This is a genomic window from Flagellimonas lutimaris (assembly GCF_051494225.1).
GTDB classification, from domain to species: domain Bacteria; phylum Bacteroidota; class Bacteroidia; order Flavobacteriales; family Flavobacteriaceae; genus Flagellimonas; species Flagellimonas lutimaris_A.
In genome coordinates this window covers 1-48784 of sequence record NZ_JBNPYE010000016.1, presented here as the reverse complement: position 1 = coordinate 48784, position 48784 = coordinate 1, and the positions used below count along the sequence as shown (strand labels likewise).

41 protein-coding genes, 2 tRNA genes and 1 other RNA gene are annotated in these 48784 nt (G+C 40.0%); 26 read left to right on the top strand and 18 right to left on the bottom strand.

The annotated features are described in order from the left end of the window. Positions 1-367: 367 nt before the first annotated feature. Together ACQQ5U_RS19095 and ACQQ5U_RS19090 are read right to left on the bottom strand one after the other, a co-directional pair. Positions 368-991, bottom strand: coding sequence for a porin family protein (locus tag ACQQ5U_RS19095; RefSeq protein ID WP_437400014.1), 624 nt, complete (start codon positions 989-991; stop codon positions 368-370). 253 nt (positions 992-1244) lie between these two features. Further along, positions 1245-1625 (bottom strand): LysM peptidoglycan-binding domain-containing protein, encoded by a 381-nt coding sequence (locus ACQQ5U_RS19090; protein WP_437400012.1) that lies wholly within the window; start codon positions 1623-1625, stop codon positions 1245-1247. A gap of 257 nt (positions 1626-1882) precedes the next feature. Here ACQQ5U_RS19090 and rpsA point away from each other — a divergent pair, with 257 nt between their 5' ends. From rpsA to ppk1, 8 genes are all read left to right on the top strand, one after another. Then, on the top strand, positions 1883-3718 hold the full coding sequence (gene rpsA, locus ACQQ5U_RS19085; RefSeq protein WP_437400010.1) for a 30S ribosomal protein S1: 1836 nt from the start codon (positions 1883-1885) through the stop codon (positions 3716-3718). Positions 3719-3832: 114 nt separating this feature from the next. Next, on the top strand, positions 3833-4369 hold the full coding sequence (pyrR, locus tag ACQQ5U_RS19080; protein ID WP_119608890.1) for a bifunctional pyr operon transcriptional regulator/uracil phosphoribosyltransferase PyrR: 537 nt from the start codon (positions 3833-3835) through the stop codon (positions 4367-4369). A gap of 6 nt (positions 4370-4375) precedes the next feature. After that, complete coding sequence (locus ACQQ5U_RS19075) at positions 4376-5302, top strand: aspartate carbamoyltransferase catalytic subunit (RefSeq protein WP_288935882.1); 927 nt, start codon at positions 4376-4378, stop codon at positions 5300-5302. 3 nt (positions 5303-5305) lie between these two features. Then, positions 5306-5638 carry a ribonuclease Z gene (locus ACQQ5U_RS19070; RefSeq protein ID WP_437400008.1) on the top strand — a complete coding sequence of 111 codons (333 nt, stop codon included), beginning with the start codon at positions 5306-5308 and terminating at the stop codon, positions 5636-5638. After that, positions 5635-6546 carry a ribonuclease Z gene (locus ACQQ5U_RS19065; RefSeq protein ID WP_437400006.1) on the top strand — a complete coding sequence of 304 codons (912 nt, stop codon included), beginning with the start codon at positions 5635-5637 and terminating at the stop codon, positions 6544-6546. The genes ACQQ5U_RS19070 and ACQQ5U_RS19065 overlap by 4 nt, the downstream gene beginning before the upstream one ends. Positions 6547-6614: 68 nt before the next feature. Continuing rightward, entirely contained in the window at positions 6615-7262 is a 648-nt protein-coding gene (pdxH, locus tag ACQQ5U_RS19060) for a pyridoxamine 5'-phosphate oxidase (protein ID WP_437400004.1), read from the top strand. A 10-nt stretch (positions 7263-7272) separates the two neighbouring features. Continuing rightward, on the top strand, positions 7273-7761 hold the full coding sequence (locus ACQQ5U_RS19055; protein ID WP_437400002.1) for a SixA phosphatase family protein: 489 nt from the start codon (positions 7273-7275) through the stop codon (positions 7759-7761). Next, a complete protein-coding gene (gene ppk1, locus ACQQ5U_RS19050; protein WP_437400000.1) occupies positions 7762-9837 on the top strand; it encodes a polyphosphate kinase 1 in 2076 nt (691 codons plus the stop codon). A 9-nt stretch (positions 9838-9846) separates the two neighbouring features. Here the strand turns inward: ppk1 and ACQQ5U_RS19045 are convergent, their stop codons facing one another. Together ACQQ5U_RS19045 and ACQQ5U_RS19040 are read right to left on the bottom strand one after the other, a co-directional pair. Beyond that, the gene (locus tag ACQQ5U_RS19045; protein ID WP_288935866.1) at positions 9847-10428 is read right to left on the bottom strand and encodes a tRNA-(ms[2]io[6]A)-hydroxylase; all 582 of its coding nucleotides are present in this window, start codon (positions 10426-10428) and stop codon (positions 9847-9849) included. 53 nt (positions 10429-10481) lie between these two features. Next, positions 10482-12251 (bottom strand): DNA polymerase III subunit gamma/tau, encoded by a 1770-nt coding sequence (locus tag ACQQ5U_RS19040; protein WP_437400020.1) that lies wholly within the window; start codon positions 12249-12251, stop codon positions 10482-10484. A gap of 107 nt (positions 12252-12358) precedes the next feature. Between ACQQ5U_RS19040 and rnpB the strand changes: the two genes are divergently transcribed. Next, positions 12359-12675: RNase P RNA component class A (gene rnpB, locus ACQQ5U_RS19035), an RNA gene on the top strand. Here rnpB and rsmD read toward each other — a convergent pair. Genes rsmD through ACQQ5U_RS19020 form a run of 3 tightly spaced genes read right to left on the bottom strand, consistent with a single transcriptional unit; the run spans position 12671 to position 14763 of the window. After that, the gene (gene rsmD, locus ACQQ5U_RS19030) at positions 12671-13210 is read right to left on the bottom strand and encodes a 16S rRNA (guanine(966)-N(2))-methyltransferase RsmD (protein ID WP_437399997.1); all 540 of its coding nucleotides are present in this window, start codon (positions 13208-13210) and stop codon (positions 12671-12673) included. The two genes, rnpB and rsmD, sit on opposite strands and share 5 nt — an antisense overlap. Beyond that, entirely contained in the window at positions 13211-14023 is an 813-nt protein-coding gene (locus tag ACQQ5U_RS19025; protein ID WP_437400018.1) for a DUF3822 family protein, read from the bottom strand. A 2-nt stretch (positions 14024-14025) separates the two neighbouring features. Beyond that, positions 14026-14763 carry a hypothetical protein gene (locus ACQQ5U_RS19020; RefSeq protein WP_437399995.1) on the bottom strand — a complete coding sequence of 246 codons (738 nt, stop codon included), beginning with the start codon at positions 14761-14763 and terminating at the stop codon, positions 14026-14028. 107 nt (positions 14764-14870) lie between these two features. Between ACQQ5U_RS19020 and ACQQ5U_RS19015 the strand changes: the two genes are divergently transcribed. The 8 genes from ACQQ5U_RS19015 to ACQQ5U_RS18980 all read left to right on the top strand — a co-directional run bounded on the left by ACQQ5U_RS19015 (position 14871) and on the right by ACQQ5U_RS18980 (position 23483). Beyond that, a complete protein-coding gene (locus ACQQ5U_RS19015; RefSeq protein WP_437399993.1) occupies positions 14871-16304 on the top strand; it encodes an ATP-dependent DNA helicase in 1434 nt (477 codons plus the stop codon). Between the two features lie 24 nt (positions 16305-16328). Continuing rightward, on the top strand, positions 16329-16901 hold the full coding sequence (locus ACQQ5U_RS19010) for a DUF4126 domain-containing protein (protein ID WP_437399991.1): 573 nt from the start codon (positions 16329-16331) through the stop codon (positions 16899-16901). A gap of 40 nt (positions 16902-16941) precedes the next feature. Further along, positions 16942-17655 (top strand): 3-deoxy-manno-octulosonate cytidylyltransferase, encoded by a 714-nt coding sequence (kdsB, locus tag ACQQ5U_RS19005; protein ID WP_437400016.1) that lies wholly within the window; start codon positions 16942-16944, stop codon positions 17653-17655. Further along, positions 17646-18350 (top strand): HAD family hydrolase, encoded by a 705-nt coding sequence (locus ACQQ5U_RS19000; protein ID WP_437399989.1) that lies wholly within the window; start codon positions 17646-17648, stop codon positions 18348-18350. Before kdsB ends, ACQQ5U_RS19000 begins: the two co-directional genes overlap by 10 nt. Next, positions 18350-19477: an iron-containing alcohol dehydrogenase family protein gene (locus ACQQ5U_RS18995; RefSeq protein ID WP_437399988.1), complete on the top strand. Its 1128-nt coding sequence runs from the start codon at positions 18350-18352 to the stop codon at positions 19475-19477. Before ACQQ5U_RS19000 ends, ACQQ5U_RS18995 begins: the two co-directional genes overlap by 1 nt. Before the next feature lie 36 nt (positions 19478-19513). Then, the gene (locus ACQQ5U_RS18990; RefSeq protein WP_437399987.1) at positions 19514-20056 is read left to right on the top strand and encodes a lysophospholipid acyltransferase family protein; all 543 of its coding nucleotides are present in this window, start codon (positions 19514-19516) and stop codon (positions 20054-20056) included. 162 nt (positions 20057-20218) lie between these two features. Next, a complete protein-coding gene (locus ACQQ5U_RS18985) occupies positions 20219-21223 on the top strand; it encodes an amidohydrolase family protein (protein ID WP_437399985.1) in 1005 nt (334 codons plus the stop codon). 142 nt (positions 21224-21365) lie between these two features. After that, on the top strand, positions 21366-23483 hold the full coding sequence (locus ACQQ5U_RS18980; RefSeq protein ID WP_437399984.1) for a M28 family peptidase: 2118 nt from the start codon (positions 21366-21368) through the stop codon (positions 23481-23483). Positions 23484-23560: 77 nt separating this feature from the next. Here the strand turns inward: ACQQ5U_RS18980 and ACQQ5U_RS18975 are convergent, their stop codons facing one another. The 4 genes from ACQQ5U_RS18975 to gcvT form a co-directional block, all read right to left on the bottom strand. Continuing rightward, positions 23561-24271, bottom strand: a complete 711-nt coding sequence (locus ACQQ5U_RS18975; protein ID WP_437399983.1) for a YebC/PmpR family DNA-binding transcriptional regulator — start codon at positions 24269-24271, stop codon at positions 23561-23563. A gap of 72 nt (positions 24272-24343) precedes the next feature. Further along, complete coding sequence (locus ACQQ5U_RS18970; protein WP_437399982.1) at positions 24344-24625, bottom strand: 4a-hydroxytetrahydrobiopterin dehydratase; 282 nt, start codon at positions 24623-24625, stop codon at positions 24344-24346. A gap of 48 nt (positions 24626-24673) precedes the next feature. Further along, complete coding sequence (locus ACQQ5U_RS18965) at positions 24674-25492, bottom strand: sugar nucleotide-binding protein (protein ID WP_437399981.1); 819 nt, start codon at positions 25490-25492, stop codon at positions 24674-24676. Between the two features lie 7 nt (positions 25493-25499). Continuing rightward, positions 25500-26588, bottom strand: a complete 1089-nt coding sequence (gene gcvT, locus ACQQ5U_RS18960; protein ID WP_437399979.1) for a glycine cleavage system aminomethyltransferase GcvT — start codon at positions 26586-26588, stop codon at positions 25500-25502. A 141-nt stretch (positions 26589-26729) separates the two neighbouring features. On the opposite strand from gcvT, the gene ACQQ5U_RS18955 reads away from it, so the two are divergent. Then, complete coding sequence (locus ACQQ5U_RS18955) at positions 26730-28346, top strand: aminopeptidase P family protein (RefSeq protein ID WP_437399977.1); 1617 nt, start codon at positions 26730-26732, stop codon at positions 28344-28346. Here ACQQ5U_RS18955 and thrC read toward each other — a convergent pair. The 3 genes from thrC to thrA are packed head-to-tail and all read right to left on the bottom strand — an operon-like array spanning position 28343 to position 33014. Further along, the gene (gene thrC, locus ACQQ5U_RS18950; RefSeq protein ID WP_437399975.1) at positions 28343-29638 is read right to left on the bottom strand and encodes a threonine synthase; all 1296 of its coding nucleotides are present in this window, start codon (positions 29636-29638) and stop codon (positions 28343-28345) included. The genes ACQQ5U_RS18955 and thrC overlap by 4 nt on opposite strands. Before the next feature lie 4 nt (positions 29639-29642). Beyond that, positions 29643-30566, bottom strand: coding sequence for a homoserine kinase (locus tag ACQQ5U_RS18945; protein WP_437399973.1), 924 nt, complete (start codon positions 30564-30566; stop codon positions 29643-29645). A 3-nt stretch (positions 30567-30569) separates the two neighbouring features. After that, on the bottom strand, positions 30570-33014 hold the full coding sequence (gene thrA / locus ACQQ5U_RS18940) for a bifunctional aspartate kinase/homoserine dehydrogenase I (RefSeq protein WP_437399972.1): 2445 nt from the start codon (positions 33012-33014) through the stop codon (positions 30570-30572). A gap of 257 nt (positions 33015-33271) precedes the next feature. Between thrA and ACQQ5U_RS18935 the strand changes: the two genes are divergently transcribed. Then, positions 33272-34813, top strand: coding sequence for an NAD(P)H-hydrate dehydratase (locus ACQQ5U_RS18935; protein WP_437399970.1), 1542 nt, complete (start codon positions 33272-33274; stop codon positions 34811-34813). On the opposite strand, the gene ACQQ5U_RS18930 is transcribed toward ACQQ5U_RS18935, so the two are convergent. Together ACQQ5U_RS18930 and ACQQ5U_RS18925 are read right to left on the bottom strand one after the other, a co-directional pair. Continuing rightward, positions 34810-35229, bottom strand: coding sequence for an STAS/SEC14 domain-containing protein (locus ACQQ5U_RS18930; protein ID WP_437399968.1), 420 nt, complete (start codon positions 35227-35229; stop codon positions 34810-34812). The two genes, ACQQ5U_RS18935 and ACQQ5U_RS18930, sit on opposite strands and share 4 nt — an antisense overlap. Positions 35230-35384: 155 nt before the next feature. Continuing rightward, entirely contained in the window at positions 35385-37943 is a 2559-nt protein-coding gene (locus ACQQ5U_RS18925) for an ATP-dependent Clp protease ATP-binding subunit (RefSeq protein ID WP_119608927.1), read from the bottom strand. A gap of 261 nt (positions 37944-38204) precedes the next feature. On the opposite strand from ACQQ5U_RS18925, the gene gyrA reads away from it, so the two are divergent. Together gyrA and ACQQ5U_RS18915 are read left to right on the top strand one after the other, a co-directional pair. Continuing rightward, on the top strand, positions 38205-40733 hold the full coding sequence (gene gyrA, locus ACQQ5U_RS18920) for a DNA gyrase subunit A (protein ID WP_437399966.1): 2529 nt from the start codon (positions 38205-38207) through the stop codon (positions 40731-40733). A 39-nt stretch (positions 40734-40772) separates the two neighbouring features. Continuing rightward, entirely contained in the window at positions 40773-42035 is a 1263-nt protein-coding gene (locus ACQQ5U_RS18915; RefSeq protein WP_437399964.1) for a tetratricopeptide repeat protein, read from the top strand. Between the two features lie 48 nt (positions 42036-42083). Here ACQQ5U_RS18915 and ACQQ5U_RS18910 read toward each other — a convergent pair whose 3' ends face one another. Together ACQQ5U_RS18910 and ACQQ5U_RS18905 are read right to left on the bottom strand one after the other, a co-directional pair. Beyond that, entirely contained in the window at positions 42084-42836 is a 753-nt protein-coding gene (locus tag ACQQ5U_RS18910) for an NlpC/P60 family protein (RefSeq protein WP_437399962.1), read from the bottom strand. Between the two features lie 20 nt (positions 42837-42856). Further along, on the bottom strand, positions 42857-44032 hold the full coding sequence (locus ACQQ5U_RS18905; RefSeq protein ID WP_437399961.1) for an acetyl-CoA C-acyltransferase: 1176 nt from the start codon (positions 44030-44032) through the stop codon (positions 42857-42859). Between the two features lie 114 nt (positions 44033-44146). Between ACQQ5U_RS18905 and ACQQ5U_RS18900 the strand changes: the two genes are divergently transcribed. The 5 genes from ACQQ5U_RS18900 to ACQQ5U_RS18880 all read left to right on the top strand — a co-directional run bounded on the left by ACQQ5U_RS18900 (position 44147) and on the right by ACQQ5U_RS18880 (position 48713). Next, positions 44147-46183, top strand: a complete 2037-nt coding sequence (locus tag ACQQ5U_RS18900) for an HD family phosphohydrolase (protein ID WP_437399959.1) — start codon at positions 44147-44149, stop codon at positions 46181-46183. Positions 46184-46297: 114 nt separating this feature from the next. Then, positions 46298-46381 (top strand) — tRNA-Ser (locus tag ACQQ5U_RS18895). Positions 46382-46398: 17 nt separating this feature from the next. Continuing rightward, a tRNA-Pro gene (locus ACQQ5U_RS18890) sits at positions 46399-46473 on the top strand. A gap of 217 nt (positions 46474-46690) precedes the next feature. Continuing rightward, complete coding sequence (locus tag ACQQ5U_RS18885; protein WP_437399957.1) at positions 46691-47932, top strand: site-specific integrase; 1242 nt, start codon at positions 46691-46693, stop codon at positions 47930-47932. 262 nt (positions 47933-48194) lie between these two features. Beyond that, the gene (locus tag ACQQ5U_RS18880; protein ID WP_437399955.1) at positions 48195-48713 is read left to right on the top strand and encodes a BfmA/BtgA family mobilization protein; all 519 of its coding nucleotides are present in this window, start codon (positions 48195-48197) and stop codon (positions 48711-48713) included. Positions 48714-48784: the final 71 nt, after the last annotated feature.

The following is a 48784-nucleotide window of genomic DNA, read 5'->3' as shown; positions in this document are numbered from 1 at the left end:
GGCGATATTCTGGGTAGTGCGATAGGTGCAATTTGGTTTAGCGCTCTGTTGTGAACAATTTACTTTAAGATGCATTGCAACGAAGTTGCGCAGATTAAAGTTCGCCCTTGGCGAATTGTTCACAACGTTTAAAGATATGATTCGTTTTTAAATGAATTATATCGACCGATAAGTGAAGTTAGTTTTTTTCTGGTTAAAATTCCATTTTGAATTGACGGATGTATTCGTTGAATTGACACTAAACGGTTTCGAGTGGACGATAAAAACCTTCAAAACTAAAAGGACGCCCAATGGACGTCTCTTATTTATTGTTAAGTTTGGTGGAATGGGGTGTCAATAGATTCTATACCATGCAGGATAAATGGTTTTATAATCCAAACAATACACCAAAATTCAAACTACTTCTTGCGTTATTTACAGAGCTCCAATAATTTTCCTCGAATATGTCAACGAATCCAGATTGACCGTCAAACTCAACGAATAATTGAGCATTTTCACTTACTTTAAATTTGTATCCAATGCCTAGGGCAAGACCTAGGTCGATACTTTTAAAGACTTCTTTAACATCTATTCCCAATTCTGAATCTTTAGCACTGATTAAAAGCCCCATGTACGGGCCAAAATTCAAATACCAATTCCTATTGGAACCAAAATGCCAGTTAGCCATAATTGGGATTGACAAATAGTTTAATTTAAAATTTGTTGTTGTGGAACTATTATTTTCTTCATCTTCAATAAAACCATCTGCCCATCCTTTGCTATCATAAATAAGCTTTCCTTTCAGACCCCATCTATCAGAAAAATAATATTCGCCAGATATACCAGCATTAAAAGATACCCTGGTATTGGTATCACTTAGCCCATCTGAGATGATAACATTAGCTAAATTTAACCCGGAATGCATTCCAAATTCGAAGTCTCCACCATCTTGTGCATTTACATGTAGAAATGCGATCATACTTAATATTACTAAGGACAATTGTTTTTTCATTTTTTAATAGATAGTTAATTACAGTTTATTAATCAGCTTTTGGTTTTGTTGTTAGGATATATCAAAAAGGCTTGTTGTTCCTAACGAAAAAGCAATAACGTGCAAATCTTGTAATTCCCAAGTAAAAAAAAACGAGTAATCAATGAATGCCCCTAATCAATTGATAAAGTCCTATTTTCAATTGACAAAATGATTCTTGGAACAAAAAAGACACCCAATGGGCGCCTTTTTAAATACAAAACATTGGTATATGCTACAAATTCGGAATCACCAACACCTGATCGGGATGGATCACGTTCGGGTCCTTTAAAATATTGGTGTTCGCATCAAAAATTTTGGTGTATTTCATCGGGTCGCCGTAGTAATGTTTGGCAATCTTGCTCAAAGATTCACCACTCTTTACAGTATGCCTGTGATACACGGAATCATCTTCCACCGTAATATTTGCTTTAATGTCCGAAGGATGCTCCCCGCCTATTTCCTTGATTTTGTCCCACAATAGGTTTTTCTCATATTGGGTTTTGGTCATCCCTTTTATCTTTAAAATGTCACCTTCAACAGTTACATCGCCATTTTTTACATCCAATTCCTCACCTAAATCCAATACAGGTTGATACTTTGCTTTAACGCTCATAATAATATTTTTTACAGTTAACAATTAGAAGTTTCAAGATACTTAATATGCCACTATTTTACTATTAAATAATTGTAATACTTTTTTTGCTGAAACCTTGCTTGTAGGCTTTGTATATCAATAATTTAATTGTATTTTTGCACCCCTTTTAGCAAGGAGGCAAGAGAAAAAGGGAGTTTAGAAAATCAATTTAAAACCACTTCTACGGTAATTGTTTGACTCTTGTAAAACGTGGAATACAAATTTTAATCAGCAAAATGGCTGAAGAGAAACAAAACGTTGAGGTAGAAGAAACTGCCACAGCACCAGAAGTAAAAGAAGCAGAACCCAAACAAAATCCACAGGAATTTCTTGAGAATTTTGATTGGGACAAGTACGAAGAAGGAATTGAGCGTGTAGACGATACGAAGCTTAAGGAATTTGAAACACTTGTAGAGGAGAACTTTGTGGACACTGCCGATGAGGAAGTAGTGGAAGGAAAAGTGGTTCACATGACAGACCGTGAGGCGATCATTGACATCAATGCCAAGTCCGAAGGTGTGATTTCCTTAAATGAGTTCCGCTACAATCCTGACCTAAAAGTTGGTGATAAAGTTGAGGTACTTATAGATATCCGTGAAGACAAAACCGGTCAGTTGGTATTGTCTCACCGTAAAGCAAGAACAATCAAGGCGTGGGAGCGTGTCAACAATGCACACGACAAAGAAGAGATTGTTACAGGATTCGTTAAATGTCGTACCAAAGGTGGTATGATCGTTGACGTATTCGGAATCGAGGCGTTCTTGCCAGGTTCTCAGATCGATGTGAAACCTATCCGGGATTACGATCAGTACGTAGGTAAAACGATGGAGTTCAAAGTAGTGAAAATCAACCACGAGTTCAAAAACGTGGTAGTATCTCACAAAGCTTTGATCGAAGCGGATATCGAAGAGCAGAAAAAAGAGATCATCGGCCAGTTGGAAAAAGGTCAAGTATTGGAAGGTGTGGTCAAAAACATTACATCTTACGGGGTATTTATCGACCTTGGAGGTGTGGATGGATTGGTTCACATTACCGACCTTTCTTGGAGCCGAATCAACCACCCGAACGAAGTTGTAGATCTAGATCAGAAATTGAACGTTGTTATCCTTGATTTCGATGATAACAAGTCAAGAATCCAGTTAGGTCTTAAACAATTGGAGAAACACCCATGGGATGCCCTAGGTGATGAGATCAAAGTTGGTGACAAAGTAAAAGGTAAAGTTGTTGTAATCGCAGATTACGGTGCATTTATCGAAGTTGCCGAAGGTGTAGAAGGTTTGATCCACGTTTCAGAAATGTCGTGGAGTACACACCTAAGATCAGCACAAGACTTTGTGAATGTTGGTGACGAGGTTGAAGCTGTTGTATTGACCTTGGATAGGGAAGATCGTAAAATGTCATTGGGTATCAAGCAATTGACGCCAGACCCATGGACTGATATTACGACTAAATATCCTGTTGGATCAAGACATAAAGGAATTGTTAGAAACTTTACCAACTTTGGAGTATTCGTAGAGCTGGAAGAAGGTATCGACGGTTTGATTTATATCTCTGACCTTTCTTGGACCAAGAAAATCAAGCACCCATCTGAGTTTGTTGCCGTAGGTGACACACTGGAGGTTGAAGTATTGGAATTGGACGTAGAAGGACGCAAATTGAGCCTTGGACACAAACAAACCACAGAGAACCCTTGGGACAAGTATTCCGAAGAGTTTGCTGAGGGTACATTACACAAAGCTGCAATTGCAGATGTTGTTGACAAAGGAGCTACAATCAACTTCAACGAGGATATCGTTGGATTTGTTCCACAACGTCACATGGAAAAAGAAGACGGCAAAAAACTTGTAAAAGGTGAAGAAGCTGAATTCAAGATCATTGAGTTCAACAAAGATTTCAAAAGAGTTGTGGCTAGCCACACTGCGATCTTTAGAGAACAAGAAGATAAAAATGTGAAAGCTGCCGCCAAGAAAAGAGCTGCATCATCCGATGAAGCTGCTCCGACCCTTGGAGATGCCAACTCTGCGTTACAAGCATTGAAGGATAAAATGGAAGCCGATTCCAAGAAAAAGTAATCGGACTTTTCAATGATACGAAGCCCCGCTGGAAACAGCGGGGCTTTTTTATGTCCCAAACATTTTAAAGAATTGCTTACTTTTGTATTCCACCGAGTTGGTCGCACACAGCATATGAGTCAAAAAGTACTGCTTACTTCAAAAGAAATCAACATCATACTGCACCGGTTGGCCTGTCAGCTAATGGAAAACCATTTGGATTTTAAGGATACCGCTCTTATCGGTATTCAGCCACGAGGTGGTTTTTTAGCGGAGAGGTTGGTAAAGATTCTCAAAAAGGAATACAAGATCAAACATATTGATCTGGGATTCTTGGATATCACATTTTTTAGGGACGATTTTGGACGAGGAGAAATCCTGAAAGCAAATTCCACACAAATGAATTTTTTGGTGGAGGATAAAAAAGTGGTGTTTATAGATGATGTGCTCTATACCGGAAGAAGTATCAGGGCGGCCCTAACGGCAATTCAATCCTTTGGAAGACCAAGTAGTATAGAACTTTTAACACTGATTGACCGACGTTTTAGCAGACATTTGCCCATACAGCCAACGTATAGAGGTAGACAGGTAGATGCCATCAACGATGAAAAAGTTAAGGTGATGTGGGAAGAAAATGATGGTGAGGATAAAGTATATTTAATAAGCAAATAAAAAGGAATGAGCGAGTTAAGTGTAAATCACTTGTTAGGAATTAAGTATCTGAACAAAAAGGATATATCGCTCATTTTTGAAACTGCCGATCATTTTAAGGAGGTAATCAATCGTTCCATTAAAAAGGTACCCACACTCAGGGATATCACCATTGCCAATATCTTTTTTGAAAACAGTACCCGAACAAAATTGTCTTTTGAACTGGCCGAGAAAAGACTTTCAGCCGATGTGGTCAATTTTTCGGCAGGGCAATCCTCCGTTAAAAAAGGGGAGACCCTCATCGATACCGTAAACAATATTCTTTCTATGAAAGTGGATATGGTGGTGATGCGCCATCCGAATCCGGGAGCCGGCATATTTTTATCAAAACACGTAAAAGCGGCAATAGTCAATGCAGGCGATGGAGCCCATGAACACCCGACACAAGCTTTATTGGATTCCTATTCCATACGAGAGAAGTTGGGTGATGTAGGAGGTAAAAATGTAGTAATTGTTGGAGATATCCTGCACTCACGGGTAGCGCTGTCCAACATATTTGCCTTAAAATTGCAGGGAGCCAACGTGAAAGTTTGTGGCCCACGGACATTGATTCCCAAGCATATTGAATCGTTGGGTGTGGAAGTGGAGACCAATTTGAAAAAAGCATTGGAGTGGTGCGATGTGGCCAATATGCTACGCGTTCAGAACGAAAGAATGGATATTAGTTATTTTCCATCCACACGAGAATACACACAACAATTTGGGGTGAACAAACAGCTCCTGAACAGCTTGGACAAGCAAATTGTGATTATGCATCCCGGGCCCATAAATCGAGGTGTGGAAATTACCAGTGATGTGGCCGATTCCGATCAGTCCATTATATTACATCAGGTTGAGAATGGAGTGGCTGTACGCATGGCCGTACTTTATCTATTGGCATCAAAAATTAAGTAAGAGATGATTTTCGACAAAGACGGAACAACAACCATTGTTTTCCAAGAAAAAACCACGTTAGGAGTATTTTTGGAAAACCTAAATAAAGCGTACCCAAAACTAAAGCATGATAACATAGTTGTCAATCTCTTTTCTTTTGATAAACTTACGATTGGTGATATTTTGGAGTTCTTGGATATTTCCAATACCCATAGAGCCTTAGGGCAATCCTTTGTTCTGGTAACGGATAAGCTAAATTATGATGAAGTTCCAGAAGAAATAAGCGTGGTGCCTACCCTACAGGAAGCCAAGGATCTTATCGAGATGGAGGAAATAGAACGCGATCTGGGCATATGAAATTGACTGTACTTGGATGCTATGCCGCTACGCCACGAACATTTACCAACCCTACTTCGCAGGTACTCGATATAAAAAACCACCTCTTTTTGATCGATTGTGGCGAAGGGACCCAAGTCCAGCTTAGAAAGTTCAAGATTAAGTTCTCTAGAATCAATCATATATTCATATCACATCTCCACGGGGACCACTTTTTTGGACTTCCGGGGCTAATTTCAACCTTTAGGTTGTTGGGTAGGGACAAAGAACTACATATTTATGGTCCAAAAGGGATAAAGCAAGCCATCACCTTATTTTTAAAGCTTGGAGATTCTTGGACCAATTACCCTTTGATATTTCATGAGTTGGAATCCAAAGAATCCGAACTCATTTATGAAGATGAAAAAGTCGCCGTGCGAACGGTCCCATTGATTCATAGGGTGTATACCAATGGATTTTTGTTTCAAGAAAAAGAATCTCCGCGGACATTAAATGTTAATGCGGCCAAAAAATATGGCATAGACAAGAGCCAGTTCAACAATATTAAAAAAGGTGACGATGGTGTGGACAAATCCGGTAATATAATTCCCAATAAACAACTTACTTTTGATCCACCCGAGCCCAAAAGTTATGCCTTTTGCAGTGATACGGTCTATAACGAGGCTATTTTGCCCATTATAAAAGATGTAAGCGTACTCTACCACGAATCCACTTTCTTAGAATCCGAATCCCACCTTTGCGAGAAAACAAAGCATTCCACTTCTAAGCAAGCGGCACAAATTGCCAAAAAAGCCGATGCGAAACTTCTTATTTTAGGACATTATTCAACGCGTTATAAATCCATTGAACTTTTTAGGGAAGAGGCCAAGGAGATTTTTCCTTATGTTGATTTGGCAGATGATGGCAAAACATTTGACTTTGGCAACTAAAGGATTTTAGCAAAACTTTTCTAAACCTGTTGCTTTGAGGAGATTCTAATTTTGACGAACTTCACGTCATGCAAAAAGACTTGAGCAACTATAGAAAATCCTACGAAAAAAGTGAATTGACAGAAGGGGCCGTAAAGGAGAATCCAATGGAACAATTTCAAAAGTGGTTTTATGAGGTGGAAGCTTCCGATGGAGTGGATGAACCCAATGCCATGACAGTTTCGACCATTGGTTTGGATGGTTTCCCGAAGAGTAGAGTGGTCTTAATGAAGAAGTTTACTTTTGAGGGTTTTATTTTCTATACCAATTACCAAAGTGAAAAAGGCAAGGCGATTGCAGCAAACCCATCTGTTTGTTTATCTTTTTTTTGGCCAAATATGGAACGACAAATCATTATAAAAGGTACGGCCGAGAAGATAGCCGAAAACCTTTCCGATGGATATTTTGAATCCAGACCCGCAGGAAGCCAACTCGGTGCCATAGTGTCCGATCAGAGCGAAGTAGTCCCGTCACGTGAATATTTGGAAAAGGAGTTAAGCAAGCTTGAGAAAAAATATGATGGCAAAGAAATTCAACGACCTGACTACTGGGGAGGATATTTGGTTCGCCCCATCTCCATGGAATTTTGGCAAGGGCGTCCCAATAGATTACATGATCGAATTCGATATACCCTTCAAGAAGATTATGATTGGAAAATAGAACGTTTGGCACCCTAATTCCGATAAGATGAAACAATTAATACTGATGCGACATGGGAAATCCTCTTGGGATTACGATGTTTCCGACAATGACAGACCTTTAAAGCAAAGAGGGATTAACGATGCCCATTTGGTTTCTCAAACCTTTGGTTTGCATGCTCCTTCAATCGATTTTATATATTCCAGCCCTGCCAACCGTGCTTTGCACACCAGTATGATCTTTGTAAGAAACCTGGAATTTGATCTGTCCAAGTTCAAGGTCAACAATATGCTCTATGATTTCTCGGGCAACAGTGTACAGCAATTTGTACAACAATTGGACAATGATTTAAACACTGTAGCCATATTTGGGCACAATTATGCCTTCACTTCACTTGCAAATACTTGGGGAGATCAGTATATTGAGAACGTTCCCACGGCAGGACTTGTACACATTACATTTGGTGTGGACGATTGGTCCAAAATATCAGGGGGTACCACAAAACAAATGGTCTTTCCAAAACACTTGAAAAAATAGATGGTAAAAACAAAGAACGAATATATAAACAGGGAAATCAGTTGGTTACAATTTAATGCTAGGGTACTACAGGAAAGTAAGGACCATAGAGTTCCGCTGATTGACCGATTACGATTTTTAGGGATTTTCAGTAATAACTTGGACGAGTTTTTCAAGGTAAGGTACGCCACCGTAAAACGTATTGTAGATGCCGGGAAAACCGGAAAAAGTGTGTTGGGGGGAGAAAAAGCAAAAGACCTTTTGGAGGAAATCACCAAAATTGTGATTGATCAGCAGTCACGTAGTCTTGAAGTTTTTAAGGAAATAGATAGAGAACTGCGCGAAGAAAATATTTTTATCATCAGGGAAACCGAAGTAAATGAAAGTCAAGCTGAATTTATTCGGGATTATTTCTTTAAAAAGGTAAATCAAGAGTTGATGACCATCATTCTTAATGATCTAACCGAATTTCCCTTGCTGAAGGATACGGCGGCTTATTTGGCGGTTAAAATTGTGATGAAGAACGGTTCTGCGAAGGGCAAACACAACCGATATGCACTTATTGAAATTCCCAAAGGAATAGATCGATTTGTTGTATTGCCAAAGGAAGGGGATAAGGATTTTGTCATCATGTTGGACGATTTGATTCGTTTTTGTTTGGACAGTGTGTTCACCATGTTCGAGTTTGAATCCATTTCTGCCCACATGATCAAAATTACTCGAGATGCCGAATTAGATATTGACAATGATTTGAGTAAAAGCTTTATTGAGAAGATTTCTTCCAGCGTGGAGCATAGAAAAATCAGTGATCCCGTGCGCTTTGTTTACGATAAAAGTATTGACAAGGATACCCTTCAATTCCTAAAGGAAAAAATGGATATCATGGACACCGATAGTGTTATTCCTGGTGGCCGTTACCACAATAGAAGGGATTATATGGGTTTCCCCAGCTTGGGAAGACATGATCTTATGTACGATAAAATCGAGCCCTTACCAGTAAAGGGATTAAGTATGAAGGGGAGTTTGTTGGAAATTATTGCCCATAAAGATTACATGATTTATGCCCCATACCATACCTTTAGTTACGTGACCAAGTTTTTACGGGAAGCTGCACTAGATCCACAAGTACGAAGTATTAAGATTACGATATATCGATTGGCGAGTGATAGTCAAATTGTATCCGCCTTGGTCAATGCGGTCAAAAATGGAAAGCAAGTGACCGTACAAATTGAGTTGCAAGCTAGGTTCGATGAGCAGAACAATATTGAATATGCCAATCATTTACAGGATGAAGGTGTGAAGTTGATTTTTGGTGTTCCTGGGCTAAAAGTACATAGTAAGGTTTGTTTGGTGGAACGTGAAGAGGATGAGGGAATCAAGAGGTATGGTTTTATCAGTACCGGGAATTTTAACGAGTCTACGGCAAAGATTTATACGGACTATACCTTATTTACCGCCCACCAAGGTATCCTTAAGGATATGAACAAAGTGTTCGGGTTTTTCGAAACCAATTATAAAATCAATAAATACAGGCATCTAATTGTATCTCCGCATTATACCAAATCAACTTTTATGAAGTTGATTGACCAAGAAATCGAGTATGCAAAGGCAGGGAAGGAGGCCTACATCAAAATAAAGATGAACAGCCTTACTTCGTATAAAATGGTAGACAAACTTTATGAAGCTAGTAGGGCGGGAGTTAAAATACAAATGATCGTTAGGGGGGTATGCTGTCTTATTCCCGGTGTTGAGGGCATGAGCGAGAATATCGAAGCCATCAGTGTTGTGGATAAATTTTTAGAACACCCTAGATTGTTCATTTTTGGGAATGGTGGCGACATGAAAATTTATATTTCTTCGGCAGATTGGATGACGCGTAACCTCGACTTTAGGGTAGAGGTGGGCTGTCCTATTTACGATCCAGATATCAGGCAAGAATTGCTCGATACTTTTGATATCTCTTGGAGAGATAATTCCAAGGCTAGAGTGTTCTCGGCAAAACAGGACAATGCCTATAGAAAGCGAGCCAAAGGGGAAACTGAGCTACGTTCTCAATTTGAAATGTACGATTATTATAAACGAAAATTGGAGGCTTAAAAAAGAAGCCTAACCGTGCATGGTTTCCTTTTTGCCTAAGTCTTTCATTAATTGGGCTTCGTACTCCAATAGGTCCTCCCATTTTTTATCCACTTCCTCTTTTTTTCCGTATTTACGGGCAAACTTTAGGAACATGGTGTAGTGGTTGGCCTCACTGACCATTAAATTGCGGTAGAATTCGGATAGCTCTTCGTCGTCTATCTCTTCTGAAAGTAATCTAAAACGTTCACAACTGCGAGCTTCAATCAGTGCGGCATACAAAAGTTTATGCACCAAATGGGTTTCTCTGCTACCACCTTTTGGGAAGAACTTCATTAATTCAATTACGTATTCATCCTTTCGTTCGCGTCCCAAGACCCATCCACGATTAATAATTTTATCGTGCACCATATTAAAGTGTCCCATTTCTTCGCGGGCAAGGGCGGTCATTTCCTTTACCAATTCCGATTTTTCCGGGAAACCAATAATCAAGGAAATTGCAGTGCTTGCCGCCTTTTGTTCGCAATAGGCATGGTCCGTCAAAATTTCTTCGATATTTTTTTCAACGATGTTCACCCATCTAGGGTCTGTTGGAAGTTTAAGGCCTAACATGAATATGATTTTGAAAGTTTCGAGTGCAAAGATAAAAGTATTGTGCAGTAAGTTTAAAAATCCAAATCAAACTCTTTTCGCAATAGCTCAATATTTGGGTTTTTCTCTTTTAATTTTTCATACTTCTCTTCTGGAGTAAAGGCGAATTTTTTGGCTACCTCTTCATTTACCGTAATGTGGAGCGAAATGGAATAGTTGTTCAGTTTTTGCTTTAGATAGTCGAGCATTAAACTCTGTTCCCGTTCTATCTCCTTTTTCATGGTGCCATTGGGGAGCTCTATCCAAATGGTATTTTCGTTTTTTAGCTTGGGAACATCAGACTGAAGGTTACTTGCCAATATTTTTTTTCCTTGTTTTTCCAATTGGTGTACAAAATCATCCCAATGTTGCTGCATGTCTTTTTCTTCAAAAGCATCATGTGGTAAATCCTCTTCAGCAATGTTCGTGGATTTTGTGTTCTCATGTGCTTTTTTGACTTTGATGCTAGAAAGTGAAAGTCCCGAAACCCGCTTTTCGGAAGTCTTAATGTTGATTTTTTTGGGCTGATAACTTTCTCTCGGCTCACTGACCAGTTCTTCTTTAGCTTTCTCTGGTTCAGAAGCTTCTTTTATAGGTTCTTTTGAGGTAGATTGTTCCGGTGCTGGTTTTTCCACTTTGGGCACTGGAACCGAACCATTGTTTGGAGGAGGTATTGTGCCGTTTGATGTTGATATTTTACCTGCAAAATAAGAGGCAGGGATTATGAAATTAGAGTTTTTTTTTTCTCCATCGTAAGTAATGGACGCCAATTTCATAAGAGTGAGTTCAACAAGCAATCGTTGATTTTTGCTGGTCTTATATTTTAGATCGCAATCGTTGGCCATATCTATGGCCTTTAAAAGAAATTCTTTTGATGCCTTTTTGGCTTGGTCTTGATATTGTTGCCTCACATCGTCACCGACTTCCAAAAGGTTTAAAGTATCAGGATGTTGGCAAACCATCAAGTCCCTAAAGTGTGAGGCCAAACCTGTAATAAAGTGGTGACCATCGAACCCGAGGGATAAGGTTTTGTTGAAAAGTACTAGGAGTTCGGGAATGTTGTTCTCCAAAATCAAATCGGTTGCGGAAAAGTAAATGTCGTAATCAAGAACGTTGAGGTTTTCCGTTACGGCTTTTCGAGTCAATTTTTCCCCTGAAAAACTTACCACACGGTCAAAAATGGATAAAGCATCCCGCATAGCACCATCTGCCTTTTGTGCAATAATGTGTAGCGCACTTTCCTCCGCTTCTATCCCTTGCTGTTCCGCGATATGTTTTAGGTATTCCGCAGCATCCTTTACCGTGATGCGTTTAAAGTCAAAAATTTGACATCGGGACAGGATGGTGGGAATTATTTTGTGCTTTTCCGTTGTTGCCAAAATAAAAATGGCATGCTTGGGCGGTTCTTCCAAGGTCTTCAAAAATGCATTGAAGGCCGATTGGGAGAGCATATGCACCTCATCAATAATATATACCTTGTATTTTCCCGTTTGTGGGGGAATGCGCACTTGGTCTATCAAACTACGGATATCATCCACTGAATTGTTGGAAGCGGCATCCAGCTCAAAAATATTGAAAGCAAAATCTTCATCTTCCCTTTCCGTACCATCTTGGTTTATTTTTTTGGCCAAAATACGGGCACAGGTCGTTTTCCCCACACCTCTTGGACCACAGAACAACAAGGCTTGCGCCAAATGATTGTGTTCAATGGCATTCGTCAAGGTGTTGGTAATGGATGATTGTCCCACAACATCTTTGAACGTTTGAGGTCTATATTTTCTTGCTGATACTATAAAAGGTTCCAATACTGGGAAAAATAGAATTACTACAAATATAAAAATAGGATCGTGCAAAGTTACCTGTAAGTGCACAGTTAAGCCCTTTTTTATTAACAATTGGGTTACCTTTGCACGCAGCAGGCCACCTTATCGCTGCAAGTATGGGCAACCGTACTTGAAGAGGAAAGTCCGGGCACCAAAGTGCGGCATAGCGGGTAACGCCCGTCCGCCGCAAGGCGAGGACCAGTGCAACAGAAAGCAAGTACAGTTCGGCTGTAGTGAAATCGGCAAACTCTATGCGGTGAAACGTCATGTAAACCAACGTCCCGATAGCTATCGGTAGAGGGCTGCACGCTCGAGTTGGAGGGTAGGCGGTTAGAACACTTGGGCAACCATTTGTCTAGATAAATGATAAGGGTATACAGAATCCGGCTTATGGCCTGCTTTTATTCTATTTCAAAGAAACTAAAAATACTTCCCCCATATTTTCGTTGTTCCGAAAACTTAGGATGTTCGGAAAGGTCGGTTTGCTCGGAGTGTTCAATGATTAAAAGCCCATCTTCCTGTAAAAGCTCTTTTTCAAATACCAAATCAGCAATCTTAAGAAATTGTTCCGTATCAAAAGCATACGGCGGGTCGGCAAAAATAAGGTCGAATTTTTCAGGTGTTCGCTGTAAAAACATAAAGACATCGGACTTAACGGTAGCTATAGAAAAATCCAGTTCTTGTGCTATTTTGGAGATGTAGCGAACACATCCTTGATGACCATCAACAGCAGTTATTTTGTCTGTACCCCGGGATGCAAACTCAAAACTAATGTTTCCTGTACCCGAAAATAAATCCAATACTTTGAGTTCATCAAAATAAAAGCGATTATTTAAAATGTTGAACAAAGCTTCCTTTGCCATATCCGTTGTGGGGCGTACAGGCAGCTTTTTTGGGGCAGTTAGTCTTTTGCCCTTATATTTTCCCGAAATAATACGCATTTAGAGGGAGCTTAAAATGGAAAAATCTATGCGTTCATTTTCCAAATGTTCCATTGGGAATGATGGGTTGCTGGGAACAAAAACAGATACGTTTTTAATGTATTGGTAGCAAAGTTCGTAAATGGGATCACCTTCATCGATAGCACCAAAAAGTTTAAGGTTAACTTTTTCCAAATCCATTTGTAATTGCTCCAAACTGAACAAGAGATAATACAGAAAATCTTCCTTGTTACCGTATTCGAACTGGTTGTAGAAGAGCAGTTTTTTGTCGGACATTACCATCATTTCCATTTCACGCTCAGATACTTGTATATAGCAAATGGGTTCCGATGTTGCCCTATTTTGATTTAAAAGTGTGTTGATTAGAACGGTACCGCTATGTTTGAATTCAAACTCTCCAAAAAGCTCAAAAATGTAGTTGTTTACGTTGGTGTAGGGAATGTAAACGTTGATGATTTCCTGATTTGGGATTTCATCATAAGCAATAAGGTCGTTTGCCATTATTTTGGCATTGAACTTTAAGTAGTTCGGTAATTCCTCTTTGTTAAAAAGTGGCTTGGGAACCAATCCGAACATATTGTTTTTATGGATAACCATTACTTCGGAAAAATTTCGTCCTATATCACCTTGCTTGCTGAGTTTTTCTTTTAACTCCTTTAGCATTAAGTAAGGGGTGAGCTGGGTTTTGAAGTTTATCCTTTCGAAAGCAAGAATTTTACTGGAGATGGTGTCCAGTACACAAAAAGAAAGTCCATTCAAGCCAGCTTGAATGGACAGTTTTCTATAGGTGCTATTTGTTTCGTTGTGTACTATAGCTAGTTATTCTTTTTCCTATCGTAGATAGGTGGCCAGTTTCCGTTTGTACTAACATCGGTCAAGGAACCAACCTTTATTTCAGTGCCATTTACTTCTTCAACACTTTGGTGAGAGTTTTCTTTTTCTACCAAATCTTCAGGCTGATCGTAAAGCACAACGTTTTTCTTAACCTTGGCTTCGAAAACAGGAGCTTTGTATCCACTCTTGTCAACAATATCAGCTTTCATTTCAAACTTTTCGTTGTTTTGGGCGTAAGGAACATCCATCATAGTTTTGTAGCGGTCATCTGCTCCAAAAAGAGAATCTTTTACTTTTACTGTCCCCAAAGTATCAATAATGATAGTGTCCTGCTGCATATCAATCTGATAGGCTCTGTCATATCTCATGAAAGAAGAGTCACGTTGGGTAGTAATGGTATAGCTGCCCGTATCGATGAATTTGATCAAGCTTTCAAAATCACCGGCATATTTTCCGTTTACAGTTTTATAAGCTTCCTGGGAATCCCTAATGTCCTTAAGTTTGTCAATGACATGGGAAAATCTCTCTTTTCTTACCTTATTGAACTCAATGGGGGCGTTGATAGAGTCATATATTTTAAAACCAAGGTAAATGCTCAAAATTCCGAATAGAATTACTAAAACAGGCTTTACTTTTTGAGGTAGAAATCTATCGATCAAGAAAACGAGCCCTACGGTCACAAGGCATATTAATACAACAATAAGAATTAAGTTTAACATATCTGATTCTGTCTTTCAAAGTTAATTTAGTGGTTAAAGACAAATCTACAATATTTTTTTTATTGCGAAACTTTTTGCTTTAAAAAAGAGCGCTATATTTAGTGCTCATGAATGATTTTACTGCACCTGGATTTTTAAAGATTTTAACTGAAAAATTTCCCCATGTACCTACCGTAAAACAAGGCTTGGCACTTAATAAGCTGGCTAACTTTGTTTTAGAGGGTAAAAAGGACGGTATGTTCCTTTTAAAAGGATTCGCTGGAACGGGAAAAACTACCCTTATTGCCACCTTGGTGAGCAGCTTGTGGAAAGTTAAAATGAGTTCTGTTTTAATGGCACCGACGGGACGTGCGGCAAAAGTTATGTCTGTTTATTCCGGAAACAAAGCGTTTACCATTCACAAAAAAATCTATTTTCCCAAAAAACAATCCGGTGGGGGAATCCAATTTGTTTTGGCTCCCAACAAGCACCGTAATACTGTTTTTATTGTTGACGAGGCTTCCATGATCCCAGATACACCGGCCGACTCCAAACTATTTGAAAATGGATCATTGCTGGACGATTTAATGTATTATGTACATTCTGGCCACAACTGTAAATTAATTTTGATTGGTGACACCGCCCAATTGCCTCCTGTTAAATTGGACCTTAGTCCCGCACTTGATGAAAATCGCTTGTCCTTAAATTATGATAAAGACGTTGAGTGTTTGGAATTGGATGAAGTAATGAGGCAATCCGAAGGGTCTGGTATTCTCCACAATGCAACTAACCTGAGGGAGCAATTACAATCAGAGTTTTTTGAAGACTTCAGATTTGAGCTTAATAATTATAAAGATATTGTTAGGTTGATTGATGGCAACGAAATCCAAGAGGCCATAGACTCATCTTACGGTCAAAATGGCAAAGAGCAAACCGCCATAATTGTTCGTTCCAACAAAAGGGCGAATCTGTACAATCAGAACATTAGGGAGCGAATCCTCTTTTTGGATAACGAAATCGCTGTTGGTGATTATATGATGGTGGTCAAAAACAACTACTTCTGGCTGAAACCCAATTCTGAAGCTGGCTTTATTGCCAATGGGGATATTATTGAAGTTTTGGAGCTTTTCGCCATTAAAGAACTATATGGGTTCAAATTTGCGGAGGTAAAGGTTAAAATGGTGGATTATCCCAACCAAAAACCATTTGAGACCGTTCTTTTATTAGATACGATTGCCGCGGAGACCCCATCACTTTCATATGAAGATGGAAACAAGCTCTACCAAGAAGTGATGAAGGACTACGTGCATGAAAAATCCAAATACAAAAAATTTTTAGGGGTTAAGAACAATAGGTTCTTCAACGCTTTGCAGGTCAAGTTCTCCTATGCAATTACCTGTCATAAATCGCAAGGAGGACAATGGGATACTGTTTTCGTGGAACAGCCCTATTTGCCCAACGGTGTGGATAAGGATTACTTGAGATGGCTTTATACAGCGGTAACAAGGGCGGAGCGACAACTCTATTTAATAGGTTTTAAAGATGATTTTTTTCTTGACTAGGAAAAACCTATTTTAGACATCAACATGAATATTGAACCAGATACCATAATAAGTTTGTTCCTCGGAATCGGATTGGCGGCATCCGTTGGTTTTCGTGTTTTCCTTCCTCTTTTTGCCCTTAGTTTTGCGGCATATTTAGGGGTCTGGGAGCTTAACGAAAGCTGGCAATGGATAGGAAGTTTAACCGCGCTAATTACTTTAGGAGTTGCAACAATTGTTGAGATTTTCGCCTACTTTATTCCTTGGGTGGACAATGCACTGGATAGTCTTGCTATTCCCTTGGCGGGAATTGCGGGAACTGCGGTAGTGGTGTCCACCGCAGCGAATTTGGACCCAGTAGTAACTTGGTCTTTGGCCATTATTGCGGGTGGAGGAACGGCAACGGCTATAAAAGGAGCCAACGCAGCCGGAAGATTGGCTTCTACGGGAACAACGGGTGGATTGGCCAACCCATTGGTGTCCACGGTAGAAACCGGTGCAGCTGTAGCTGTAAGTACGGCATCTATCTTGGTGCCCCCAATAGCAGCGATTCTAGTCATTATCATATTGTTGATCATATTCAGAATTTACCGAAAAATTAGACCTAAAGCAAAATAACATTCATTCAACCAATAGATTAAAAGTGAAAATAATTTCCATGATTCCCGCCCGCTATCAAGCCTCAAGGTTTCCTGCCAAACTGATGCAGGACCTTAGCGGAAAACCCGTGATAGTTAGGACGTACGAAGCAGCGATAAACACTGGGCTTTTTAATGAGGTATATGTGGTTACTGATAGCCCGGTAATTTCTGAAGTCATCAAGAAGATAGATGGTAAGGTAATCATGAGCAAAAACACACACGAAAGTGGGAGCGATAGGATAGCCGAGGCTGTGGAGGATATGGACGTTGATATTGTAATCAATGTTCAGGGTGATGAACCCTTTATTGATTCAGAAAGTTTGGAAAAAATAATTCAAGTTTTCAAAAATGATACGAACAAGGAGATTGATTTAGCTTCTTTAATGACCCCTATTACGGATTGGGATGAAATAGCCAATCCCAATACGGTAAAGGTTATCGTGGACAATAAAGATTTTGCACTTTATTTTTCACGTTCACCAATTCCATATCCAAGGGACAAGGAAGTGGAAGCAATATATTACAAACACAAGGGGGTCTATGCATTTAGAAAACGAGCATTGGCGGATTTTCAAAAATTGCCTATGTTGCCCTTGGAGGCCAAAGAAAAAATTGAGGCCATACGTTTTTTGGAGTATGGCAAAAAAATAAAAATGGTGGAAACCCATGTCACAGGTATTGAAATTGATACACCGGAAGATTTGGAACGCGCTAGAAAGGTATGGAAGTAGATTTCTCCAACATAAAAACAATTGGCTTTGATGCGGATGATACCCTGTGGGTCAACGAGACCTATTTTAGGGATACCGAAGAAAAGTTTGCCGAGCTATTGGATGGATACGAAACCAAAAACAAGATAGATCAAGAGTTGTTTAAGATGGAAATGGCCAACTTAAATACTTATGGGTATGGTATCAAAGGTTTTATGCTGTCCATGATTGAATCTGCTTTGGACCTTTCGAACAATAAAATTTCGCAGGATACCATTGGGGAAATATTGAATCTTGGGAAAAGGATGATATCGCATCCCGTGGAATTACTCGATGGAGTAGAAGAAGTCCTATCAAAATTGATGGGAAAATATAGATTGATCGTACTTACCAAGGGAGACCTTTTAGATCAAGAACGAAAACTGGAGAGGTCCGGGCTTAGCAAATATTTCCATCATGTAGAAGTATTGAGCGATAAAAAAGAGAGTAATTACAGCAATTTGCTGGAGCATTTAGATATAGATGTCAGTGAATTTTTGATGATAGGCAATTCCCTAAAGTCGGATGTATTGCCTATCTTGAATATTGGAGCAAAGGCGGTCCATGTGCCGTTCCATACCACATGGGCGCATGAAATGGTTGCAGAAGATGAAATGGTGAACAACCACCTTAAATTGAATAGTCTCAAGGATATTTTGAAGTATTTGGATAATTAATGAAGACAGAAAGCGATTTGAAAAAACAGGAAACAACCTCAACCCATAAAACATTGTACAAAAATTTTCCTATGGTACCCAGGGTAATTTTTGGGTCGGGATGTTTTTCTCAATTGGGCGATATTTTATTGCCTCAACGAAAAAGTTCGGAGGCACCATTTATTTTTTTGGTAGATGATTTCTTTGAAAACGAACAATTTTTGGCAAAGGTTCCATTGATGTTCAATGATGAAGTTATTTTCATTTCTGCGGATGAAGAACCCAAAACCGCACAAGTAGACGCATTGGTTGCCCAAATACAAGAAAAATACAGCGAACTCCCATCGGGTATTATTGGTATTGGCGGAGGAACCCTATTGGATTTGGCCAAGGCCGTGTCCATTTTACTGAACAATAACGGAGGTGCCAAGGATTATCAAGGGTGGGACTTGGTGAACAGACCGGCACTTTATCATGTCGGTATACCAACCATTAGCGGAACCGGAGCAGAGGTCTCCCGTACGACCGTATTGCTGGGCCCGGAGAAAAAACTGGGGATTAATTCGGACTACACCACTTTTGATCAGGTTTTGCTCGATCCTGATTTTACTAAAACAGTTCCTAAGGAACAATGGTTCTATACAGGAATGGACTGTTTTATACATTGTGTGGAATCGTTAACGGGAACTTATTTGAATGCCTTTAGCCAGAGTTATGGAGAAAAGTCCATGGAACTTTGCAAGGAGGTGTTTTTAGAGGATATATCGGCCGAAGAGTCTAGGGACAAACTAATGATGGCATCTTGGCACGGAGGAATGAGTATTGCTTATTCCCAAGTAGGAGTGGCCCATGCCATGAGCTATGGTCTATCTTATCTTTTGGGAGTTAGACATGGAATCGGTAATTGCTTGGTTTTTCAATATTTAGGTGAGTTTTATCCAGAAGGAGTGGAACTTTTCAATAAAATGATGGATAAACATAATATTGAATTGCCCAGGGGCATCTGTGCCGACCTAACCCAAAACGATTTTGATGTAATGGTTAATATTTCACTGAGTTTGGAGCCTCTTTGGGAAAATGCCTTAGGGAAGGACTGGAAAACTATTATGACACCAGAACGCCTTCAGGCTTTATATCAAAAAATTTAAAGATTTGTTCGGCAAGGAACAGGTAACCACAACTCAATGCAACGGCTGGCCAAGTTTATTTACTTCAAAATTTTGGGATGGAAACTCAACGGTTCTTTTCCCAATCTGGATAAATGTGTGGTAATTGTGGTTCCCCATACACATTGGTTGGACTTTTTTCTTGGACTTTTGATACGGAAGGTAATAAAGCAAGAAATCAATTACATCGGAAAGAAGAGTCTTTTTAAACCACCTTTTGGTTGGTTTTTTAGATGGACTGGAGGTGCTCCCGTGGACCGTTCCAAAAATTCCAATACAGTGGATAGCATTGTTCAGATTTTCAATGAAAGAAAAGTGTTCAGGTTTGCTCTTGCTCCGGAAGGTACCCGAAAAAAAGTGGACAAATTAAGAACAGGGTTTTACCATATTGCCACAAAGGCCCATGTTCCCATTGTAATGGTGGCATTTGATTTCGGAAAAAAGGAAATCAAAATAGGTGAACCCTTTTACCCTACGGATAATAGTGAAGGTGATTTCAAGAAAATCCATGATTTTTATAAAGGGGTAAAGGGCAAGAAACCGGAGTATAGTTTTGATTAAATTACATTCCCTTCAATAATTCGGATAATTTAAACACACTATTCAAACCTGTTATATGATCAACTTATGTTTAAAAAATGGTTTGATTCGAATGTATAGGTTTTTTTTGTCCGTAAATCTATTATCTTGATTATTGATGATTAACAAACAAACAAACTAAACATGAGATTTTCAATCAACCTTTACATTAAAAAAATAATCCCTTCAAGCTTATTCTTTTTGAGCTTAGTTTTTAGTGCAAATGCACAAGAAACCAAAAAAAGACTGCCCATTATTGATGTGCATGTGCATGCGATGGGTGGCAATCCAAATGCCTCGCCCATGTGTCCATGGTTTTTAAAGGATATGCCTGGCAGTGGTCCCAACCAAGAGCCCCCATCTTTTATAAATACAGATTGTATTTCGCCTTTGCAGCCTGCTAGGAGAGATGCCGAAATGGACGCAGCTATTCTCAGGGCAAATAAAGAATTGAACGTAACCATGGTGGTGAGTGGAGATGCTAAAGTGATTCACAGATGGCATAAAGCTGCACCAGATCATATAATTCCATCTTTGGGAATAAGCAATGCCGACCAAATGACCATAGAAGCGTTTAGGGATTCCCTTTCCAATGGATTTTACAAAGTAATGGGAGAAGTGGCACCGCAATACCAAGGAATGTCCCCGAGCGATATGTCCCTTGATGAATATTTCGGTGTGGCCGAAGAATTGGGAATTCCTGTAGGGATTCACATGGGAACTGGAGGAAATGGAATGGCAAACTTAACATCACCTAAATACAGGGCCTCTTTGGGACAACCTTTTTTATTGGAAGATATGTTGGCCAGACATCCTAAATTGAAAATTTGGGTAATGCATGCAGGCTATCCTATGGTAGACCAAATGATTGCCCTGATGGGAGCCAATGCATATGTTTATGTTGATTTGGCCGGATTTATTTGGTCGTACCCATTGGAGGAAATCCATGACTACCTAAAACGTTTGGTCCAAGCAGGGTTTGGCAAACGAATTTTGTATGGTACCGATTTAATGATGTGGCCTGAATTACTTGAAACTTCCATTGGGGTCATCGAAAGTGCCAATTATTTATCCGAGGAACAAAAGAGAGATATATTTTTCAATAACGCAGTACGTTTTTTCAATTTGGACGCTTCCAAATTTGAATAACATCTCTTGAGAATTTTTTAGAAAATGAGGTTTGCTTTTGGGTCAACCTCATTTTTATTTTAAAACGATGCTTCCTTCAGGCTGTTACCTGTATTCTGAGTATAATATGCGCTATATTTAGGCAACTAAAACTACTCAAATTATGATGCTTGAAAATTCAAGAAAAAATTGCTTTAGACTTTTTGCTATAGCAGGGTTATTGTCCACCTCATTTGTGTCCGCTCAGGATTGGAAAGGATATACGTCATCTTCCAAAGCGGAACAGGAAAAACTGGAGACTACTTTCATAAGCGAAGTGGATTTTCCAAAATATCGCGAACACCTTAAAACCTTAACAGAGAGACCCCATATTGCTGGAACTGAAGCCAATGAAAAAGTGGCCGACTACATGGCAAATGTTATGGAAAAGGCAGGAATGAAGGTTGACCTTTATCCCTATGACATTTATATGTCCACTTCAGGTGGTAGCTCTTCCGTAGAGTTGGTAACCCCATTCAGGATGCCCTTGAACCAACAAGAAGATATTTTGGAAGCGGACAGATTTTCGTCCGATCCAACTTTGGAAAAGGGATGGAATGCCTATTCTGGCAGTGGGGATGTTACTTCGACCATTGTCTATGCCAATTACGGAACCAAAGAAGATTTTGAGCAATTGGTTGAAATGGGAATTGATATCAAAGGAAAAATCGTGATTGCAAGATATGGACGTAATTTCCGTGGATTCAAAGCCAAGTTTGCCGAACAATATGGTGCTGCTGGATTAATTATTTATACCGACCCTGCCGATAGTGGTTATATGAAAGGCTTGGTGTATCCAGAAGGTTACAACTATAACGAAAGTGCCATTCAACGTGGTTCTATTTTAACAACAGATTACGAAGGTGATCCTTTGACACCATTTGAGCCTTCTTTGCCTTTAGATGGTAAAAAGAAAGTTAAAAGACTGGATCCATCGGAAACTTCCCTGCACACTATACCTGTTTTGCCATTACCATATGGATCGGCCAAAGAAATCATTGGAAGAATGAAAGGGAAGGTTGTCCCAAAAGGATGGCAAGGTGGACTTCCATATACGTACAGATTGGAAGGAGGCGAAGCGTTGACAGTCCGATTAAAAGTTGACCAGCCCAAAGATTTTGTAAGAATCAATAATGTGGTAGGAACTTTTAAAGGAACAACCTATCCTGATGAATGGATTATTTTAGGTTGCCATTACGATGCATGGGCTTTTGGTGCCACAGACCCCAATAGTGGAACGGCCATGTTGTTATCTTTAAGCGAAAGCATCGGGGAACTAGTAAAGCAAGGAAAAGGACCAAAACGTTCAATTCTTATTGCACATTGGGATGCTGAGGAACATGGTGTAATAGGTTCTTCGGAATGGGTAGAACAAATGAGAGATGAACTAGATGCAAAGGCAGTTGCTTATTTGAATTTTGATGGTGGTGTTTCAGGTAAAAACTTTGGAGCTTCATCTTCACCGACCTTGAAAAACTTGGTGACCGAAATGGCCAAAAAAGTAGATTATCCATACACGGATAAAACACTTTATGATCAATGGAGAGGAGATAAAGAAGAACCAAGTATCGGAAACTTAGGAGGTGGTTCCGATCATATCGGTTTTTATATGCACGTAGGGGTTCCTTCACTTAGCGGTGGGGCTGGTGGTCCAACATTGTACCATACCAACTACGATAGCTTCCATTTTTATGAAACCTATGTGGACCCTGAATTTAAAATGGGCGGTACTATTGAGCAATGGACCGGATTAATGGCTTTGAGAATGGCCAATGCCGAGGTTTTACCTTATGATGTTAAAAGATATGCCGTTGATTTAAAAGGGCATTTTGCGAATGCAGTTGAGAAAATCAAAAAATTTGATAAAGACTTTGCCGGTTTTGATAAAGTACAACAATCCATTGCTACTTTGGAAGTAAACGCAGAAGGGTTGGACAAGGCAATACAAAATGCATTGGCCAGTGGGAAAATGTCGAAAAAGGAAATTAAGGAAATCAATAAGCAACTCATTGCTTTGGAAAAGAGTTTTATAGATGAAAAAGGAATGTACTTTGGTTCATGGTACAAATCCTTATACGCATCAACCGACCCTTTTAGCGGTTATGCTTCTTGGATTCTTCCTGGACTTGAATACGAAATATCTTTGAGTTCTACAGAAAGATTGGAAGAATGGGATAATCGTTATTCCACGGCTATAGCTTCATTGGCAGATAAAATCCTGAAATTGACTGAGAGTATTTAATATTGCAACCTTTCAAAAAATAAAAGGGTCATGATTTACAGAATCATGACCCTTTTTAATGTTGTATACACTAAAGGTTACTCTTTCATGCTGTGAAAAACGTTCTGTACATCATCGTCCTCTTCAATTTTTTCCAGAAGTTTCTCCACATCGGCTGCTTCTTCTTCATTGAGTTCTTTGGTTACTTGTGGAATGCGGTCGAAACCGGAGGAAACAATTTCAATCTCGCGTGATTCCAATTCTTTTTGAATAGCTCCGAAATTTTCGAAAGGTGCATAAATATGTATGCCGTCTTCATCATCAAAGACCTCTTCGGCGCCAAAATCAATCATTTCCAATTCCAGTTCTTCTGGGTCAATGCCATCAGCATTTATGGTGAAATTACAAGTATGGTCAAACATAAATTCAACCGAACCGGAAGTCCCCAGACTTCCATTACATTTATTGAAATAACTGCGGATATTGGCAACGGTACGTGTATTATTGTCGGTGGCCGTCTCGATTAAAATGGCGATACCATGGGGTGCATACCCTTCAAAAAGCACTTCCTTATAATCGCCTTGATTTTTGTCCGAAGCCCTTTTAATGGCACGCTCAATATTGTCCTTGGGCATATTAACGGACTTGGCATTCTGAATTACCGCACGCAACTTGGAATTGGCATCGGGGTCAGGGCCTCCTTCTTTAACTGCCATTACAATATCTTTCCCAATTCTGGTAAATGCTTTGGACATGGCTGCCCAACGTTTCATTTTTCGTGCCTTTCTAAATTCGAATGCTCTTCCCATATAAATCTTTAATTCTGGATACGGACAAATTTAGCAAAAAAAGCCCCTTTGTCAAGTTGAATACTTAATGCTTTAACCTACAATTTCCTCAATGGACTTTGCAAGGTCAATATCCTTTTGGGTAATTCCATCGGCATCGTGTGTACTTAGTTTAATAGTGAGGCTGTTATATACATTTTCCCAGTTGGGATGGTGGTTTTGTTTTTCACATTCAAAGGCAATATGGGTCATTATTGAAAATGCCTCACTAAAATCCTTGAAGGCGAAAGATTTTATAATCATTTCATTTTTTAGGGTCCAACCGGGTAGGCTTTTTAAGGCTTTATCAACTTCAATAGTACTCAACTTCTTCATAAATCTGCATTTTTTTAGAAGATAACTAATTAAATAAGGAAAAGAAAACTATACAGGCAGATGGTGCTCTATAATCTCTTGGCAATTGATGCGAAGATTTTTAGGTAGCATATTGTCCTTGGGCAAAGCCGCCAAGTAACGGTCCTCGTTGGTGGTATAGACCCTTTTGTAGATGGGATGGTAGTTTCCTAAATGTTCAACGACCTCTTTGAAGAATTCTTCGTGGTGGATAAGATCGCTGCTCCCCAAATGAAAGATACCTGTTTTGTTCCTATTGATGAGGTAATGGATCTGTTGCGTCAACCTATCATCATTGGTTACATTAATGATGAGGTTCGGGAATACCTCAATTGGCTCCTTGTTCGCAATGTTTTCCTTGATTTCTTTGATTCTGGGTGAAGCATTACCAAACACCATAGGTACACGTAGTATTGCAGTTTTACCTTTTGGTAAACGCATCATCATGTTCTCAATTTTTATTTTGAGCCTCCCATAAACACTTAAAGACAAGGTTTTGTCATGTTCGTAGGACGGAAACTTGCTGTAGGCATCAAAAACATTGGCCGAAGAGATAAAGTACAGTTTTGCTTTGGTCTTCATCAAATACTCCATCAAATGGTGGTGGGCCTGTATCTGGGCTGGAAAATTTCCACGAAGCGATGATATGATAATGTCTGGTTTTATATGTTCCAGAATCTGAAAAATATCATCTTCCTCCATATCATACCTCACAAACTGTTTGTTGTTGGCGAAGGAACGATTGGAGTAATAAGTGCCGTAAGTATCAAAATAGGAGCAGAGTTCCTTGTATATGGCATTGCCCACAAATCCACTCGCTCCTAATATCAATATCTTTTTTTTATCCAAAGGCTAATTAGGTGTTTTTATAAAATGGAAGTTTTACTACGGTCGCCAAAACACTGTTCTTTCGAATTTTAATATGAATAGGGGTGTCAACTTTGGAAAATTCCGTGGTCACATATCCAAGCCCTATTCCTTTGGAAAGGGACGGTGACATAGTTCCTGAAGTGACTTTTCCTATCTCATTGCCATCAGCATCCAAAATAGGATATCCCGATCTTGGGATGCCTCGCTCTTCCAATTGGAATGCGATCAACTTTCTTTTTGGACCTTCTTCTTTTTCTTTGGTGAGAGCTTCGCTATTTACAAATTCTTTGGTGAATTTGGTAATCCATCCCAACCCAGCTTCAAAAGGAGAGGTGGTGTCATCAATGTCATTTCCATAGAGACAATAGCCCATTTCCAATCGTAATGTGTCACGCGCAGCCAAACCAATAGGTTTAATGCCGAAATCGGCACCAGCTTCAAATACTTTGTCCCATACTTGTTGTACTTCGGAATTCTTGCAATAAATCTCAAATCCACCAGAACCCGTGTAGCCCGTCGCTGAAATAATTACATGGTCAACCCCTGCAAAATCACCCACAACAAAGTTGTAGAATTTGATAGCCGATAAATCTACCGAAGTAATCGATTGCATGGCCTCTACTGCTTTTGGTCCTTGGATGGCCAATAGTGAATAATCGTCAGAAATATTTCGCATTTCAGCACCAATGGCCTCGTTATATTTGGAAATGTGTGCCCAATCCTTATCAATGTTGGATGCATTTACCACCAACAGATAAGTTTCATCCTTCACCCTATATACAATAAGGTCATCCACAATTCCACCAGTTTCATTGGGTAAACAACTATACTGCGCTTTACCTACGGTTAATTTAGAAGCATCGTTAGTGGTTACTTTTTGAATAAGTTCCAAAGCCTTTGGTCCCTCTATCAAAAACTCGCCCATGTGGGAAACATCAAAAACACCAACACCTTTGCGTACGGTTTCGTGTTCAATATTTACACCCTCATAAGAAACAGGCATATTGTAGCCCGCAAAAGGTACCATTTTAGCTCCCAACGCCTCATGCGTTTTAGTAAGTGCAGTATTTTTCATTGAGTCTATTTTTAAGATTCGCAAATTTATGGAATTAATTAAGGATACCCTTGTTTTAGGTTCGAACGATTTTGACAAAACTGAAATATGTTACCATGTGTAATCTGCCTAAAATTTGTATTTTGAAAAAAATATAGAATCATGTCAAAATTCACATTTAGCCTGTTGTTTATTCTGTTTATTGCTTTTGAAGGATATTCACAGGGTACACCTACCGATTACTTACCTGCCGATTTTCATAAGGAACGAAGAGACGCGGTTCGGGAAAAGTTGCCTCCTAATACAGCGGTCGTTCTTTTTGCCAATGCAGAGCGTAACCGTGCAAACGATGTGGATTACGTGTACCACCAAGACCCCAATTTTTTTTATTTGACAGGGTATAAAGAACCCAATGCGGTATTGGTCATTTTTTCGGAAGAACAAACCGACGCCTCCGGGAACAATTTTGATGAGATATTTTATGTTCAGGAGCGGGACGCAAGAGCGGAGCAATGGACTGGAAAACGATTGGGCGTAGAAGGAGTGAAAAAACAACTAGGTTTCAATAGGGTTTATAATGGAAGTGAATTTGAAAACTTTCCGTTAGATTTTACCTCGTTCGATAATGTTTCCTTTGTAGATTTTCAGAATGATTATCGTGATAAACCTGGCAAGGCAGATTTGTTCGACTTGATAAAAACGTTTAAGATAAAGGCCAATTACCCTTCGGATTATAATCCTACGCGAAATAGTTTGTACAAAAGAATAGCAACGGCAAATGCTGAAAATAGCAATGAAGTGACCGAAACTATTGAACGGTATTTAGAGCGTTATCCAGAATTGCAGGAGGATGAAATTCTAAATGATTTTGTAAGTGCAAATAATGATGAAATACGGGATGAAATCAAAAATAAAGTGTTGGTGATTCAGCGTTCAACGAATCTCGATTCCAGTATTTTACCAAAGGTAATGGCCGAATTGCGACAAGATAAGTCGCCTGAAGAAATGAAGCTTCTCAAAAGGGCAGTTGAAATTTCTGCCGTTGGCCAAATTGAGGTGATGAAAGCCATGCATCCCAATATGTCTGAAACAGAAATTCAGGGCGTGCACGAATATGTCTATAAAAAATATGGTGCCGAATATGAAGGCTACCCATCAATTGTGGGAGGTGGACACAACGGTTGTATTCTTCATTATATCGAAAACAACAAAACCAAGGTTGGCAACGATTTGGTGTTGATGGATTTAGGTGCCGAATACCACGGCTATACGGCCGATGTAACACGAACCATTCCTGCTAACGGAAAGTTTTCTCCTGAACAAAAAGCCATTTACGATATTGTTTACAATGCTCAAGAAGCTGGTATTGCCGCAAGTGTGGTAGGGGCATCTTTCCGGGAACCACACAAGGCTGCTTTGGAAGTTGTTACCAAAGGATTAATGGATTTGGGCATTATTAAAGAAGCTAAGGAAGCAAGGATTTATTTCCCACACGGAACTTCCCATTATTTGGGATTGGATGTGCACGATGCAGGAACCTATCAAGCATTTAAACCCAATCAGGTAATTACTGTTGAGCCTGGCATTTACATTCCAGAAGACAGTAATTGTGATGAGAAATGGTGGGGCATAGCCGTTCGAATCGAGGATGATATCCTAATCACAGAAAATGGACCCGTCAATCTTTCAGGGATGGCACCGAGAACAACCGAAGCCATCGAAGAAGTGATGAAACAACCCAGTCCCTTGGACAGTTTTCAACTGCCCAAGTTGGATTAATCGTTCAACAAAAATTGTTTGAGTTCGTCATAAGTGGCAATGGAAACGGATTTTTTGTCCTTGTCCATTACTTTCATGATTTGCAGTGGAATTTCTGGACTCAATCCCAAAGTATCTTCAACCACATCCAAAAATTTAACAGGATGTGCCGTTTCCAAGAAAATACCATAGGTATCTGGATTGGATTTTTGATATTCCTTTAGGCCAAGATACCCCACTGCGCCATGAGGGTCCATTACATATCCAGTGTTGGAATATACTTCTTTCATCGTGGCTTTGGTAGCTTCATCCGAGAAGGCGTAGGAGGAAAGGTGCTGTTGAAGCGTTTCCAAATCATCTTGATGTAAATGACGGATTCGGACAAAATTGCTTGGGTCGCCAACATCCATGGCATTGGAAATAGTGGCAATAGATGTCATTGGTTCATAAACTCCATTTTTCATGAATTTTGGAACCACATCGTTTACATTGGTGGAGGCCACAAAATGTTTGACGGGCATTCCCAATTTTTGAGCCACCATACCTGCACAGATATTCCCAAAATTCCCCGATGGTACGGAGAACACAATCTCTTTTCCTTTTGATTTTGCCTGTTTGTAAGCAAACAAAAAGTAGAATAACTGGGGCAACCATCTGGCTACGTTTATACTGTTGGCCGAAGTCAGTTTTTTATGATCGGTAATTTCAGCATCCAGAAAAGCAGTTTTCACCATGCGCTGACAATCATCAAAAACACCGTCCACCTCCATGGCTTCGATATTCTGTCCCAAAGTGGTCAATTGTTTTTCTTGAATCTCACTAACCTTTCCACTGGGGTAGAGAATCACAACTTTCACACCATCAACCCCCAAAAAACCATTGGCAACGGCACCACCGGTATCACCTGAAGTGGCCACCAGAACGGTCACATCTTGTTTTTCTCCCTGAGAGAAGTAACCGAGGCAGTTGGCCATAAAACGTGCACCTACATCTTTAAATGCCATGGTGGGACCATGGAAAAGTTCCAATGTGGCTACATTATCTTCGATATCCACCACGGGAAAATCAAAATCCAAAGTGTTGGCAATAATTTCTTTCAAAGCTTCATCAGGAATGTCATCACTTACAAATTGGTGAATCGCCTGAAAAGCTATTTCGTGATTGGATAATTTCGCTATGTTTTTAAAAAAGTTGTCGGATAGTGGGTTAATTTCCTCGGGAAAATAAAGTCCCTTATCTGGAGCAATACCCGCAATGACCGCATCTTTGAATGAGGCCTGTATATTTTGATTGTTTAGACTGTAGAATTTCATGGAATTAAGCAATTTTCTTTACGCCTTGACTATTTACTTTCGAAATGTGAATATCAAAATCCACCCCAATATTTTGATAGGTTTCTTTCATGGACTCGGCCACTTTTTGAGCAATTTTTTCTCCTTTGCTCAGAGCGAAAATAGATGGGCCAGAACCTGAGATTCCACTTCCGAGCGCTCCTGCCTTTAAGGCATTTGCCTTGATGTCATCAAAAGCGGGAATTAAAATAGAGCGGATAGGTTCCACGATATGATCGTGCAGCGAACGACCAATAAGGTCATAATCGTTTTGAAATAATCCTGCGACCAGCCCGCCTAAATTGCCCCATTGTTGGATTCCCTGTTGCATGGAAATTGTGGTCTTTAAAATTTTACGGGAATCCGAAGTTTTAATTTCAATTTGTGGATGAATCACTGTCGCAAATAATTCCGAAGGTGTCGGGATTGGAATGATATCTAGCGGGTCATAACTGCGCACCAAAGTGAACCCGCCAAATATGGCAGGGGCAACATTGTCTGCATGAGCTACATCACTAGCTAATTTTTCCCCTTGCATGGCAAATTGAACCAGTTCGAGTTTGGAAAAAGGTCTCCCCAACAGTTCGTTCATGGCCCAAACTGCACCTGTGGAACTTGCTGCACTGCTACCAATACCACTTCCTGGTTTTATGCGTTTGTCAATTTCGATTTCAAAACCACCATCGTAATTGCTCTTTTCCAAAAAGGCCAAACCAGCTACACCTGCAACATTGTTTTTGGTTTCCAGTGGAAGGTCCTGCCCGATTATTTTAGTAATTCGAATACCTTTTTCAGAAGTTTTGCGAATGGTCATTTCATCTCCAACGGAGTCCAATGCCAATCCTAGCACATCAAATCCGCAGGAGACATTGGCTATGGTTGCCGGGCAAAATACTTTAATCTCTTCCATCCCTTAAAAATTTCCGATTCTAACAATATCCGCAAAGATACCCGATGCAGTAACATCGGCACCAGCTCCAGCACCTTTTATGATCAAGGGTTGGTCCACATAGCGGTCGGTAAAGAACAATACGATGTTGTCGCTTCCCTCCAAATTATAAAAATCATGTCCCTTCGGTATTTGTTGTAAGCCGACTTTGGCTTTCCCGTCTTCGAACTGTGCCACATATTTAAGTTTGCAATCGGCATCGGAAGCATCCTTATATAATTTTTGAAAGTCCGCTTCATATTTTTTCAAACTTTCAAAAAATGCCTCGTTGGAATCAGTTTCCAAACTTTCCTTTGGTAAAAATGCTTCATTTTCAATTTCATCGATATCCAATTGATAGCCACTTTCCCTTGCCAAAATGAGAATTTTGCGCATAACGTCGACCCCACTCAAATCAATGGTCGGGTCAGGTTCCGTATAACCTTGTTCTTGAGCCTGTTTCACCACATCGTGGAAAGTAGTGGTGTCATTAAAAGTGTTGAAGACAAAATTCAAACTACCTGATAATACGGCCTGTATTTTTCTAATTCGGTCTCCTGAAGCAATCAAATGCTTTAGGGTGTCGATAATTGGTAAGCCTGCACCCACATTGGTCTCGAACAGATATGGCGCATTGTATTCCTTGGCCAAGTGCTTCAGCTCTTTGTAATATTCATAATCCGAAGATGATGCAATTTTATTGCAAGTAACCACGGAAATACTGTTTTTGAGATAACCCGCATAGCTATTGGAAACTTCGGCACTTGCCGTGTTGTCCACAAAAATGCTGTTACGATAGTTCAACGATTTTATACGTTCATAAAATGCTTCCTTATCTGCTACTCCCCCTTGATCTAAAACATTTTCCCAATCTTTTAATGAAATTCCACTTTCATCAAAAGCCATTTTCCTGGAATTACTGATTCCAATGACCCTTACATTGAGCTTTAGCTCTTCTTTTAGATATTTTTTCTGTTGACGGATTTGTGCCAAGAATTTGGAACCTACATTCCCAACTCCCATGACGAACAAGTTCAATTGTTTGATGTTTTCTTCGAAGAAAGTTTCGTGCAGTGAGTTGAGTGCTTTTTTTACATCTTCCTTTTTGATGACCGCAGATATATTTCGCTCGGAAGCTCCTTGTGCAATCGCTCTGATATTTACGTTGTTTTTCCCGAGGGTACTGAACATTTTACCGCTCAACCCTTGGTGGCTTTTCATATTATCACCTACCAATGCTACGATGGTAAGGTCTTTTTCTACTATAACGGGTTTTATCTTTTTGGTAGAAATCTCATATTCAAAAGTTTCATTTACCGCTTCTGCTGCAAGGTCTACGTCTTCATCAGCTATACCAACACAAATAGAGTGTTCGGAGGATGCTTGGGTAATCAACACAATACTGATGTTTTTGACCGAAAGCGTTTCAAAAAAGCGTTTGGATATCCCTGGAATTCCTATCATTCCGGGTCCTTCCAAGGAAAGTAAACTAATATTGCCCACATGACTGATACCACGAACTGTTTTGCCATTTCCATTGTTGTTTTTGGCAATCAATGTGCCTGGACTTTCGGGGTCGAACGTATTTTTTATGGCAATGGGAATTTCTTTGCCCAAAATGGGTTGAATGGTTGGCGGGTACAATACTTTGGCCCCAAAGTGGGAAAGTTCCATGGCCTCTTGGTAGCTGATATTGGAAACACATTTTGCCTGCTTCACCAACTTTGGATTGGCAGTGTACATACCACTTACATCGGTCCAGATTTCCAATATATCCGCATTTACTGCAGCGGCAATAATGGCAGCCGTGTAGTCGGAGCCACCCCTGCCCAAGGTCGTAAGGTCCCCACTTTTACTGGATGCAACGAATCCTGGTAAGATTGTTATTTGGTGTTGGTTGGATGAAAAGTATGTCTCACAATTGGTATTGGTCTTTTTAAAATCCACATTGGCCTTGCCAAAATTGTTATCGGTGATGATGAGTTCCCTGCTGTCTTTAAATACAACATCCAATCCTTCGGATTTTAGGAATTCGCTGATGATGAATGATGATAACAATTCACCATAGCTTACAATCTTGTCGGAAAGTTTAGGCGTTAGTTCACCAATTAAAAAAGCACCTTCCAGCAAGGTTTCCAGAATGTTGAGCTCGTTCTTTACTTTACTGAGAGCTGCGCTTTGCGATGTAACGGGAATCAGTTCCCTAATGGCTGAAATATGCCTGTCCTCAACTTCCTTGATATTTTCTTTATATGCTACATCTTGTTCAGATGCTAGGTTGGAAGCGTTGAGCAGTAGGTCTGTAACGCCGCCAAATGCCGATACAACAACAGCTATTTGCTCATTGTTTTGATTGGCTAGAATGGATTTGACCTTATTTATATTTTCTGGATTGGCAACGGAAGTGCCTCCAAATTTTAAGACTTTCATGATGAAATATTATTGTGAAAATTGAAAATAAATGAATAAAACGGACGGAAAAATATATAGCAGAATTACCCCAAAGGGGTTGTGGTAGTAATCGTGAAGATAGATGAATACGTTTTCATCGTGGTTAGGATAATATCCGTTTGTTTTAACTCCATTGCTCTGTAATGAGGTGATAAATGTAGTACTTTTGAATACTTCATCAAATCATTGGTGTTGTTTTTGCGAAATCGATACGAATAATCAATTTTTATTGCTGAATGAAAATTTTTTCTGCACATCAAATCTATCAAGCTGACAAATTCACAATCCAAAAAGAACAAATAAAGAGCGAGGAACTTATGGAAAGGGCAGCTACCCAGCTGTTTGAGTGGATGCATTCCCGTTTGCGTGGCACCCAAGTCAATATAAAATTATTCTGTGGTATCGGAAATAATGGGGGAGATGGAATGGTGCTGGCCAGAAAGTTGCATGAGCATGACTACTCCATTAAGGCGTATGTGGTGAATTATAGTGAAAAACGTTCGGAGGATTTTCTGTTGAACTTGAAGCGGTTAAAGGATGGCAAGGTTTGGCCAGATTTTATCAACGAAGAAAGTGACTTGCCCGAGATTTCACCCAATGACATAATCGTAGACGCTATTTTTGGTATTGGATTGAACCGTGCGCCCGATGATTGGGTTGGGAATTTGATTGAGCACATCAACGATTCAAGGGCTTTTACCTTATCTGTGGATATACCTTCGGGATTGCCCGTGGATAGCAGTCCTTGGAAACCATCCTATGCTATACGAGCCAGTTATGTGTTAAGCTTCCAGGTGCCTAAATTGGTTTTCTTTTTACCCGAAACGGGGGTGTATGTTAATCAATGGGAAATATTGGATATTGGATTGGACCAAGAGTTTATTGCCAAAACCGAGACAGATTTTGAATTGATTGGGCGGCCGGAGGTCTTACCATTGTATCGACCACGACTTAAGTTTTCGCATAAAGGAACCTATGGTCATGCAGTAATCATTGGTGGCAGTTACGGTAAAATAGGTGCCGTGCAATTGGCTAGTAATGCCTGTTTGAGCGTTGGTAGCGGCTTGGTAAGCGCTTTTGTTCCAAAATGTGGATACAACTCCTTGCAAACTGCAATTCCGGAAGTGATGGTATTGACGGGTTCTCGAGAAAAGAATATTGCGGAGATAGATATTCCTTTTGAACCTACGGTTATTGGCATTGGGATGGGCATGGGTCTAGATGATGATACCGTTTCGGCCTTTGGCACTTTTTTGAAGAAATGTACAAAACCAATGGTCATTGATGCAGATGGGTTGAATATTTTATCCCAAAACCCTCAAATGTTGAGTGATGTTCCAGAACTATCCATCCTGACCCCTCACCCAAAAGAATTGGAACGATTGATTGGATATTGGACCTCGGATTTTGAAAAGTTGGAAAAAGCCAAGGCTTTTGCTACCAAACATAACCTCGTGGTCGTAATCAAGGGAGCTCATACCATCACTATAAATAATGGAAAAGGTTATGTAAACACCACGGGTAATCCAGGTATGGCCACAGCGGGCAGCGGAGATGTTTTAACGGGGATGATCACAGGCCTGATGGCACAGGGGTATTCGTCTTTAGACGCATCAATTTTTGGAGTGTATCTGCACGGTTTGGCAGGTGATTTAGGGGTATCCTCAATAGGTTATGAGGCATTGAAAGCATCAATGATTGTAGAAAATATTGGTAATGCTTATTCAGAATTGTTTCGTCAACCTGAAATTGAGCAGAAAGAAAAGCCCAATGGTTAGGCACTGTTCCTTCCTTTTTTAGATTTTAATTTTTTCTGTACCCAGGCCAAAGCATTGTCAAACTCTATAAAAAACTCCATTTGTTTTTTGTAGAACATTTTTTCAATGTTGAAATTGTGCATGTCTATTTCCTTTTTGGAAACAATGGCGAAGGCTTTGAGGTTGTCCATCCCTCTAAGGTAGTTATAAACGGTAGGATCTACGGCATAGGAATTTTGTCTTAAACTGATGTAACCAAAATCCTTGTCCCTAAAGTGTATTTCCGAAATTCCAATGATTTGATAGGTCCTCTCCAAAGTTATTGTAGCACCTTCATCAAAAGAAGCGACCATGTAGTTATCAAAAACCTGTACGGTTCCGATTTCCAGTTGATACTCGCGTACCACTACGGTCTTCTTTTTAGAAGTTATTTTCATCCCCAAGTGTAATTATAGTGTCTCGCGTATAAAATTAAAGGGGAAGGGCAGGGTGCGAAAAAATAATAGATTAAAGGCGTAAATATCGTTTGTATGGTAAGTCTAGGACATAAAAAAAGCTGACCTTAGGTCAGCTTTTAAATTGTTCTTTGAATTTATTTTTCTGCTTCGGGTGATTTTTCCGCCTTTTTTATTTTAATGGTGAGTTCTTCTTTCTTCTCATCCAGGTCCATAAAAATACTGTCACCTTCTTCCAATTTCGAGTTTACAATTTCCTCGGCAAGTGCGTCCTCAATATATTTTTGAATGGCTCTTTTAAGAGGTCTGGCTCCGTATTGTTTATCAAATCCTTTGTCTGCAATGTAATCCTTTGCTTTGTCTGAAAGATTCAAGTGGTAACCAATTTCCATGATTCTTTCATACAACTTGTTCAGTTCTATATCGATGATTTTGTGAATATCTTCTCTTTCCAAAGAATTAAATACTACAACATCGTCTATCCTGTTCAAGAATTCAGGTGCGAAAGCCTTTTTCAAGGCGTTTTCGATTACGCTTTTCTGGTGAGTGTCAGCTTGAGCTTTTTTAGCAGCGGTACCAAAACCTACGCCTTGTCCAAAATCTTTCAATTGTCTTGCACCGATATTGGATGTCATAATAATTATGGTATTCCTGAAATCGATTTTACGCCCTAGGCTATCGGTAAGGAATCCATCGTCCAATACTTGTAACATCATGTTGAACACATCGGGGTGTGCTTTTTCTACCTCGTCCAATAGCACTACAGAATATGGCTTCCGGCGCACTTTCTCCGTTAATTGTCCACCTTCTTCGTACCCAACGTATCCTGGAGGTGCTCCTACCAATCGGGAAATGGCGAATTTCTCCATGTATTCACTCATGTCAATACGAATCAGGGCATCTTCGGAATCAAAAAGTTCCTTTGCCAATATTTTGGCCAATTGGGTTTTACCAACACCTGTTTGACCAAGAAATATGAACGAACCTATAGGTTTATTTGGATCCTTAAGTCCCGCTCGGTTACGTTGGATGGCCCTTGCCACTTTGGACACGGCTTCATCCTGACCGATGACAAATCCTTTGATAAGATTTGGCAATTCGGCCAATTTATTACTTTCAGTCTGGGCTATTCTATTCACGGGAATACCGCTCATCATGGAAACTACATCGGCAACGTTATCTTCGGTAACGGTCTCTCTGTGTAGCTTGCTTTCTTCTTCCCAGCGTTCTTGTGCAGAAGCCAATTCTTTTTCGAGTCGCTTTTCGTCGTCCCTAAGTTTGGCCGCTTCTTCGTATTTCTGTTTTTTGACTACGCTATTCTTCAATTCGCGAACATCTTCCAACTGGTTTTCCAGCTCCAGAATTTGTTTTGGTACATCCATGTTCACAATGTGAACACGGGAGCCGGCTTCATCCAAGGCATCAATGGCCTTGTCCGGAAGAAAACGGTCGGTCATATAGCGGTTGGTCAATTTTACACAGGCCAAAATAGCCTCATCCGTATAGTTTACGTTGTGGTGCTCCTCGTACTTGCCTTTAATGTTCATCAAAATTTCGATGGTCTCTTCCACGGTAGTGGGTTCTACCATCACCTTTTGGAATCGACGCTCTAAAGCACCATCTTTTTCGATGTATTGTCTGTATTCGTCTAGCGTGGTTGCTCCAATACATTGAATCTCCCCTCTTGCCAATGCAGGTTTGAACATGTTGGAAGCATCTAAGCTTCCGGTTGCTCCACCAGCACCAACAATGGTGTGTATCTCATCAATGAACAAGATAATATCATCATTCTTCTCCAGCTCGTTCATAACGGCTTTCATTCGCTCCTCAAACTGGCCACGGTATTTTGTGCCTGCGACCAAAGAAGCCAAATCCAAGGTTACAACTCGCTTGTTGTAAAGAATTCTTGAAACCTTTTTATTGATGATGCGTAATGCCAAACCTTCGGCGATGGCACTTTTACCAACACCAGGTTCGCCGATCAACAACGGGTTGTTCTTTTTTCTTCTACTTAATATTTGGGAAACCCGCTCAATTTCCTTTTCTCTGCCCACTACGGGGTCCAATTTGTTTTCTTCGGCCAACCGGGTAAGGTCCCGTCCAAAATTGTCCAGAACAGGGGTTTTGGACTTTTTGCTTCCTTTTTGTGAAGCACTTCCTGAGCCGAATGAACTTTCTTTGCTATCTCCCATATCGTCTGTGTCCCCGGGGAAAGATTCCGCTTGGGGTGTGTCAATGTAGTCATCGTCACTGGTGATCATGGATTTGAACTGTTCCTTGACATTGTCGTAATCCACTTTCAGTTTGTGCAACAACTTGGTTGTAGGATCATTCTCGTTCCTAAGGATACATAGCAGTAAGTGTGCTGTGTTAATGGAAGAACTTTGAAAAAGCTTAGCTTCCAAAAAAGTGGTCTTCAATGCCCGTTCTGCTTGTCGGGTCAAGTGAAGATTCTTTTTGTCCTTCTGTATTGTACCTGTATTAGGATTTGCCGGACTCAGTATTTCCACCTTTCTTCTCAGGTGGTCCAAGTCAACATCGAGTGCATCCAATATATTTATGGCCTTGCCATTTCCGTCTCTTAAAAGACCTAGCATAAGGTGCTCCGTGCCAATAAAATCATGGCCCAGTCTCAGGGCTTCTTCCTTGCTGTATGCTATAACGTCTTTTACGCGGGGGGAAAAATTATCGTCCATACGTTTCTTTTTCAGCAATTAAAATTAATAAAAGTATTGTTACGGTGGTCAAATACCGTACCCTTATTCGATAAAGTAGTGGTAAATGTCGGAATAATTGCGGTTTTATGGTGATTTAACAAAGCTTTATTATCACATTCTTGATAATACGCGCAATGTTGATAATTTTTTTAATAAAGTATTCGCAAAGCGTTATAAAGGCTGCTATTTTCTGTATATTGCCATGATAATTTAACCACAAAAAAACAATAATAAATAAGCATGGCGGAAGGAGAAAAGTTAATTCCTATTAATATAGAGGATGAGATGAAATCTGCCTACATTGATTATTCAATGTCGGTCATTGTGTCACGTGCCCTGCCAGATGTTCGTGATGGTTTAAAGCCTGTTCATAGAAGAGTGCTCTATGGAATGCACGATTTAGGAGTAAGGTCTTCAAGTTCCCATAAAAAGTCTGCCCGTATTGTAGGGGAGGTTTTGGGTAAATATCACCCCCATGGTGATTCTTCGGTGTATGATACCATGGTGCGTATGGCACAAGAGTGGAGTTTAAGGTATATGCTTGTAAACGGTCAGGGTAACTTTGGTTCCATAGATGGGGACAGCCCGGCAGCCATGAGATATACGGAGGCCAAGATGCGCAAGATTGCGGAAGAAATGTTGGCCGATATCGATAAGGATACTGTTGATCATCAACTTAATTTTGATGATACATTAGAGGAGCCTACTGTATTGCCTACCCGTATTCCAAACCTTTTGGTAAACGGGGCTTCTGGTATTGCTGTAGGTATGGCCACCAATATGCCACCGCACAATTTGACTGAAGTGGTAGATGGTATAATTGCCTACATAGATAACCACGATATTGAGATAGATGAGCTCATTACACATATTAAAGCTCCGGATTTTCCAACCGGGGGAATCATTTATGGATATGATGGTGTAAAGGAAGCTTTCCATACAGGTCGTGGACGTGTAGTAATGCGTGCCAAAGCAACTATTGAAGAAGTTCAGGGGAAAGAGAGTATTGTTGTTACCGAAATCCCTTATCAGGTCAATAAGGCGGATATGATCAAAAAGACCGCCGATTTGGTCAACGAAAAGAAAATAGAAGGTATATCCACCATTAGGGACGAGTCCGATAGAAACGGAATGCGTATCGTATATATTTTGAAACGAGATGCCATTCCAAACATTGTGCTTAACATGTTGTACAAGTACACGGCCCTTCAATCTTCTTTCAGTGTCAATAATATTGCATTGGTCAATGGTAGGCCCGAATTGTTGAACTTAAAGGAAATCATCCACTATTTTGTGGAGCATAGGCACGACGTTGTGGTTCGTAGAACCAAATTCGAGCTTAAAAAAGCTGAAGACCGTGCACACATCTTGGAGGGACTTATTGTTGCTTCAGATAATATTGATGAGGTAATTGCCATCATCAGAGGCTCTTCCAATGTTGAGGAGGCACGTAATAAACTGATTGAACGTTTCAAGTTGACCGAGGTTCAGGCCAAGGCCATTGTAGAAATGCGCTTGCGTCAACTTACTGGTCTGGAACAGGATAAATTGCGCGAGGAGCATGCGGAACTTTTAAAGTCCATCGAGGATTATAAGGATATTCTTGAGAAGAAAGAGCGCAGAATGCAGATCATCAAAGATGAACTTCTTGAAGTACAGGAGAAGTATGGAGATGATAGACGTTCTGAAATCAATTATGCGGGTGGTGATTTGAGCATAGAGGATATGATTCCCGATGAGCAAGTTGTGATTACTATTTCACATGCCGGCTACATTAAAAGAACACCACTTTCAGAATATAAAACCCAAAATAGGGGGGGAGTTGGTCAAAAAGCATCCTCTACCCGAAATGAGGATTTCTTGGAGCATTTGTTCGTTGGTACCAACCACCAATATATGTTGTTCTTTACCCAAAAAGGAAAATGTTTCTGGATGCGTGTTTATGAAATTCCAGAAGGAAGCAGAACATCCAAAGGTAGGGCTATCCAAAACTTGATCAATATAGAACAGGATGACAAGGTGAAAGCCTTTATCTGCACCCAAGACCTTAAGAATGAAGAGTATGTGAACAGTCACTTTGTGATTATGGCCACTAAAAAGGGTACGGTTAAGAAGACTTCTTTGGAACAGTATTCCAGACCACGTCAAAATGGTATCAATGCCATAACCATTCGTGAAGATGATGAACTCTTGGAAGCCAAATTGACAACAGGTACAAGTCAAATCTTCCTTGGTCTAAAATCTGGAAAAGCCATTCGTTTTGAGGAATCCAAAACAAGGCCGATGGGTAGAAATGCCTCTGGTGTACGAGGTATCAGATTGGCTGATGACAAAGATGAGGTTGTAGGTATGGTGTCTGTCCATAATTTTGAAGATGATATCTTGGTAGTGTCCGAAAGAGGTTATGGAAAACGTTCCAATATTGAGGACTATAGAATTACCAATAGGGGTGGAAAAGGAGTAAAAACCATTTCAATCACCGATAAAACTGGTGGCCTGGTTGCTATAAAGAACGTTACCGATACCGATGATTTGATGATTATCAACAAGTCAGGAATCGCCATCCGAATGGGAGTCGAAGACCTCAGGGTAATGGGTAGGGCAACTCAAGGAGTTCGCTTGATCAACCTTAGGGATAATGATTCTATAGCGGCAGTTGCCAAAGTTATGAAGGAAGACGACCCTGTAGATGAAGAGGACATCTTGGATATCGAAGTCAAAGGGGAAGATGGCACGGCTATTGATAATGATACGGAGGAAAAAGAATAAATAATAATCAATAAACACCAAATAATTTCAATTTTTAACATGAGAACAAAAATATTAATACTACTAGCCATAGGAATTTCCACTATGGGTTTTGCCCAGAAGGATGAGATGAAGGCTGCGGAAAAGGCACTAAAGGATGGTGATGCCGCAGCGGCAAAAGCTGCTTTGACAAGTGCTGCTTCCACTATTGACTCGGCCAAGGATAAAGAACAGGCCGAGTATTATGCACTCTTGGGAAATGTAAATTACGATTTGGCCAAAAAAGGCGACGTATCTGCATTCCAATCTGCTTTGGATGCTTATAACAAAGTAATTGAAGTGGAGGAAGCAAGCGGAAAATCTAAGTACTCTTCTGTTGCTCAGGAGAAAATGGCACAAATGACAGCTGATTTGGTCAACGCTGCAGTTGAGGATAACAACAATCAGAAATTTAGTGAGGCGGCCAAAAAATTGTACATGAGCTATAATCTTAGTCCAAAAGATACGGTATATCTATATTATGCAGCAAGTAGTGCAGTAAATGGACAAGATTATGAAGAAGCATTGAGGTATTACAAAGAGTTAAAAGATGTGGGCTACAGTGGGGAATCTGTTACTTACACTGCAGTGAATATTGAGTCTGGAGAGACAGAGACCATGGATAAAGCTACGCGTGACCTATATGTGAAAGCGGGTACGCACAAAGATCCAAAGGAAGAGGTTAGTCCATCTAAAAAACCGGAAATCGTTAAGAACATTGCTTTGATCTACCAGCAAATGGGGGATAATGAAAAAGCGGTGGAAGCTTATGCTGATGCGAGATCTGAAAACCCAGATGATGTAAACTTGGTTTTAGGCGAAGCCAACTTGTATTATGCAATGGGTGATAAGGATAAGTTTAAAGATTTGATGGGACAAGCCTCTGCCATGGCTCCAGACAATGCTGATTTGCTTTACAATATTGGTGTAATAAATATGGAGCAAGGAAACTTGGAAGATGCAAGGGATGCTTACAAAAAAGCATTGGCCATCGACCCAGGCTACATCAATGCTCTTTTAAACCTTTCTACTACCTATGTGAACGAAGGTAACGGTCTTATTGATGAAATGAATGGATTGGGTAATTCTAAAGCCGATATCGCCAGATACGATGAGCTTAAAGAAAAGAAGGATAGCCTTTTTAGAGAAGGTGCCAATGTTTTGGAAGATGCTCTTCAATCAAACCCAGATAACGAAAGTATCTTGACCCAGTTGAAAAATATTTATGGAGCTTTGGGTGACAATGAAAACTTCATGAGAATCAAAAAGCTTTTAGGAGAATAAAAATTTATTTTTCCCTTAAAAAAAAGCCCCGATAGTTCGGGGCTTTTTTTATATCACTTTTTTAATGACCCTAAGCTGATGGGTGTACAGCTTTTCATCGGAATTGAAGATTCCAGTATGGTCAATCCTGTCGATTCTGACGTGTCCGTTCACATGGATAATATAGTTGTCCCGTAAAATAATTCCAACATGGTTTATGATACCTTCGTTATCATCAAAAAAAGCCAAATCCCCAGGTTCGCTCTCTTCAATAAAGCTCAAAGCTTCCCCTTGTGCGGATTGCTCTTCTGCCGTCCGTGCCAAGTTATATCCATTGATTTTATAGACCATTTGGGTGAAACCGGAACAATCTATTCCAAATGGCGTCTTGCCTCCAGACAGAAAGGGTGCCTTTAAGTACAAGATAGCCGTATCCACCAAACTGTCTTTGGGTTTTTTGCCAGAATGTATACTACCTTCAAAAGTATGGTTCAATAGGGCAGGTGAATTAATCATAGATCCCATTAATATGGGTAATAGCATACCATCATCCGTACAAATATGGGATATTATGTCAGAACATATTTTTTGTTGTTCTACTGACTCAATATCATTATAAACTTGCTCAGGAATAAAGGTTAGCTGGTTGTTGGGTATCCAACCTTCAAAATTGTCGTAAGCCGCTCGAATCCTACTCCATTTTTTTCTGCTCTCCAAAACCTTAAAATGCTCGCCATATAATAATTGGGATGACATTTCGGCACAATCGTCCGGATTTGTTCTAATCGGAACAATACTTAGAGGACAAATTCCATATTGCATTTACTGTACAGATTGAATCACTAATTTCTTTCCAAAATAATGGACGAAGCTCCACCGCCACCATTACAAATTGCCGCAGCTCCCAGCTTGGCATTGTTTTGCTCCAATATATTCAATAATGTAATTGTGATTCTGGCTCCGGAACATCCCAAAGGATGCCCTAAGGATACTGCGCCACCATTCACATTTACCTTCGAATCGTTAAGTCCAAGAATTTTCATATTGGCCAGTCCAACCACGGAGAAAGCTTCATTGACCTCAAAAAATTCAATGTCATCTATGGAAACCCTGGCACGATCTAATGCCTTGGGCAAAGCCTTTGCGGGTGCTGTGGTAAACCATTCAGGTTCTTGGGCCGCATCAGCATAGCCTTTAATTGTAGCCAAAGGGGTTAGTCCCAGTTCCTTGGCTTTTTCTTCACTCATTAAAACTACTGCCGCTGCACCATCGTTAATGGTGGATGCGTTGGCTGCCGTAACGGTTCCATCTTTGGAAAAAGCAGGTCTTAGAGCGGGAATTTTTTCCAATATCACATTTTTGTATTCTTCATCTTCACTTACAACGATAGGCTCACCTTTTCGTTGAGGTACTTCGACGGGAACTACTTCATTATCAAATTTACCGGCCTTCCATGCTTCGGCAGACCTTTTATAGGATTGTATGGCATAAGCGTCTTGGTCTTCTCTGCTAAATTCATATTCGGCAGCACAAGCATCGCCACAAACTCCCATGGCATTTTGGTCATAGACATCCACAAGCCCATCTTTCTGCATCCCGTCCACTAGAGAGGAAGGGCCAAATTTGGTCCCTTTTCTCATGTAAACATAATGAGGGATTAAACTCATGTTTTCCATACCCCCGGCCACAACAATGGAGTTATCGCCCAAGGCAATGGATTGTGCTCCTTGCATAATAGTTTTCATGCCAGAGGAACAAACTTTATTAATCGTGGTACAAGGTACTGTATTGGGTATGCCAGCATAAATTGCGGCCTGCCTAGCTGGTGCTTGGCCCGTACCTGCCTGTACCACATTGCCCATTAAAACTTCTTCAACAAGTTCGGGTTTTAGACCAATTTTGTCCAAAGCCCCTTTAATGGCCACTGCACCCAATTTTGGTGCAGGAACACTGGATAACGCTCCCATAAAACTCCCTATTGGTGTTCTGGCAGCGGAAACGATTACTACTTTTTTCATATGTGCATTTTTAACTCTTGCGAAAATACTAAATTTAAATGCAAAGCGATAAGGAACTTGGGCAACGTACTTCTTATATATATTTTCTATTTTTGAAGCTAACAGTTTTAGGGAATGGGAAAAACTTTGGATAATGTATATAAACACCAATCGCTTGTCTACAAGTATTTCCTGTATGTGGTTTCGGTAGCCTTGATTGTATTCTTTTTTCCAAAAGGAGGAAAATTTAAATACGACTTTCAGAAAGGTAAGCCATGGCAATATGAAAATTTATATGCCCCTATTGATTTCTCCATACAAAAGACCCAAGAAGAAATAGAGGAGGAGCAATCTGCTATCCGTACAAACAAAACCGACTATTACTCTTATAATGCTTCTTTGATTTCAGATGTAAAAGCAGAAGTTGATGAAGGACTGAACACACTATTTCAATCTGCTAATTTTTCTTCACAAGAGCGGCGGTACCTTCGAGAACTTTCAGAAGATGTGATTGAAGGGACTTATACCAATGGGATTTTTCAAAACATTCCTGAATCCGAATCTGTTGTAGTGGTAAAAAACAATGAGGCCCAACCTGTTTCCCCTAGTGATTTTGTAGGTCTGGAAAAGGCGAAAATGGGAGTATCGGACAGACTTTCGGATATTGACAGGGAAGGAGTATTTCGTTTGCAAGGGATTATACGAAACAGTCTTAAAGCCAATCTTTTTTATGATGAGGCCCTTACGGAAAGTGCATTGAGCGATGAGCTTTCCAAGATTTCTTTTACTCGGGGAGAGGTGGATCAAGGGAAGCTGATTATTGCCAAGGGAGAGATTGTGGAGTCGGAAGATTTTAAAATATTGAACTCCCTTAAGGATGAATACGAGTCCGAGCTCTGGATGGGAAACAATTACTATTTTATTTTATTGGGCTATACCATTCTGGTAGCATTGGTGCTGATTATGTTGTTCCTGTTCTTAAAACGATATAGAATCGAGATATTCCAAAATAACAACAAGGTGACGTTTATTTTCTTCAACATCTTGTTGATGGTTTTTGCCACAACCTTAATGGTCAAGCATTACGAAAGCTATATATATGTGGTTCCCCTTTGTATTTTGCCATTGGTGTTGAAAAACTTTTTTGATGCGAGATTAGGACTCTTTGTTCATGTATTGACCGTTTTGATTCTTGGATTTGTAGTGCCCAATAGTTTTGAATACATCTTTTTGCAGATTATCGCAGGTATTGTTACCATTCTAACCGCATCAGAGTTGTATAAGCGAGCCAATCTATTTATTTCTGTAGGTCAGATTACCTTGATTTATATCATTGGTTATTTTGCTTTCCATGCCATTCATGAGGGGAACTTGCAAAATATTGAATGGATTTTGTTCGGTGTTTTCGTTTTGAATGGCCTTTTAACGCTCTTTGCACAGCCATTGATTTATATGTTCGAGAAAATTTTTGGACTTGTCTCGGATGTTTCTTTGTTGGAGCTTTCCGATACCAATTCTAAATTACTAAAAGAACTTTCGGACAAGGCACCAGGAACCTTTCATCATTCTTTGCAAGTTGCCAACCTTGCTGAAGCGGCAGCTAATGAAATAGGGGCCAATGCTATGTTGGTCAGGGTAGGGGCGCTTTACCATGATATCGGTAAAATGGAAAACCCGACCTATTTCACCGAAAACCAGATTACAAGTGTTAATCCACATGATGACCTACCACCAAAAGAGAGTGCTAAGATTATTATAGACCATGTGATTCATGGGATTGAAATAGCTAGAAAAAATAATATTCCCGATCGCGTTATTGATTTTATAAGAACCCACCATGGAACAACCGTGGTATATTATTTTTTTAAAAAGCAGCAGGAGCTAGATCCAGGGGTAGATACTGAAAACTTTAAATATCCAGGGCCAATACCTTTTTCCAAGGAAACTGCCATTTTAATGATGTCCGATGCTGTGGAGGCTGCTTCCAAGAGTCTTAAAAATCCAACTTTTACCATTATTGATGAGTTTGTAGAAAAGATTGTGAAGGGGCAAATGCAGGCCAACCAGTATTTAAATGCCAATATTACGCTTAAGGAAATAGAAATGGTAAAGAAAGTGCTTAAACAAAAGCTTACCAATATCTATCATTTACGGGTGGAATATCCTGAATAGCAGGGGGATGCTAAAAGTTGCATTAAAAAAATGAAAAAATAGTTGCGATCTTTCATCTGAAAGGGTACATTTGCATCCGCATTTTCAGAGTGCACGTTCTTAAGAAATTAAATAGGAGAGGTGCCGGAGTGGTAACGGAGCAGATTGCTAATCTGTCGGCGGGTAACTGTCGCCTGGGTTCGAGTCCCAGTCTCTCCGCTTTTTCCAAAACACCTCGGGGTGTAGCGTAGCCCGGTTATCGCGCCTGCTTTGGGAGCAGGAGGTCGCAGGTTCGAATCCTGCCACCCCGACGAACCACTAAATAGGTGGTATTAAAGCACTGTTAATCGACTGATTGACAGTGCTTTTTGTTTTTTATGCATTCATCTGATATCAATTGAAACCATATAAAAGGTGTAGAGTTCGGTGAATGGTTCGGTACGTTTCTTGTGCATAATTTAGCTTCAGTTTGACGCTGTTTATGGGTGTTTTGCAAACCAGTTTTGTCAAACCCAAAAATTATGTATTATGCGCAATTCCAACACTTTAAAGGTTCTAATCTTCACAAGGGACATTTCCAATAACCCTAAAAAATTGACCATTTATGCCCGTATCACCGTCAATGGAAAACGTGCCGAGATAAGTTTGAAACGTTATGTTTCGGTGAATGAATGGGATGAAAATAAGGGCAGACTCCATGGACTTACCCATAAGGCCCGTTTGTTGAACAGCTATTTGGATGAGGTTTACGGTGAAATCATGGATACCCATAAACAGTTGTTGCGTGAGGACAAGATTATAACCTCACAAGCCATCAAAGCCCGTTATCTTGGACAGGATGAAGAGCACAAGACCCTTATGGAGCTTATCAAATATCATTACGAATCACAAAAGAACAAGCTTCGTCCGGGAACCATGAAAAACTATTATGGCACGGAAAAGTATCTCAAAAGGTTTTTGGAGCAAACCCGAAGACTTCAAGACATCAACTTAAAGCGATTAAACTATAAGTTCATTACTGATTTTGAGAACTATTTGATAAATGGGCCTGATCTGCAAAAGGGAAAGAAGTGTACCAATAATGGGGCAATGAAACATTTGGAGCGGTTAAGGAAAATGGTAAACCTTGCCGTGAGGTTGGAGTGGTTGGACAAAGACCCGTTTGTAAACTATAAAAAGCATTATAAGAAGAGTGAACGCTCTTTTTTGACCGAAAGAGAACTCAGGCTCATTGAGGATACAACATTTTCAGGAAGGGGGTATGAGAGGGTCAAGGACACCTTTCTTTTTTCATGTTACACGGGATTGGCCTATGGAGATGTAAAGGCACTGGATATTGATCATATGCGGTTCGGTATAGATGGGAACCTTTGGATCCATACGAAAAGGGAAAAAACTGATGAAGCGGTCAAGGTTCCATTACTTCCCAAAGCAAAACAAATCTTGGATAAATATAAAAACTGCAATGAAAGATTGGTACATGGAAAGTTGTTACCTGTATTGAGCAATCAAAAGACCAACAGTTATTTAAAGGAGATTACAAAGGCTTGTGGAATCTATAAGAATATTTCTTTCCATACTGCCAGGCACACTTTTGCCACAACGGTAACCCTATCCAATGGAGTACCGATAGAAACCGTTTCCAAAATGCTAGGCCATACCAAATTGACCACTACCCAAATCTATGCCAGAGTATTGGAAAATAAGATAGGGGAGGACATGCAAAATCTGATAGAACATATGCAGACCAAAAAAGCAGCCGAAGGATGATAAGGCTGTATTCATTCGGTCCCGCTTGCGGGACGTAGGAATAGCAAGAGGGTGATGCGCAAATTGCGCCATCACGGTTGTTTTCGGGTCTTCAACAAGTTGAAAACCAGTTAATTGAGTGGATTTCAGAATTCTATACAAAATTTAGGGCTACAGTAGACTTTTCCGAAATCTACAGTAAACCCTTTGGGAAGCCCAATAAACACTGGAAATTTTTGACGAAAAAATTGACGCAATTTGACGAAAAAACAAAATCGCACCTATGGAAAAGCAATCTACAAATGGCAGAACAAAGAAAGGGACAGGGGGTTATTCCAACATCACGGTAAAGAAAGAAACGGCCACTCGTTTTCGGAGCTATTCCAAAAAGTTCGGCAAATCGCATAGTGAGGTGTTGGATGGAATGATACAATACTTCAAGGAGAACAACCTTGACCCTTTTGGAGAGGGAACAAAGATCATTGTTGACAGTATCAAAAAGTTGGAGCGTCAGATGATGAAAAAGTTCGATAGGCTCATCGCCATTATAAAGAACATGGAAAAGACAAGTATCCGGCCGACCTATGAAATGATGTTGATACTTTATGAGGCCTATGTAAAAGATGGAAGGAAACCAAGACGGAAACCCGTCCAGATACAGGAAGAGCGAATGGATTTTTTGGAGCCTAGAAACACCGTTCCGAAAACAGAGCACGAGAGAATACTCAAAGAATTTGAAAGCTATATGGACTTGCAACAAAAAAGTGGACAATTAGATAAGAGTCATGCTGCTATTTTTTGATTATACAATTCTATTTCAATTTCCTCTATAGTCTTATATCCCAAAGAGGAGTGTATTCTTCTTCTGTTATA

Excerpts from the sequence above, each read along its gene's own strand:
- ACQQ5U_RS19010 (WP_437399991.1), top strand. The coding sequence starts at position 16,329 with ATGAATATTGAACCAGATACCATAATAAGTTTGTTCCTCGGAATCGGA.
- ACQQ5U_RS18935 (WP_437399970.1), top strand. The coding sequence starts at position 33,272 with ATGAAAATTTTTTCTGCACATCAAATCTATCAAGCTGACAAATTCACA.
- ACQQ5U_RS19000 (WP_437399989.1), top strand. The coding sequence starts at position 17,646 with ATGGAAGTAGATTTCTCCAACATAAAAACAATTGGCTTTGATGCGGAT.
- ACQQ5U_RS18925 (WP_119608927.1), bottom strand. The coding sequence starts at position 37,943 with ATGGACGATAATTTTTCCCCCCGCGTAAAAGACGTTATAGCATACAGC.
- ACQQ5U_RS18930 (WP_437399968.1), bottom strand. The coding sequence starts at position 35,229 with ATGAAAATAACTTCTAAAAAGAAGACCGTAGTGGTACGCGAGTATCAA.
- ACQQ5U_RS19065 (WP_437400006.1), top strand. The coding sequence starts at position 5,635 with ATGAAATTGACTGTACTTGGATGCTATGCCGCTACGCCACGAACATTT.
- ACQQ5U_RS18905 (WP_437399961.1), bottom strand. The coding sequence starts at position 44,032 with ATGAAAAAAGTAGTAATCGTTTCCGCTGCCAGAACACCAATAGGGAGT.
- ACQQ5U_RS18985 (WP_437399985.1), top strand. The coding sequence starts at position 20,219 with ATGAGATTTTCAATCAACCTTTACATTAAAAAAATAATCCCTTCAAGC.
- rpsA (WP_437400010.1), top strand. The coding sequence starts at position 1,883 with ATGGCTGAAGAGAAACAAAACGTTGAGGTAGAAGAAACTGCCACAGCA.
- ACQQ5U_RS18915 (WP_437399964.1), top strand. The coding sequence starts at position 40,773 with ATGAGAACAAAAATATTAATACTACTAGCCATAGGAATTTCCACTATG.
- ACQQ5U_RS19020 (WP_437399995.1), bottom strand. The coding sequence starts at position 14,763 with ATGTTAAACTTAATTCTTATTGTTGTATTAATATGCCTTGTGACCGTA.
- ACQQ5U_RS18885 (WP_437399957.1), top strand. The coding sequence starts at position 46,691 with ATGCGCAATTCCAACACTTTAAAGGTTCTAATCTTCACAAGGGACATT.
- thrA (WP_437399972.1), bottom strand. The coding sequence starts at position 33,014 with ATGAAAGTCTTAAAATTTGGAGGCACTTCCGTTGCCAATCCAGAAAAT.
- ACQQ5U_RS18995 (WP_437399988.1), top strand. The coding sequence starts at position 18,350 with ATGAAGACAGAAAGCGATTTGAAAAAACAGGAAACAACCTCAACCCAT.
- pyrR (WP_119608890.1), top strand. The coding sequence starts at position 3,833 with ATGAGTCAAAAAGTACTGCTTACTTCAAAAGAAATCAACATCATACTG.
- ppk1 (WP_437400000.1), top strand. The coding sequence starts at position 7,762 with ATGGTAAAAACAAAGAACGAATATATAAACAGGGAAATCAGTTGGTTA.
- ACQQ5U_RS18990 (WP_437399987.1), top strand. The coding sequence starts at position 19,514 with ATGCAACGGCTGGCCAAGTTTATTTACTTCAAAATTTTGGGATGGAAA.
- pdxH (WP_437400004.1), top strand. The coding sequence starts at position 6,615 with ATGCAAAAAGACTTGAGCAACTATAGAAAATCCTACGAAAAAAGTGAA.
- ACQQ5U_RS18955 (WP_437399977.1), top strand. The coding sequence starts at position 26,730 with ATGTCAAAATTCACATTTAGCCTGTTGTTTATTCTGTTTATTGCTTTT.
- rsmD (WP_437399997.1), bottom strand. The coding sequence starts at position 13,210 with ATGCGTATTATTTCGGGAAAATATAAGGGCAAAAGACTAACTGCCCCA.
- gyrA (WP_437399966.1), top strand. The coding sequence starts at position 38,205 with ATGGCGGAAGGAGAAAAGTTAATTCCTATTAATATAGAGGATGAGATG.
- gcvT (WP_437399979.1), bottom strand. The coding sequence starts at position 26,588 with ATGAAAAATACTGCACTTACTAAAACGCATGAGGCGTTGGGAGCTAAA.
- ACQQ5U_RS18910 (WP_437399962.1), bottom strand. The coding sequence starts at position 42,836 with ATGCAATATGGAATTTGTCCTCTAAGTATTGTTCCGATTAGAACAAAT.
- ACQQ5U_RS18980 (WP_437399984.1), top strand. The coding sequence starts at position 21,366 with ATGATGCTTGAAAATTCAAGAAAAAATTGCTTTAGACTTTTTGCTATA.
- ACQQ5U_RS18975 (WP_437399983.1), bottom strand. The coding sequence starts at position 24,271 with ATGGGAAGAGCATTCGAATTTAGAAAGGCACGAAAAATGAAACGTTGG.
- ACQQ5U_RS18945 (WP_437399973.1), bottom strand. The coding sequence starts at position 30,566 with ATGGAAGAGATTAAAGTATTTTGCCCGGCAACCATAGCCAATGTCTCC.
- ACQQ5U_RS18880 (WP_437399955.1), top strand. The coding sequence starts at position 48,195 with ATGGAAAAGCAATCTACAAATGGCAGAACAAAGAAAGGGACAGGGGGT.
- ACQQ5U_RS18900 (WP_437399959.1), top strand. The coding sequence starts at position 44,147 with ATGGGAAAAACTTTGGATAATGTATATAAACACCAATCGCTTGTCTAC.
- thrC (WP_437399975.1), bottom strand. The coding sequence starts at position 29,638 with ATGAAATTCTACAGTCTAAACAATCAAAATATACAGGCCTCATTCAAA.
- ACQQ5U_RS19015 (WP_437399993.1), top strand. The coding sequence starts at position 14,871 with ATGAATGATTTTACTGCACCTGGATTTTTAAAGATTTTAACTGAAAAA.
- ACQQ5U_RS19055 (WP_437400002.1), top strand. The coding sequence starts at position 7,273 with ATGAAACAATTAATACTGATGCGACATGGGAAATCCTCTTGGGATTAC.
- ACQQ5U_RS19090 (WP_437400012.1), bottom strand. The coding sequence starts at position 1,625 with ATGAGCGTTAAAGCAAAGTATCAACCTGTATTGGATTTAGGTGAGGAA.
- ACQQ5U_RS19095 (WP_437400014.1), bottom strand. The coding sequence starts at position 991 with ATGAAAAAACAATTGTCCTTAGTAATATTAAGTATGATCGCATTTCTA.
- kdsB (WP_437400016.1), top strand. The coding sequence starts at position 16,942 with ATGATTCCCGCCCGCTATCAAGCCTCAAGGTTTCCTGCCAAACTGATG.
- ACQQ5U_RS19045 (WP_288935866.1), bottom strand. The coding sequence starts at position 10,428 with ATGTTAGGCCTTAAACTTCCAACAGACCCTAGATGGGTGAACATCGTT.
- ACQQ5U_RS18970 (WP_437399982.1), bottom strand. The coding sequence starts at position 24,625 with ATGAAGAAGTTGAGTACTATTGAAGTTGATAAAGCCTTAAAAAGCCTA.
- ACQQ5U_RS19075 (WP_288935882.1), top strand. The coding sequence starts at position 4,376 with ATGAGCGAGTTAAGTGTAAATCACTTGTTAGGAATTAAGTATCTGAAC.
- ACQQ5U_RS19070 (WP_437400008.1), top strand. The coding sequence starts at position 5,306 with ATGATTTTCGACAAAGACGGAACAACAACCATTGTTTTCCAAGAAAAA.